Consider the following 55,442-nt stretch of genomic DNA (forward strand, 5'->3'; position numbering starts at 1 on the left):
GAGTCTCCGCGCCGGAACAAGGAACCTCCGGGAATCAGCCCGGCGCCGTCGCGCGGCGAGGCCCATCCCAAGGGCCGGGACCCGGCGTCGACCACTACCGCCCATTCGCTGTTTCCCGCAGCGAGCTCCGGAGCCTCCACGGTCTTGACCGGATGGATCCTGACGGCATCGGCGGCATTGAACGACAAATGCCGGAATCCCCTGTCACGGCCCACGAACGAGGCCACGAAGTCATTGGCAGGTGCCCGGAGGATCTCTTCGGGCGCCGCATATTGCGCGAGTTTGCCGCCGACGGCGAAGACAGCCACTTTGTCGCCGAGCACCGTGGCCTCATCGATGTCGTGGGTGACGAAAACAATCGTCTTGGCCAGTTCGCGCTGGAGCCGGAGGAGCTCCTGCTGGAGCTCATCGCGGACCACCGGGTCGACGGCGCTGAATGGTTCATCCATGAGGAGCACGGGCGGGTCCGCTGCGAGGGCACGGGCTACGCCGACGCGCTGCTGCTGGCCGCCGGACAATTGGGATGGGTAACGCTTGCCGAGCGTCGAAGCAAGCCCGACGACGTCGAGCAGCTCCTCCGCGCGCTTGCGGGCGGCCGCCCTGGAAACACCGTTGAGCCGCGGAACGGTGGCAATGTTGTCCAGCACCGAGCGGTGCGGCATGAGGCCCGAGGACTGCATGACGTAACCCATGGAACGGCGCAGCTGCGCGGCCGGCTCGTTCGAGACATCCTTGCCGGCCACGGTGATGGTGCCCGAGGTGGGCTCTACCATCCGGTTGATCATGCGCAGGGACGTGGTCTTTCCGCAGCCGGAGGGCCCAACGAACACGGTGATGGAGCCCTTGTCGATGGACATGCTCAATCCATCGACAGCGGGTTGCCCGCCTTGGTACTGCTTGGTGACGCTCTGGAACTCAATCATGGCTTCAGCCATTCCGGGGCTTACCTAACTTGTTGGGCCGCAAATATCAACGATGGTACTCATTCAACAGTGAACTGATGTTCTACAGCCTAACCAGCACCACCGGCGATGTCAGCGCAGGCACGGCGACCGTAATGAATCGGCAATGCTCAGGGTGTCAGCAGCTTTCCGTTGAGGGGACGTTCAGTATGCAGGCGCAGGCCGATGTCCACCAGGGACACCCGCTGCAGTCCGTCAACCCTGCCCAGCGGCACCCACGCGGCGTGGGTGGTGCTTCCGTCAATCTCGTGGGTCAATTCGCCGCCCGTGATGCTTGCCTCGTAGACCAGCCGGATTGCCTGGAAATCACGGACTGATCCGTCCGGCCGCAGTTCTCCCGGCCAGTGGCCGACGTCGACGCCGAGCATCACGCCGATATCGGCGTCATACCCTGTTTCCTCCTGGATCTCGCGCCGGCAGCCGTCCACGGGATGCTCCCCGAAATCCAGTCCGCCCCCGGGGAGGGTCCAGCCTTCCTTATCGTCTTGCTTCCAATAGGCCAGAAGGATCGCTCCGTCGCGGATGACCACTCCGTAAGCGGCCGGGCGGGTGTCGAACTGGATGCTCATGGAGCCAGCCTAGGCCTAAGCTGAAAGGAACACTGTCCCAGCACATGGAGTTGTATCGTGACCAACTTGGAAACGGCCCCCTCACAGGAGGTCTGCCCGGCCGGACATCCCGGCCAAGGAGCCTTTGTGCAGCTCTGGCCGGCCCGCGAAGTTCCTCTTGGCGGCGTCCGGGCCATGAATGTCTCCCGCATGCTCCCCCAGCGCGGCATGCCAACCGTCGGGGCCTGGTGCTTCCTGGACAGCTTCGGCCCCGATCGCATCGCGATGAGCGTTCTCCCGCACCCGCACATCGGACTGCAGACGGTCACGTGGCCCCTCGAGGGTGAGGTGCGGCACCGCGACAGCGTCGGGAGCGACGTGGTGGTCCGTCCCGGGCAGTTGAACATCATGACGGCCGGCCGAGGCATCTCGCATTCCGAGTTCGGGGTCCTCCCAGCGGGAATTCAGCCGGACGCACCCGACGGCGGCACCCTTCTGCCGCTGTCCCGGGGCCTGCAGTTGTGGGTGGCGTTGCCCGACGACGCGCGGCACCGCGCGCCGTCGTTCCAGCAGATCGTCGAGTTGCCGGTGGTCGCGACGGACAGTTTCAGGGCCATTGTGCTCGTCGGAGAGTTCGCCGGTCAGCGCTCCCCCGCCGTCATGTACAGCCCGATTGTCGGCGTCGAAGTCTCAGCCTCGGGCGCCGTCGAGTTGCCGCTGAATCCCGATTTCGAGCATGCTGTCCTGGTCCTGGACGGTTCCGCGGTGATTGACGGCCAGCAAGTCGATCCCGGCCCGTTGGCCTTCCTCGGCATGGACCGCGAATCGCTCCACCTCGATACAGCCCCGGGAACCCGCTTCATGCTTCTGGGCGGCGAACCCTTCGAAGAGGACATCCTGATGTGGTGGAACTTCGTGGCCAGGACGCACGAGGAAGTGGAGCAGGCGCGCGAAGATTGGGAAGCCCAGGCGCTCTTGGGCGACGAGGAGGCCCGGAATGCGCGATTCGGCGTGGTCCACGGCCACGGGCCCGACGCCGGAGCCGAAGCCGGGCGCATCCCCGCACCGCCGATGCCGGGAGTCCAGCTGAAGCCGCGATCCCGGCATCGCTAGGGCAGCTCTGCGACAATCCGGGGCACGCCGAAAACCGGTTCCTGGTCCAGGACGCGGACGTCGGTGATCCCGTGCGCGGCCAGTCCCGCCCGGAAAGCGGACTGCAACGGTTCCACGTTCATGCCGAGCCCGCCGCCGAGGATCACCGGTCCGGGCAGGCCCAGCTGGCGAACGGCCTGCGCTGCCAGTTCCGCGAGATCCCGGCCTGCCTGGTCCAGCAATTGGCGGCTGATCCCGAGCCCTTCGCGCGCGGTCTCAACCACGGAGCTTGCACGCTGGGCCCAGTAACGCCGGTCGGTGTCCTTCGAATGGAACAGCGCGATGAGCTTATTGGGATCGTCCAATCCGCAGGATTCCAGGAGGGCCGCGGTGAGCCCATCCGGTTCCAGTCCTTTATTCATCCGGCGGAGGCTGTGGCGTACGGCCTCCCTGCCCAGCCAGTAACCGCTGCCCTCATCGCCCAGGAGGAAGCCCCAGCCGCCGGCGCGGGCTTCTTCTCCTTCCGCGTTCTTGCCCCAGGCAGCGGATCCGGTCCCGGCTATGACGGCCACTCCCGTACTGGCCCCACCCGCGGCCAATAGCAGGCGGGAGTCGTGGACCACCGTTACCTGTGCGCCCGGAACATGGGGTTCGATCAACTCCGCGAGGGCGCGGGCGTCGGCGTCGGTATCGATGCCGCCTGCACCGGCGAGGACGCGGTCCACGCGACCCCCGCCGATCATGGCAAAGAGGTCGGCGAGGTTCTTGGCCGCCGTCTCACGGCTCACGTTCTGGACGTTGGAGCTGCCGGTGCTTTCGTCGCGGACCGCCTTGCCGTCCTCGAAACGGACACCGCGGGTCTTGGTGCCGCCGATATCGAGCCCGATGACCGTCATGTCGGGCCGGGGGGTCGCGTTCTCTGCAGTCTCCACGTCCAAAAGCCTAGCGCGGCGTAGCGGGTGCTTCTATTGGCTTCCGGACCGGGCCTTGACAAGGCCCGCGAGCAGACCCGGCCCTTCGGATAACACCAGTTCCCGGAATAGCCTGACCGGGTCCGGCTCGTTGCGGCGTTCACGCCAGGCAATCCCAATCTCCCGGTAGGCGAGCCCGGAATCGAGCGGTACCTCCACCCACCCCAGATCCGTGGAATCCAGGACCCCTTGAGGTCCCGGCCCTAATCCGCCCGGCGGCAAGATGCTGTAGCCCAGTCCAGCGGAGACGAGTCCGCGGACGGTGTGGGAGTCCTGGCTCTCGAAAGCGATCCTCGGGCGAAAGCCCGCGTCACGGAAGATCGCGTCACTCAACGAGCGCAAGCCAAACCCGGGGCCCATGGAAACAAACGGTTCATCCTTGATCTCGGCGAGCCGCACGCTCACGCGGCGGGCCAACGGATGGCGGTGATGGATCACCAGCCGCAACGGCTCGCGGTAAAGCGACGCCGAGCCAAGGTTCCTGGCGGGAGCCGCCACGGGCGCCGTCAAGGCGAAGTCGGCGTCGCCGGCGATGAGCGATTCAAGGCAGGCGGCACGGGCTCCTTGGCTGAGCTCGAAAGCGGTGAAGGGGTGCCGGTTCCGGAATGCGCTCATGAGCAGCGGCAAGGTGGCCTCGCCGAAAGTGTGTTGGAAGGTCACCGCGATTCTGCCCCGGACAACATCGGATTCGTGCCGGACCACGTCCAGTCCCGCCTGGAACTCGGCGAGCGCCGCTTGGATATACGGAAGCAGCGTCTTGGCGGCCTGGGTCAGGCGGACTCCGCGGCCTTCACGGATAAGGAGTTCGGTCCCGACGACGGCGCTTGCCCGGGCGAGCGCGCGGCTCACCGTCGATTGGGGAACCCCGAGCACCTCGGCTGTCTCGGTGACGTGCTCTGTCCGGCCAAGCTCAGCCAGCAGCGGGAGCAACGGCAGCAGCTGGACCAGTTGTTTGTGTTCGATGTCCATGCCCTGCCTCCGGATCAACTGCTTCAAAACCATCCACTGCCGCTATCAATATTAGGCAAATCATGCATTGGAGTCATCACTCATTCCCGCCCTAGTGTGGACAGGTGAGTACAAGCGCGTTAACCACAAATCCTGCAGAGTCCCAGTGGGAAGGCCACCTGAAGGGCTCCCCCGCGTACCGGCGGATCCTCGCTGGCCTCGCGCTCGCCGGTGTGGCCACCTTCGCGCAGCTGTACTCCACCCAGGCCGTTTTGCCGCTCATGGCGAATGAACTGCACATCACGGCTGCCGAGGCAGCGCTCACTATTTCCTTGGCCACGGTGGGCCTCGCCGCGACGGTCTTGCCCTGGTCATTCGTCGCGGACAAGATCGGCCGCGTGCGTGCCATGGCCATCGGAATCGCGGCGGCCACGGTCCTGGGCCTGCTGGTTCCCCTGGCCCCCACCTTTTCGTTTGTCCTCGCCTTGAGGGCGCTGGAGGGCATGGCCCTCGGCGGCATCCCCGCGATCGCCATCGCGTACTTGAACGAAGAGGTCAACAAAGTGCACGCCGCGCTGGCCGCTGGAAGCTATGTGGCCGGAACCACCCTTGGCGGCCTTGCCGGCCGCTTGCTCGCGGGACCCGTCGGTGAGCTGTGGGGTTGGCGGGCCGCAGCCTTCGCCGTCTCCGTCCTTGCGACTGCATCGGCCGCATTGTTCCTGGTGCTGGTCCCGAAGCCGCGCCGCTTCAGCCCGAGTTCGGCTGGCGGCTTCCGCGGGGCCATGAAGACGCTGGCGGGCCATTCCACCAATCCACGGTTGCTGGCCCTCTATATCCAAGCCTTCCTGTTGATGGGCGGCTTCGTCGCCGTCTACAACTACCTCGGATTCCGCCTGCATGCCGCGCCTTTTGGAATGCCCGCCACCCTGGTCAGCCTGATTTTCCTTGCCTATCTGTCCGGAACCCTGAGCTCCCGCTGGGGAGCCGGATTGTCCATGTGCTTCGGCCGGCGCACGGTCTTGCTCGCAGGGATAGCAACCATGACGGCCGGACTTGGACTCACGCTGTGGGACAACATCGCCGCGGTCTTGGCCGGCTTGGTGGTCTTCACCGGCGGGTTTTTCGCCGCGCACAGCATCGGATCCGGCTGGACCGGGACCATCGCGACGAACGGTCGCGCGCAAGCGGCGTCCCTGTACAACCTCTCCTACTACCTGGGTTCCAGCATTATCGGCTGGGCCGGCGGACTCGTTTTCCAGGCTTTCGGGTGGACCGCGCTCGCCTGGACGGTCATCGCGCTGGGGTGCACGACGGCGGTGATCACCGCCGTCGTGCACCGGATCCCCGGCGCGCCGGGCCGCCGTCGTCGGCTCCTCCGCGTGAAGGTGCGGGCGGTAGCGGCTACCGGGTGGACTGGATTGCCTGGACAAGATCGTCGATGATGTCGGCCGGATCTTCCAAGCCGATCGAAAGCCTGAGCATGCGCGCGTGGGGCTTGGCCTCCGGGGCCACGGGACGGTGGGTCAGTCCGGCGGGATGCTGGATCAGCGTGTCGATGCCGCCCAGGGACACTGCGTGCGTGATGAGGCGGACAGCGCCGGGAATGCGCTCCGCATGTTCGGCCGATTCGAGATCGAAGGAGATCAACGAGCCAGGACCGCTCATCTGCGTACCCACCAAGTGCTGCGGGTCGCACTCGGGAAGTCCCGGGTAGTACACCTTGGCGACAAGTTCGTGGCTCGCAAGCGCGGCCGCGATCTTGTGGCCGTGGTCCTGCTGGGACCGTACCCGGATGGGGAGGGTCGCGAGGCCGCGGTGCAACAGGTAGGCGGGCCACGGCGTCAGGATCCCGCCGGTCACGGCCCGCACCCGGCGCAGCCGCGCGGCCCACTCCGCAGTTGTTGCTACCACCCCGCCCATGGCATCGCCGTGGCCGCCCAGGAATTTCGTGGCACTGTGGAGCACCATCGCAACGCCATGCTTGAGGGGTTGCTGGAGGATCGGCGTCGCGAAGGTGTTGTCCACGAGAACAGGAACGCTTCCGGCGTCGGCCACCAAGCGGTTGAGGTCCACAAGATCCAGGCTCGGGTTTGCCGGCGTTTCCACCACCACCAGGCCGGTGTCCTGACGGAGGGCACCCCGCACGCCGTCGGCCTTGACGAAGGTGACCTGGCTGCCAAGCAGGCCGCTGGCCAGGACGTGGTCCGTGCCGCCGTAGAGCGGCCGCACCGCAACCACGTGCGTCTTGCCTTCTGATTGGGCAGCGAGCAGCACGGCGCTGAAGGCGGCCATGCCGGAAGCAAAACCAACCGACTGTGCAGCACCCTCGAGCGCCGCTACGCCGTCTTCGAACCTGGCGACCGTAGGATTCCAGAGACGCTGGTACACGGTGCTCTGACCGTCCAGCGGCGCGCCGCCGGTGGCCATCTGCTCGTAGGCGAGGCCGCCGTCGTGGACAGAAGGAAGGGGCGCAGTGGTTGAAAGGTCGATGGGAACGGCATGCACGCCCTGCTCCGTGAGTCCTGTCCGGCCTGCGTGCACTGCGAGTGTATCGATGGCTGTCACTGCTCTCCTTGAATTATTCACCGTTGAATTCGGTCAGTATCTGGCAATAATTCGGAGATCGACAGTGCAAATGAATGGATTGAGCGGAAACCGGCACCTATGATGAATAGAAAGCACTTTGAGGAGGATCCGTGACCATCACCCCGAAGAACGTTCGGCCCGTCGGCACCAGCGAGCCCTTGGACGCAATCGATGAACGCATCCTCGCGGCTTTGGTTGACGACGCCCGGATCTCCAACAAGCAGTTGGCCGAACTCGTCGGCATTGCGCCGTCGACGGCGCTCATGCGCACGAGGTCGCTCTCCGAACGCGGCATTATCGAGGGATTCGAAGCTGTGCTCAGCCTCCCGGCCATCGGCCGATCGGTCCAGGCCTTGATCGCCGTGCGGCTTCGCGCCCATGACCGCGACCAAATCGACCGCTTCACGGCCCGGGTTCCCGCGCTCCCTGCGGTAATCTCCACGTTCCACACCTCGGGCTCCGTGGACTACCTCCTGCACATCGCAGTGGCCAACACCGACGACCTGCGCGACTGGGTCCTGGACAACCTCGCCACAGACCCTGTGGTGGGCCACACCGAGACCACTTTGGTCTTCGCCCATATCCAGGGCAACCACGGACCTCTGCCGGAATAACCGCCCGCCCCGGGGCGGGGGTCAGTGACGCGGCTCAGTGACGCGGCTCGAGTCCGGAGTGCGCGGCCCCGATGGCGTCCTGGCGCAAGTCGCTGAGTTCCTGGCGGCGCCTGAGCGCCGATTGCCGCAATGTCGCCTCGAGCGGAGGAAGATAGCGCCTGCGCTCGGCCCAAGAGACCAGGCCGGCTCCGATTCCGGCGGCTGCCGATTCCACCATGGATGGCCGGCGGTAGGTGCCGCATGATGCGGTGGCTGTGCTCATGACTCTTTCCCTTCGGTGGCTGCTGCGTGCGACTTCGCATCGCGGGACTTCTTGTCTCCGGCCCACGCCGGTACTCCCAGAATGGGGAACGCATTGAGATGGATCTGCACGGGGCGGGCGTCATCCGCCTCGGGTTCGCTACGGATCTCCTCCAGGAGATTGCGGGCGAAGGCTTCAACGGAGCGGGAGTAGCGGCCAAGCTGCTCGGCCGACATCCGGGCGTTGGCCGTGTTGACGATTGCCGCCTCGAGCCACTCTTCGTCCAAAGAGTCCATGCCGTGTGCCATGAAGTCGGCGAGGACGGCTTGCCTCCCGCGTTCGAATTCCCGGGTCACCAGGCGCGATGCCTCCTGGGTCGCCGGCGAGTGCGCCAATTCGGGGGAAGTGATCTGGATGGCCCCCTTGGGCCGCTCCCACCACCGCTCCCGCGCCGTTCCCTTGCCTTGGACTTCGTGGACGAAGTCGAACTTGGCGAGTTGCCGCAGGTGGTAACTCGTGGCGCCACTGGACTCATCGAGGAGCTCGGCCAGGCTGCACGCGGTCTGCGGTCCGTATCGGGACAGCATCTCAAGGATCTGAACGCGCAGGGGGTGAGCGAGCGCTTTGAGGGACGCCGTATCGACCTTGCGGACGGGGAATTCCGGCTCGTGAACCTTCTCCATGTCCGAGACGCTACTCTTGCAAAGAAACCTTTGCAAGAGTTTCTTTGCAAACCGATCTTTGCAACTCTCGGCCTGAAATCAGGACCGCCGGTCAGCGCTTTCGGAGCACGCTGCGGAGGGACACAACAGCGAGTGCCGCAGCCGCCAGGCCGCACAGCACCGTGAAATTACCGGCGGCGACACCCAGCCCCATCACCGAGGCAGCAAGGCCGAGCCCGATGACCGGCACGGCGCTGCCAAGGTAGGTGATGACGTAGACGGTGCTAATGATCTGGGCATGCCTGGCCGCTTCGACTTTGCTGGCAACGTCGTTGAACACCAGCCGGAAGGCGATCCCCTGCCCCACCCCGGCGGACAGGCTCGCGGCCACCAAGAGCACCGGGCTGGACAGCGATGCCGCCGCACCCACCAGCACAATGGAAACGCCAAGCACCGCCAGTCCTGCGGGCACGGCGAACCTGCCGCGGACCGCGAGCAATTGGCTGAGCGCGGAGGCCCCGAGCGTCAGGCCGGCGAGCAGCCCCGTCATGGGCCGGGAATCGGCATGCACGACGACGGCGAAGTAGCCGGGCGCGAGCGAAAGGCAGAAGCCGAAAACGGCAAAGCTGAGGAAACCGACGCCTGAGGCCAGCCAAAACGCTCCCCTGGCTTCCCGCGACACGGAGGGCCGCCGCGGGGCGAGCACCGTGTAGGGACGAGGGCCCTCCGCCGGCCGAATAGCCGGGCGTGCCTTGAGAAGCCACAGCGGGACCAGCAAAACGAGCAGGAGCGCCGAGTGGACGTAGAACGGCGTCGACGTCGCACCCGGGAGCAGCGAAAGGAGTCCGCCGATGGCCGGACCGGCCGCCACGCCTCCCGAGGAAGAAAGCAGGGTGAAGCGCGAAGCCCACTCCGGCCGGGACGGAAGCAGCTCACGCAACGCCGCTGAGCTCGCTCCGGTGGCAAGGCCTACGGCAACGCCCTGGAGCATGCGGCCCGCCGAGAGCATCAAGAGGTTGTCCGCGTTCGCGAAAACCAGTCCGCCGGCCAGACCTACGGTGACGGCCAGCACCAGGGCTGCACGCCTGCCGATATGGTCGGACCAATGGCCTGCGAGCATCAGCACGGCGACGAGCGCCAGGACGTAGCTTGCAAAGGCAATAGTCACGCCCAGTGACGTAATTCCCAGTTCCGACTGAAGCAGCGGATACAGGGGGCTCGCCAAGTTGGCGCCGACCAGCAGTGTGAACATGACGGCGCCGGCAAGGACCAGCCGTGCAGTGGTGGAAGCATCCCAGCCCCAGCGTCCGGCGGTGGCCTGACGCATGCGCAGTTCGCTAAAGACAGTCATTTCCATGCCTTTGCCTCAGCGGCCATCACGGAACCAGCCTTTTGGGCCTGGACTGGACGGCCCAAGTAAATGATGGCAACAGGATGTCGCATGCCTGCCAGATGGATCAGATATCCGTGAAAGAATTGATCAAAACAATCAAAATTGATGTCTACAGATGACCCGGAGTGATGATTTGAACACCCTCGATCCTACGGACCTGAAAATCCTGCTGGAGCTGATCCGCGATCCCAGGGTTCAGATCGGCGAACTCAGCGAGTCCTTGGGGATTGCGCGCAACACCGCCCAATCGAGGATGCGCCGCCTGGTCCGGTCGGGCGTACTGAACGACGGCGGCCGCGAGGTGGACCTCGAAAAGGTGGGGTACGACGTCGTCGGCTTTGTGACGCTGGAGGTGACCCACCGGGAACTCGACGGCGTGATCGGCGCCCTGCGCCGGATCCCGCAGGTCCTTGAGGTTCATGAAATTTCCGGGCGGGGCGATCTCCTGTGCCGGGTGGTGGCCACCGACACGCACAACCTGCAGACCGCGCTTCGCTCGGTCCTCAGAACCAAGGGCGTCATCCGCACGGAAACGGTGCTCGCCCTGCATACCCACATCCCCTACCGGACAGAGCCGCTCATCGGCAGGCTCGTGGTTGCCGCGGAAACTGCGGGCGCCGCCAAGCGGGGCAAACCGCAGGTTTCCGCTGATTCGCCACCCAGCGAAGCCGACTAGGATTCCAGAATGGATTGGCTTACTTCCCTTCAGCACCTCAATTGGCTGGCGATTCTCCTGGCCTTTGTTTCAAGCATGGTCATCGGTTTTGTCTGGTACATGCCGGCGGTCCTCGGCAAACGATGGATGCAGGCCATTGGCAAGACCGCGGAAGACCTCAAGAAGATCGATGGAGGCGCAGCGATCTGGATCCCCATGATGGTGGCCGCCGCACTCACGAGCATCCTGCTTGCTGTCCTCATCGGGAAGCTGGACATCCACGGAAGCCTCGCAGCCGGTTTCTTCGCACTGGTGATCGCGGCGGTCTTCCGTGTCGGCGGCCACGTCATCCACAACGGTTTCGCGGGCAGGCCGTCCGCCGTGACCCTCATCGATTCCGGCCATGACATCGTGGCCATGACCGTCGCCGGGTCCATCATCGGGGCATTGCAGTAGGAGGAGAATACCCTTGTGACCATCATTGACAATGCCGTCTATGTGAACGGTGTCCGGACTGCGACTCCGGAAAGCATTGAGCAGAGTGTCGAAACTCTGGCCGCCCACGGCGGAATGGTGTGGATTGGACTTTACCGGCCGGACGAGGCGGAAATGGCGGCGGTGGCTGCCGAGTTCGGTCTCCACCTGCTAGCTGTCGAGGACGCCGTCAACGCCCACCAGCGGCCCAAGCTGGAGCGGTACGACAACAACCTCTTCACGGTCCTACGTCCTGCGAGATACGTCGACGCCACTGAGACCGTGGAGTTCGGTGAACTTCATATCTTCACGGGGAGGAACTTCGTAGTCACGGTCCGGCACGCCGAAACACCCGGCGTCGCCAAGGTTCGACGCGAGTTGGAACAACAGCCGGAGCTGCTGCGGCACGGTCCCGAAGCCGTCCTGTACGCACTGTTGGACCGGGTGGTGGACGACTACGGCCCAGTGATCTCCGGGCTGGAAAACGACATCGACGAGATCGAAGACCAACTGTTTGGCGGCGATCCCTTGGTTTCGCGGCGCATCTACGAACTCGCCCGGGAGGTCATCCAGTTCCAGCGCGCGATCAACCCGCTCCCGGAGATGATGGCGGCCTTGAGGCGCGGGTTCGTGAAATACCAAGTCGACATCGAACTGCAGCGCAAGCTCCGCGACGTGGAAGACCACGTCGAACAGGTGATTTCCCGGGCAAACGGATTCCGCGAGCTGCTGCAAAACGCCCTGACCCTCGACGGGACGCTGACCGCGAACCGGCAAAACGAGGCTAGTGCGGCACAAAACGAACAAACCAAGAAGATCTCCTCGTGGGCGGCGATCTTCTTCGCACCCGCGTTCGTAACCGGGCTCTATGGCATGAACTTCGACGTCATGCCCGAGCTGCACTGGCCGCTCGGCTACCCCATGGCGCTCGGCATGATGGTCCTGGCGGGCTTTGCCATGTGGGTCGTCTTCAAACGGAAAAACTGGCTCTAGTGTTCCCGGTCTCCCCCGGGCGACGCCTCGATGCGTCGGGTTTTATGGCGGAAATCATCGCTGACGCGAACGCTTCAGGGTTCGACCTTGAGCCGGCCCAGGCCGCCGCAGCCGCCCGGCTCTGCCAGCTGGGCGAGTCACTCCCCAGCCGCCGCTCGATGCTCCGGCGGAGGGCGCCGCGCAGCATCTACCTTTACGGTCCCGTGGGCCGCGCTCGTCGTGACGTCTAACTACGCACCGGATAAGTTGTTGCCGAACCCTCTGTGGCACGACCATTTCATCCCGACCATCGGGGTGATCAAGGAGATGATGGACATCATGGAGATCGATGGAGACACTGATTTCCGGCGTTCGCCGGTTCCTGGTTCCGCTGCCGAACCGCCGGGCACTTCCCCTGGCCAAGAGGCTTTCAGGATGGGGAAGATCATTACTCCCGGAACGCCCGCACAACTCGGAGCTTTCGGACTGTTCCGGCCGGCGAAGTCGCAGAATCGGATCCTGACCCCGACAACGCAACCACTCGCGGTCGAAGCGGCTGACGACATGCTCTGGGTCGACTTCGCGGAATTGTGCGGCGGCCTGATGTCGACGGCGGACTACTTGGCTCTGGCTGCGGACTACGGAACCTGGGTGATTGACGGCGTGCCCTCTCCGAGCATTGGTTCGGCGGCCGGGTCCGCCTCAGCCTGGCAACGATTCAGCCATGTTGTGGATATCCTGCACGACCAGGACATCACGCTCTTCCTGGTGGGCCACGGTCCCTTGAACTGGGACGTGGCCGGTGATCCGGCCCACCGAACCGGCTCCCAGCAAACGAGCGTGCAGCCTGTCGACCTTGCCAGAATCGCGAGCCGGCTGGCGCTCCTGGGGCGGGTTGAAGCCCCGGAGCCGTTCGAAGAAGTAGAGGCGGCGGGCAGCTGAAGGACGGCTCGCCGTCGGGCCGCGTCCATCCCCCTCCGGAACATGTGTCCGGAGGGGGACAGTGTGGCAGTTGGACGCTATACGCGCGACCTGCCGCGGATGAAGTGGAAAATCAGAACGATCACAGCAATAACCAGAAGCAGGTGAATAAGCCCGCCGCCGATGTTGCCGATGAAGCCGAGAAGCCAGAGGACGGCGATAACGATGGCTATCCAAAGCAACATGAGATTCTCCTTTGTTTGGGTGCGTGCCCTGGCCGGCGGCCGGAGCATCCAAGTCGTAAGTATACTTATCAATCGGTCGAAGTGGGCGCTTTAGCGCGGTATTTCCATACAAGAGCCGCCATTTCCATACATCCGCCGCCGTCGGCCGACGTCGATCATTGGGCGATACGGGGCCGCTCGCTCATCCACTCGGCACGAAGTATGGAAAATACTTCCTTGTCGTACCGCTTGCCGTCGTACACCCAGCTACTTCGGAGGACGCCCTCTGAGCGCATGCCCAGTCGCTGCGCGACGGCAACGCTGCGGCGGTTGTCAGTACGGCACCGCCACTCCACGCGGGACATCCCCCGCTCCACGAAGGCCCACTCCATGAGCAGTTCCACTGACCGTGTAATGAGGCCGCCGCCGACAACATCGGGCTCGAGCCAACAGCCAATCTCGCAGATGCCCCAGGCGGGGTCGAATGCCACAAACATCACGCCTCCGACGATCCTGCCACGGTCCCATAGACCGTAGATGCGCGCTCCATCATTCGCCGTGGCTGTGGCGTAGCGTTGAAGGGTGGCGCGGGCACCCTCAACCGTGTCGGTGACAAAGGTCGGCCCGACCCATGGCCGGATATGGTCCTGCGCCCTGCTCATATGCTCGGCAAACTCGCAGGCATGCCATGTCTCGAGGGGCTTCAGGACGACCCCGCCCCGCACGGCTGTTTCAAACATGGTTTTCTCCAGAGGGTTTTTATAGGGCTGGTTGCCGCTGTCGGGCGGACGGTTACGTAGACGCGCGACTCAGAACAACAACACCAGCCCGACGCCGGCCGCCGCCGCTCCGACGCACGCCACCATGGTGCCAACGCCATTGACGAGGGCCAGTCCGGTCCGGCCGCTCTGGACAAGCCTGACGGTCTCGAGGCTTGCCGTACTGAAGGTGGTGTATCCGCCGAGGAATCCGGTGCCGAGAATCAGCTGGAGGGACTCGGGAGCCTGATGCGCCATGACCAGCCCGGCCAGGATCCCGATGAGCAACGACCCGGAGACGTTGATGAAGATCGTTCCCAGCGGCAGCGCGGTCCTGGCCCAGGAACGGACCACTCCATCCACCACGAAACGGGCGGCCGCGCCTATGCCCCCGGCGAGCGCAAGCAAAGCAAGTGTCATGGCCTGGCTTTCTGAACCCGCTGGTTGGACCTGTGCCGGAACGCGCCAAGCCAAATACCCAGGGTTGTGGCCGCGACGCCCCCTAAAAGGCTGGCCACCAAGTACCACATGGCGTCCATCCCGCGCCCTGCCCCGAAGAGATGTACCGACTCCAGCGCCAAGGTGCTGTAAGTCGTGTAGGCCCCTAGGAAACCACTTCCGACGCCCAGACGGGCAATCCGGCGGAGGCCGGCGTCGGGCCCGCTCCGGGCGAGTGCTTCGAGAAGCCAACCAAGCGCGAGCGCCCCGGACAGGTTGATCAGCAGGGTGGGCAGCGGCCACCCGTTCGGCGCCGGAAGGGCCATGCCGAACCCGTAGCGGCTCAAAGCCCCCAGGATTCCTCCGGCCACGACGAGCAGAACGAACCGCCCGTGAAGATGGAGCGGGCGGTGCGGTTGCCGGTCCGGTGACACTTTGGTTTTGGCCGGTGCGGTGCTGCTTTCCTTCATTGATTCCTGCTTGGGTCGTGACGGCCCAAGGGAACCATGAGCACGGGGCAGTTCTGGCGATGAGCCAAGTGCAAGGCTACAGATCCGGTCACCAGTCCTTCAAGCTTCCGGCCGAGGCCATGTTCCTTGGTTCCCACGACGATCATCGAAGCGTTGATGCTCGCTGCATAACGGCCCAGCGAACGGGCGGGCTCACCGGCGAGCGTCACGAAAGTCCACTGCACACTCGTCCCATCGAGTTGCCCGGCGATACGGGACCGGAGCGACTCGGCGATGGCCGCGGCGTCGTCGTCGATTCCGTCGGGATCAATCGCTTGGGCCGCCAGATGCCCGTCCCGGTCCCCTGCCGTGGGGAAGGTCGTGACGTCGGCGTAAGCCAGGACCAGCTCTAGTCCGGCACTGAGCGCCACTTCCGCCGCTTTCCCAACCACCGCGGCAGGCTGGCCCGGAAGCACACCGGCCAACACGGGACCGTTCATGCGTGCCGGCCTGCCCGTGGCCTGCGGCTCGTCCGCGGTGCGGGGGTTGCCCATCGAGCCTCCAAATGTCCGGATCGTCGGGATGCGCTTCCATCTTGCTCCAGTATGGGCTTCCACGACTGGCGCTGTCCCGGGGCGCTGCTGGACGTCGCGAACCCGGCCGCCTGACTCAACGCTCGTAGCGCAGCTCAGCCCGCACGTCCGTATCCTTGAGCCACGTCAACCTGGTGGCCGATCCGAAGGGATTCGGCCACCATTGCACCAGAACCTTGCCCTCCGAGGTCCGCGTGACCATGGCCGGAACATATTGGAGGTACTTCGGCCAAACGAGCTTGGCAATAACGGGCACTCTCGGAACGGTTGAAATCGGTTCCGTTTGCCGCGGGGCTGGTGCACCGACTGAATTCAAGGGCGCGGGATATTCAGGCTCGTCAGGCATGCCCGAATACTACTGCGGGGCATAGACAATATGGAGGTCAGGAGATTCGAACTCCTTACCCCAAAGCGCTCCGGAGCAACGGGCGCGCGGTGGCCGTTCCCCGCCTCTGGGGAATGGCCACCACACGCTAAAGTCGGGTGTCGAACGAGTCGCAGAAGACGTTCTCGTTGAACGTTCCCTGGAACTCCGACTTGCCCTGGATTTTCTGGATGGTAGCCCGGATGACCTCGCGGGTCCCTGCATGGGCGTTGATGGCCGTCTTGACCATTGGCACATCGATCAAGTGGTTCGGCTGGTTCAGCGAGACGAACACCGTGGGGACTTCCGTGACGTACCACGGGATTTCCGCCGCCATCGGACTGGACCACTTGATGCGGATCGCAGCCTCTTGGGCAAAGCCCTTGACGTTGGCGAAGACGAATGCGGCATCGTACTTGTCCGCATAGTCGCCCGTTGCTTCGTCCGAGATGACGTCCATGAAGTTCACGCCGGACTCCCCCGCAGCTTCACGTTGCTCCGCCGTCTTGAAGAGGTGGACCTCGAAACCGGCGGTTTCAAGTTCCTCTCTTACCGTATCCAGGTAGGCCAACGGATCCGCCCGGGTGAAATCGGAACCGCCCGAGACGCCGTACAGGCGAATGCGCTTATGCGTCTCCGGGGTGATGGGCAGGTTGCCGGCAGTGTCTTTGATCAAGGTGACGGTTTTGTCGGCGATTTCCGCGGCGACGGCGAGATGGGCCTCGCTGCCGATCAGCCCCAGCGCCTCGGGCGACGGCGTCAATTCTTCCGGCAGTCTCTTGTGCAGCCCGAGGCTGGCCTTCAACCCCAGAATCCGGCGCAGCGCGTCATGGAGGCGCTGATCGCTGATCACGCCCGATTTGTAGCCGTCCATCATGTACTGAAAGTCCTCCGCCGGGTTGCGGAAGAACAGGAACATGTCGCAGCCGGCGGCGATGGTGGCTGGAACGAGGTCCTTGCGTTTCTTGGCCTGGGTGAGGCCGACCATTTGGGATGCATCCGTGAGGATCAGTCCATTGAAGCCGAGTTCGCCACGGAGCAAGTCCTGGAGAAGCTCCGGAGAGAGTGTGGCGGGCAGGATGTCCCTGTCCTGCGTCCCGGGACGGAAATGCCGTGTGAGCTCCGGCGCCCCGATGTGTCCGACCATGATCGACTGGATGCCGTGGCCGATCATTTCCCGGTAAACATGCCCGTAGCTGGAATTCCATTCCTCATACCCGAGCGTGTTGTACGAAGTGACCACGTGCTGGTCGCGTTCGTCCACGCCGTCGCCCGGGAAATGCTTGATGGCGCAGACCGTGGGCGACTCGCTGATGCCGTCGAAGTACTCCTTTGCCCGCTCCACCACGATTTCCGGTGTGTTGCCGAAGGCGCGGGTGGAGATGACCGTGTTCCGCCAGTTGTAGTGGATGTCCACGATCGGCGCGAAGGCCCAGTTGCAGCCCAAGGCGGCGGTTTCGACGCCGGCCACCTGGCCCATTTTCCGGGCGATGGACTTGTCCGGATGGGAACCGGCCTGCAAGTGGGTTGAGACGAATGTTCCGTCGTCGCAGCTTCCAGCCCCTCCCATTTCCGGGTTGGAGGCCACCAGAAGCGGTATGCGCGTCTTCGATTGGGCGTAACGGATGTGTTGCTGGACAGCGGCGGACGGACCGGGCCTGTACCGCATGCCGCCGACGTGATAGTTCTCCAGCACGCCGTCGAGGTACTCCGGGGAGTAATCGTTGTTGTGGTTGATGAAGAGCTGCCCGATTTTTTCCTCAAGGCTCATGCCGCGGATGGTGGAGTCCACCCAGGCAACCGCCTCGTCGTCGAGGTTGAACGGCGCCGACTGGAGGTCGACGTCGAACTGCCGCGCCTGGGTGCCCGCGGTGCCCGGGCTGCCGGCCGCCGGAGCTTTGGAACCCGCGGCGGCGGCAATTCCAGCCAGCGCCTCCGAAACAACCTCGCTTACCGGGGCGGCAATGTCGACGACGAAGCCGGCCTCGTCGTCGTCGAGCGGTTCCAGGGTGGCGAGTTGCGAATCGAGGAGGGCGGGCGGCATGAAGTGGCCGGATCGCCCTTCTGTCCGTTTCCTCAGCACCTCCTTGCTGCCGTGCAGGTGCAGGAAGACGGTGTCCGGCGCTTTCTCACGGATGGAGTCCCGGTAGCTGCGCCGGAGGGCAGAGCACGCGAGAACCAGCCCGCCGTCGCCTGCTTTGGCGAGTTCGGTGCCCACCGTCGCCAGCCACGGCCAGCGGTCCTCATCGGTCAGCGGTGTTCCTGCAGCCATCTTGGCAACGTTTTCCACCGGATGGAGCGAATCGCCGTCGATGAACGGAACTCCCAAAGCACGGGCGACGAGGTCCCCGATGGTGGTCTTGCCGCAACCGGAGACGCCCATCACCACGATGCGCCGCGGTTTCTCCGCCGCTGCGCTGGGGTCGCCGGTTGCGGCCACGCTGCTACCAGTCATGGACGGTGCCGTCCACGAGGCGGTTGTAGGGCAGGTAGGCCTGCTGGTACGGGAAGGAGTTGGCGGCTTCTTCGTTGAATTCGACGCCGAGGCCGGGGTTGTCGCCTGGGTGCAGGTAGCCGTCGGTGAAGGTCATGGACTGCTCGAAGACCGTGTTGGTCTTGTCCGAGTGCTGCATGTACTCCTGGATACCGTAGTTGTGGATGGCCAGGCCAACGTGAAGCTGAGCGGCGAAACCCACGGGGGAAATGTCGGTGGGGCCGTGGAAGCCGGACTTGATCTGGTACTGGGCGGCGAAGTCCATGACCTTCTTCAGCGGCGAAATTCCGCCGAAGTGGGTGGACGCGGCCCGTACGTAGTCGATCAGCTGTTCCTTGATGAGGGTCTGGAAATCGTAGACCGTGTTGAAGATTTCACCGATGGCCAGCGGCGTCGTAGTGTGCTGCCGGACCAAGCGGAGCCCCTCCTGGTTTTCCGCCGGAGTGCAGTCTTCGAGCCAGAACAGGTCGTACGGTTCCAAGGCTTTGCCGAGCTTGGCGGCTTGGATCGGGGTCATGCGGTGGTGACCGTCGTGCAGGAGCGGGATTTCCGGACCGAACTCGTTCCGGACGGCCTCGAAGACCGTTGGCAGGTGGCGCAGGTAGGCGCGGGTGTCCCAGTCTTCTTCCTGCGGAAACGCGCCGCGGCCGGCGGGCTCGTAGTCGTAGCGCTCACCCGAGGCCTGAGCCTGCGCGGCGACACCGTACACGGCCTTGATGCCAGGGATGGCGGTCTGGATGCGGATCGACTTGTAGCCCAGTTCGAGGTGCTCGCGGACCGAGTCGAACAACGAAGGGATGTCCGCGCCCGAGGCGTGGCCGTATGCGCGGAGGCCGTTACGGGAGGCGCCGCCGAGCAGCTGGTACACCGGCAGTCCGGCAACCTTGCCCTTGATGTCCCAGAGGGCCATGTCGACGGCGGCGATCGCGGCCATGGTTACGGGTCCGCGGCGCCAGTACGCGCTGCGGTATAGGAACTGCCAAGTGTCCTCGATGCGGTGCGGGTCCTTGCCGATCAGCAGCTGGGCAACATGTTCCTTCAGGTATGCGGCGACGGCGAGTTCACGGCCGTTGAGCGTCGCGTCGCCGATGCCGGTGACGCCCTCATCGGTGGTGATTCGCAACGTTACGAAGTTCCGGGTGGGGCTGGTCACGAACACTTCAGCGGCAGTGATTTTCACAGCTGGTCCTTTCAGGGTTGCTGATCGAGGGCTGGGCTGGTCCGGATGCGACGTGCATCACAGAGCAGGTAAAAACGATCTTAGGATGGATGACAATTATTGGCAACCGGTTGCAGTACTATTTCGTCGGGCTGGTGACCGGGCGTCCGGGGAGAACCCCCAACATCTGACCGGGCATCCCAGGAAACCCCCAAATACGTGACCGGGCATCCCAGGAAAACCCCCAACATCTGACCGGGCATCCCAGGAAAACCCACGATTAAGTGACCGGGCGTCCGGGGAAACAGGCGCCCACTCACATCCGGCGCGTTTCCGACCGACGCCCGGTCACATCCGGCGCGTTTTCGACCGACGCCCGGTCACATCCGGCGCGTTTTCGAGAGACGCCCGGTCACGTATCGGGGTATGAACGGCCGCGACCGGTCGGATTACTTGAGGTTGCCGGCAGCCGCGAAGGACTCGGCCAAACGCTCAACGAGATCCACGACGGCCGCGTCGGAAACCAACTCCGGATCCACAAGCCCGAGCAGGGCCTCGAGCCGGGGACGGCCCGCGAGAAGATTCGCGGCGGCGATGTCGGCGGCCAACGGATCCTGGAGGCCGGTGGCCGTCGCAGTGTAGGCGGTCCAGGCTGCGAGCATCCGTGCAGAGGCTTGCCCGCTGCGCCCGGCTGCGCGCTCGGCCCGGAGCACCGGCAATGCCCGCATGCGCAGTTTGGCGCTGCCGTCCATGGCTATCTGGGCCAGATGATGGGCGATCCGGGAGTTCCCGAAGCGCTCCAGCAGGGCGGCCCGGTACTCGGGGATGCCCAAGTCCTCACCGGGCAGGTTTGAGGCTGCCTCGTCCCAAAACTCCTCCACGGCCTGCCGGCAGAAATTGTCGGCAAGTGCTTCGGCCACTGTCTTGTGTCCGCGCAGCTGGCCGGCATAGGCGAGCAGCGAGTGGGCGCCGTTGAGGAGCCACAGCTTGCGGTTCTCGTAGGGCTCGATCTCGTCCACGAACACAGCGCCCGCATCCTCCCAGCGGGGCCGTCCCGCGGGAAAGTCCCCGCTGAGAACCCAGTTCACGAATGGCTCGGCGACCACAGGCGATTCGTCACGGTATCCGCAGGCTGCGGCGACGGCGTCGATATCGGCCGCCGTTGTACGCGGAGTGATGCGGTCAACGGAAGTGCTGACAAAGCTGACGTTGGTGTCGATCCAGGCGGCGAGTCCGGCGTCAAACGCCCCGGCCATCCCCGTCACGGCGCTTCTGGCAACGGTCCCGTTGTTGGAGAGGTTGTCACAGCAGACTACGGCGATCGGACCGGCGTCGGCGGCGCGACGCTCGGCGAGACCGAGAACCAGGCGGCCCAGTGGCGTCGCCGGCTTGCCGGAAGCCGAACCGCCGGCGAGCACGCCGAGGTCCGCGACGACGTCGGGCGCTTGGCTATCCAGCTTCCCATCGACCCCGAGCCGGTAGGCGGCTTCGGTGATGGTGAGTGTGATGAGCGACGTCGGCGGTGCCGAGACGAGCTCGACAAAACGCTCGACGTCGGCACCGTCGACGGCCTCGACAATGCTGCCGATGACTTCGAACGAATCACCGGCGTCCGAGCGCTCCACCAGGGTGTACAGGCCGTCCTGCGGTGCGAGGACTTCCGCGGCATCCGGCCGGCGGCCCGTGAAGGATGCGATGCCCCATTCAGCCGCGTCGCTTGCATGCTGCGTGTACCACGCCTGGTGGGAGCGGTGGAAGGCCCCCAGTCCCATGTGCACAATGCGCACGGGAGCTTTGGCGAGGGGCTGGACGGCGCGGCTCAGCCGGGGAAGCTCCGCGGTTCGCGCGGGTTCGCCGCTCACAGCTTGAAAACCCTTCGGGGCGAGGAGTCGACGACGTCGACGATGATTTCGTGGGCTCGGTCTTCGCTGACACGGTGCTCGGCGACGAGGCGGGCAAGGAAGGATGCTTCGACCCGGCGGGAGGCGTCGTGCCGGGCCGGGATGGAGCAAAACGCGCGGGTGTCGTCAATGAAGCCCGAGGACCGGGAGAAGCCGGTGGTCTCGGTGACGGCGGAGCGGAAGCGGAGCATGGCGTCAGGTGCGTCGAGGAACCACCACGGCGCGCCGAGGTAGACGGAAGGGTAGAAGCCTGCCAGTGGGGCCAGCTCGCGGGAAAACACCGTCTCGTCAAGGGTGAACAGCACCAAATGGAAGTCCTTGGCAGTGCCGAAGTCCTGCAGGAGGGGCCTGACCGCCTCGGTGTAGTTCACGGCGAACGGGATGTCGTGTCCCGTGTCGGCACCGAAGGCTTCGAACGTGGGCTGGTGGTGGTTGCGGAACGAACCGGGGTGGATGGTCATGACGAGACCGTCTTCCACGGACATCCTGGCCATCTGGTACATCATGTGGGCTTCGAACGTATCGCGGTCCTCGGCCGAGGCCTTGCCGGCCCGTGCCAACTCGAAGATCCGCTCGGCTTCGGCCCGGTCCAGCTTGAGCGTTGCCGGGGTGCGGACGCCGTGGTCGGCGGAAACCGCACCTTGGTCCACGAAATAACGACGGCGGTTCTCCAGGGCCGTGATGTAGCCGGCGTATCCAGTGGTCCCGTCGCCCGCAGAATCGATAAGCCGTTCGACGTTGGCACTCCACGACGGGTGTGCGATGTTCAGGTAGGCGTCCGGGCGGAAGGTCGGCAGCACCCGGCCGTTGAAGGAGGCATCCTCAGCGATGGCCTTGTGGTTGGCCAGGCTGTCCAGGGGATCGTCGGTGGTGGCAAGGACCTCGATATTGAAGTCCTTGAAGAGCTGGCGCGGACGGAAGTCAGGCTCTACGAGCTTGGCGGCAATAGCGTCGTAGCTGGCATCCGCGGGCATCTCGCCAAGGTCGGCCCCAAGCTTGAACACGCTGTCGAACTGCGTGCGCAGCCAGTACCCGGATGCAGTGCCATCGAAGAGGGGCCAGGCCTGGACGAAAGCCCGCCAGATCTCCCGCGATTCAGAGGGCTTGGCGCCTCCCGAGAGCAGCTTGCCCATGGGGACTCCGCTCGCGTGAATCAGCCGGGTGACGTAGTGGTCCGGGCTCACCAGAAGCGCGGCCGGATCAGGGAACGGCGTGTTGTTGTTGATGACGGCGGCGTCAACATGGCCGTGCGGGGAGATGATGGGCAGGTCCTGGACGCGCTCCAGAAGGGAGCGCGCAATGCTGCGCGTCCCGGGATCAGCGGGCAGGAGCCGGTCAGGATTGGCTGCGATCGACTGTGACATAGGTCAATTTTGGTTCGGAAGAATCAAACTGTCAACCGGTTGCCAACTATTGCCACACCGTTGCATTTCCCGCCGGAGGCCGCTTGGAGTTAGGCGATCAGGCGCCCGCTGGAGCCGCGGACCACGAGCTCCGTGTCCACGCGGACTGCTTCCGCCGGCCCTTCCTGGCCCAGCAACATGTCCAGCAGGAGTGTCGCCGCGCGGGAACCGCACTCCCCCAGGGGCGATCTCACCGTACTGAGCGCCGGCGTCGTGAAGTCTGCGCCGAAGATGTCGTCGAAGCCCACGATGCTGATCTGGTCCGGAACGTGCATTCCGGCGGCCTGGAGTTCCTGCATGAGGCCAATGGCAAGGAGATCGTTGTAGGTGATCACCGCCGTCGCACCGCTTGCGAGGACGTCGCGCGCTACTTGCCGGCCGCCGTCGACGGTTGGCTTGGACGATTCCAAACGGACCGCTGCCAACTTGTACCAATCGCAGGCAGCTTGGACCCCCTCCCACCGGCGACGCGACATCCAGGACTGCGCCGGACCAGCAACATAGGCGAGCTGTTGGTGGCCGTTGGCGGCAAGGCTCCGCACGGCCTGGCTAATCCCCTTGTTGACGTCCGGTACCACGCATGGCACGCCCTCGATTTCGCGGTTGATCACGACCACCGGTTTGTCCGCGGCCAAGGCCCGGATTCTCTCGTCGTCCATGCGGGGGCTCGCCAAAATGAGGCCGTCCACCGTGCTCAACATCCTCCGGGCGGCGGTCAGTTCCGTCTCAGGCGACTCCGCAGACTCCGCCAAGACCAAGGTGTAGTCACGGGCTGACCCCGTGGTCTCCGCGCCCCGGATGATGTCGAAGAACGTCGGGTTGGTGATATCCGCGACGATTAGTCCGATCGTCTGGGTACGCCCGGTGGGGAGTGCCCGGGCGAAGGGGTTCACTTGGTAGTTCAACTGCTCCGCGGCATCCTCGATGATCTTCTGGGTCTTGGCACTGACCCTGCCCGGTTTGCTCAGCGCGCGGGAGACCGTCGACGGGTTGACTCCCGCGAGCCTCGCGATGTCGTAGATGGTGGGCGAGGATTTCTCTCCGCGTCCGCGCTTGGCGGGGGAAGGTGCTGCTCCGGAATTCATCGCTTCGGTCACCGCTCCATCGTAATCTTGCTTGGCAACAAAAGCCGGACGGTTGCCAAACCGCCCTGCCGGCCACCGCCCTGCTTCAGTCCCCTGCTTTAGTGCCCTATTAACCTGCCGCGCCGCTAAGCGCGCTCGGCGAACTTGCCCTCTTCCCTGATGCGCTTGTTGAGCTCGCGCATGTACTCCTCTTCATCAAAGTCCAGGGGGACTTCCCTGCCCGTCCAGCTCGACAGGTGGATGGCGTTGGCCAGGCGGACGCCTTTGATGCCGTCCGAGCCGGGTGCCAACAATGGCGTGCCGTCCAGGATGTTGGCGGCGAAGTTCTCCAAAACGCCTGCGTGCTGGCCACCCCAGGCCGATTCGAACTCGATCACCTCGGTGGTGCAGTAGTCCTCCGCCTTCAATTCGCCCATGAAAAGCTTGCGGACATCGTCCATGTCCATGCCGTCGCTGAGCTCGCGTTCAGGCTTGACCAGGCGGGTCACAGTGGCGGTCTTGCTGTTTTCCACCACGATCTTGCCCTGGTCGCCGAGGATCTCGAAACGGTCCGTGCCCACGAGGTCGTGGGTGGCCGTCACGAAGACGCCGGTGGCACCGTTGCCGTAGTCCACGACGGCGGTGACCTCGTCTTCTACAGCGATGTCCCGGCGGAATCCGTACGCGACCTTGGAGTAGACCGATTTCGGCACGCCGCAGATCCATTGCCACAGGTCAAGCTGGTGGGGCGCCTGGTTGACCAGGACGCCGCCGCCTTCGCCGCCCCACGTGGCGCGCCATTCGCTGGAGTTGTAGTAGCCCTGCGGACGCCACCAGTTGGTGATGATCCAGTTGGTGCGGCGGATGGCCCCGATCTCGCCGTTGTCTACGATCTCCTTGAGCTTCTTGTACAGCGGGTTGTTGCGCTGGTTGAACATGATTCCAAAGGAAAGCCCGGGTTTGGAGGCAGCGAACTCATTGAGTTCCTTGACCTGCTTGGTGTAGACCCCGGCGGGCTTCTCCACGAGGGCGTGGATGTTGCGCTTGAGCGATTCGATGCCGATTTCCGGGTGCAGGTAGTGGGGCACGCACGTGACGACCGCATCGACGTCGCCGCTTTCGAGCATGGTGATGTAGTCATCGTAGAAGGGCGCGTCGGGGAACCGGGCGGCCGCCAGTTCCTTCTTGCCGGGATCGGAGTCGCAGATGGCGCCGATCACCATGTTCGGAACCAGCCCGTCAGCGATGAACTTGGCGTAGGTGCCGCCCTGCTGGCCCAGGCCGATGATGCCAAGGCGTACTTTCTTGCTCATAAGTAATCTTTCGTTGTTGTGGGATTAGAAGAGGTCGGCGTGGCCCATGGCCACCAGGTTGTCATACGAGGTCTGCAGCGCTTCCCACACAGTGCGGCCGTAGAGCTCGTCTTGCTCCACAAGCAGGTACTGCGCGCCGGCAGCCTGGGCGGCGGGAATGATGGACGGGAAGTCCAGGTTGCCTTCCCCCACTTCGGCGAACTGGACCACGTTCTTGAACTCGGCCATGAAGCCCGCCATGTCTCCCGTTTCCAGAAGCCCGAAAGCCGACTCCGGCAACGTGCCGATCCGGTAGTCCTTCAGGTGCACCATGGCAGTGCGTCCGGCATACTTGGCCAGGGTCCGGACAGGGTCCAGGCCGCCGCGCTGTACCCAGTGCACGTCGATCTCCAGGCCCATCGCCGGAGAGTTCTCTGCGATGATGTCCAGCATGTACTTGCCGTCGAACTTGGCGAACTCGACGTGGTGGTTGTGGTAGTACAAGCCGATGCCGTGTTCCCGGAGGCTTTCGGCGTATTCGTTGGCTTGCTTCGCGAAGGCCACGACGGCGTCGATCGACTTCATGGCGGGGAACGGCAGCATGCCGATCCGCAGGAGGCGCGCGTCCAGCCGCTTAGCGTCGTCAACAATCTTGTCGAAATGGTCCTTGAGCGAGTCGCCCGGCATGCCTTTGGGCGTCTCCATGGCGACCGAAAGCGCCGCGATGTCCATCCCCAGTTCCGTGCGGGAGCGGTCGAGGTCGGCAACGTTTTCCGGCGTCATAGGGATCTGCGAGATCTCGACGGCGTTGTACCCGATCGCACTGGCCTTGCGAAGCGTCTCAAACGCTCCGAGTTCCACGAAGCTGCCCTTGAGCATCATCGCCTGTACGCCAATTTTTGCCACGGTGTCCTCCGTTGGTTTCGGGCCCTCGAGGGCCGAGGGGTTAGCCCACTTGCGCGGAAATTTCCGGGAAGCTCTGGGCGTAGATGTCTTTGACGATCCGGAGCGACTTTTCAGCTTCGGCCGGGCTGATCCAGAAGGGAGCAGGATCTCCGAGTTTGGCGTAGAAATCCTTGATCAGGAGCTCATGCGATACACCCCAATAAGCGCGCCCGCCCGATTCCAGGGCACGTTCCGCGATGGTTTCCACGGTGCCGTCGGTGTAGGAGACAACAAGATCGCCCCGGAGGCTGAGGGTGGCCTTTTCGGTCACGATGTCCAGCGTCACCGGCGCGTTGGTGGCGTTCGCGAGGGTCGCGTAGAAGACGCTGGTGGCTCCATTGGAGTGCCCGGCGATGAATTCCGCCGTGTCCTCCACCTCGATCACGCCGCCCAAAGCGCGCGTGGAGGCGTGGCCCTCAACCTTGGTCACGTCGCCGACCAGCCACTGAAGCAGGTCCACCGTGTGGATGGCCTGGTTCATCATGAGGCCGCCGCCCCCTTCAACCCAGGTGCCGCGCCAGGGCCTGTCGCGGTAGTACTCGGCCGTCCTGTGCCACATCACGGTGGCCGACGCGCCGAGCACCTGGCCCAGCCCGCCGTCGTCGAGCAGTCTCCGCATGGCCTGCGACGTCGCGTTGTAACGGTTCTGGAAGCAGACGGCGATCTTCGCCGTGCTCCGCTCCGCCGCCTCGACCAGGCGGCGGCCCTCTTCGAGGGTGTGGGCGAGCGGCTTCTCGACGATCACGCTGACGCCGCGCTCAAGGCAATCCGCCGCCAACGAGGCATGCAGGTGGTGCGGAGTGCAGATATGCACGACGTCGGGCCGCGCCGATTCGATCATCTCAAGGTAGTCCGCGTACCCGGCCACGCCGTAGGCCGCCACTGCCGCCTGCAGGCGTCCGGCGTCGCTGTCGCATACCGCCACGAGTTCAACGTCCTCCATTTTGGCGATCGCCCCGAAGTGCACGCTCGAGACATCCCCGCAACCGATGACTGCTGCCTTAGGCATTCTTCTCCCTCGAAAGATGTTTCCCTTTGAACCTACAGGCTGCGCAGATCGATGTGGCAGGCGCCGAGGGCCAGCAGGACGCGCCAAGGTGTAATTCCTCGGCATGCTTTCGATCGAGTCTAACCAGCCCGGAAGGGCCTGACAACCGATTGCCAAAGAACTGGCAACTTACGGGGGCCGCGCTAGGCGGCCCCAAAACGGGGCAAATGGTTTGTTTCGCGCGACCGCTGTCCGTATCCTCTCAAACAGGGACAGGGGAACCTCATGACTGACCAAATCGAACGCGACCAGACCAAGCTCTGGAATCGCGACTTCAGCACGCTGTGGTGGAGCGAAGCGGTATCTTTCTTCGGAAGCCAGCTCACCCTGTTCGCGATTCCCGTCGTGGCGCTCCAGCTCCTTGACTCTTCCGCCTCGGATGTTGCCTGGATAAACACGGCAGCCGGACTGGGAACCGTGTTCTTTCTCGGGCTTCTGGGGCCCACTTCAACCTTTTCACCACAGCGATCCAATCGGTTTATGTCACCCACGCGTTGCGCACAGGATCCATGACGCCGGCCGAGATTGGAATCGCTGGAGCTGCCGGTGGAGTCATCGGCCTGCTATCCATGGGGGTCGCACCTTGGGTGTGGGACAGGTTCCGGCCCGTCTGGGCACTGCTACCGACATTCATGCTGCCTGCCCTCGCAGGCCTCGGCATGCTCTTGATCACGCCGGGGCAAGACATGGCGAACGTGCTCCTTCTCGGGCTTTCACTCGGCTTCTGGGCGTCTTGCGTGATGGTCAACATCACCGGAACGGAAACACTCAAACAGCTTCTTATTCCCCAGGAAGCCATCGGGAGATTCTCTTCCGCCAGCAGGGTCCTCACATGGGGTATCGACCCGATCGGTGCAGCCGTTGCCGGCGCGCTCGCTCTCTTCCTCCCGACCGGCGGCGTGCTCGCCGTGGCGAGCCTCGGCGTCGTGACCTCGGGGTGCTGGATTGTCGCTTCGACCGCCGTTCGCGAATTGCCGCTACTGTCCGCGGTCGAAATGGCATAGCCGAAGGAAATAGCCCCGATTCCTTGCTCAACGAAGCGGCCGAACATGGCCCTGGCCAGGGGAAAGTCCGGCGCGATTTGCTATGGCACAGAGGCCCACCTGCTGCCAAGATGGGCTCCATGGGCTCTTCTGACACGGCGCCTGACACGGCGTCACCCCCTTTGGCCGAACCGGTTGTCCTGGTTGTCATGGGCGTTTCGGGCTCCGGGAAGTCCACGGTTGCCGCACTCTTGGCAGGCCGGCTTGGCTGGGCCTTTGAAGAAGGCGATGCCTTGCACCCCCAATCAAACATCGACAAGATGGCGGCGGGGCATCCGCTCACGGACGAGGACAGATATCCGTGGCTGGAGAGGATTGCCCGGTGGGTCGACGAGAGGCTGGATCACGGGGAAAACGGCGTCATCACGTGTTCGGCCCTCAAACGGTCCTATCGAAGCATCATTAACCACCGAGGTTCAGGCGTCGTCTTCGTTTTTCTGTCCGGGACGCCCGAGACCATCAGTGCACGGCTGGCCGAACGCCACGGCCATTTCATGCCGGCCAGTATGTTGGGGAGCCAGTTCGAGACTCTTGAGGAACTGTCCCCGGATGAGCCCGGAATCCGGATCGACGTTGGTCCGGCTCCGGGAGTGATCGCCCAACAGATCATGGACAAGTTCGGCCTGCGGCCGAGCGGAACAGGACGAGAACCATGAACGGAATCTCCATCCTCAGCAGACCCTTCGCCGGGGTCGCCACCGACGCCACCACGGATGCGATGCATCAACCATGGACGGCCCACGACACCCAAGTGCTTGTGGTGGCCGCCGTCGGGATCGCGATAGTTGTCTTACTGATCGTCTGGGCAAGAATGCATGCTTTCCTCGCATTGAGCATCGGCGCCCTCTTCGTCGGCATTGCCTCCGGTATTTCCTTGGACAAAGTAACCACCTCCTACGAAAACGGCGTCGGCGGGGTGCTGGGCTACGTCGGTGTGCTGATCGCGCTGGGAGCCATGCTGGGCAAACTGTTGGCTGATTCCGGAGGCGCGGACAAGATCGTGGACACACTCCTCCACGGCCGGCCTGCAACTCTGCCTTGGAAGATGGCACTCATCGCCAGCATCATCGGCATCCCCATGTTCTTCGAGATCGGGCTCGTGCTGCTCATTCCCGTTGTGATGCTCGCTGTGCACCGTTCCAAGGGGCCCGCGATGCGCCTGGGCATTCCGGCGCTGGCCGGGTTGTCGGTGCTCCACGGGTTCATCCCGCCACATCCGGGCCCGTTGGCCGCGATCGGCGTCCTGCGCGCCAATGTCGGCGTCACCCTCGCGTTTGGACTGCTCATCGCCATTCCGACCGTCATCATCGCAGGTCCCCTCTTCGGCCGTCTCGCCGCACGGATAGTACCGATCGGAGCCGCAGGCGCCGGCCTCGCCGTTTCTGTTGGCGCCGAGAATGCCGGGCCGGCCAGATCGCAAGGGCCCGGCGCAAAAGCCGCGAGTTCCCGCGGCGACACACCCGCGGGCAAGGCACAAGATCCGCAAGCCACGCGCAGCCCCTCCTTTGGCTGGACCCTCGTGACCCTGCTTTCTCCGTTGGTGCTCATGCTCATCAAGGCCGGCGCAGACATTTGGATGGACAAGAGCGCACCGCTCCGGCCGCTGCTGGACTTCATCGGCGATCCGGTCTTCGCGCTTCTCGTGGCCGTTCTGCTGGCAATGGTGACCTTCGGTACCCGGGTCGGTTTTTCCGCTTCCGTCCTGACAAGCAAGATCGGCGAGAGCCTTTTGCCGATCGTCGGCGTGATGCTTATCGTCGGCGCAGGCGGCGGCTTCAAACAAGTACTCGTCGACGGCGGTACCGGAACCGCGATCGCCAAGATCGCCGTCGCGGCTAGCCTCTCCGCACTCGTGCTGGGGTGGATCATCGCAGTTCTGATCCGTCTCGCCACCGGCTCGGCGACGGTTGCCACGGTGACAGCCGCAGGAATCATCGCGCCCTTGGCGACGGGTTTGTCGCCGGCTCAGCTGGCCCTGGTTGTGCTCGCCATCGGTGCCGGATCGCTGTTCTTCTCCCACGTCAACGATGCGGGCTTCTGGCTGGTCAAGGAATACTTCGGACTGACCGTGGGCCAAACGATCAAGACCTGGTCGGTCATGGAAACCATCATTTCCGTCGTCGGATTCGGATTCACGCTGTTGTTATCCGTTTTCGTCTGACCAGGACCCGACTGCGCAGGGGTCGCTCGGATGGTCCCTACGGCGTCTCCGGCATGTCGGCGGACCGCACGCTGCGCCGGATGATGCCTAGCTGTTCGAGCTGGGCAGACATCCCCGCACCGTCCGGAGAGTAGATCCAAGGGATCCCCGGGGTGGGCGGCGCTGAAGACTTGGACCGCCCGCCTGCCAGCACCGCTTCCCCGACGGAAAGCTGGCGGATGGCGATTGCCCGCACGTTCTGCGGATGGCGTTGGGCGAACTCGGCGTAGATCGCCTCGTCGTGCTGTCCATCGTCGCCAACCAGCAGCCACTTGACGCCGGGGAACTCCGCCGCGAGGCGTTCCAACGAGGTCCTCTTGTGCTCCTGGCCGCTGCGGAACCAGCGATCCGGGGTGGGACCCCAATCGGTCAGGAGCTTCGGACCGGCCGGATACAGATTGCGGGACAGGAAGCGCGACAGCGTTGGAGCCACGTTCCACGCTCCGGTCGACAGGTAAACCACGGGGGCCGAGGGCTCGGTACCCACAATCCGTTCATACAACACCGCCATGCCGGGCGTCGGGGTTCTCGCATGCTCATCCAGCACGAACGTATTCCAGGCGGCCAGGAAAGGGCGCGGCAGGGCCGTGACCATCACGGTGTCGTCAATGTCGGAGACCACACCAAAGTGTGCGTCGTCCGCAACAATTTGCACCGGGGCTTCCACGATGCTGGATCCGCCGGATTGCAGGGTGACTGTGTGCCAGCCGGCGTCGAGGGCTGCCGGGATACGCGCGTCGACCACACCGCCGCGGTCGGCTTCAACCTCGTGCACCGTACCCGCAATCGTCACCCGCACGCTGGCGTTCGCCACGGGCGCGCTCGTGAAATTGCGCCAGCCGCGTATGCCGTCCTTCAGCGGTTTGAGCGCACCTTCCTGGCCGCCGCTGCCGCAATCCTGCGGTTCACTTCGGACGATGCGCGCCAAAACCCGGACCCAGGAAGTGGTGCCGTAACCGGTATAAGGGATGACGGTCACTACCCGGCCGCGCCGGATCGCGAGACGCGTCTGGAATCTGAGCCAGGCATCGTCGATCCTCAGCGCCAGATGGCGGCCCGCGCCGCTCGACGACGTCGGGCCCCCGTTCTCAACGCTGTTGGACAGAGCGCTCGGTTTCGCAGGGAGGGCACACATATGTCCAGTCTGACATGGTCACTGCTTTGTCCCGGCGTGGATCCGCCGCAGAGTCCGCGGTAGGCTCCGTCTGAGCTGTGCAAGCCAACACCTGGAGGTTCTCCCATGTCGCGCATCCTACGGTTCGACCACGTCGGCGTCACCGTCCAGGACCTCGACCGCGTAACGGCGTTCTTCGTGGGCCTCGGGCTTGAGGTCGAAGGCCGGACGTTCGTGGAAGGCGAGTTCATCGATACGGTCACGGCGCTCCCGGACTCCCGTACTGAGATCGTCATGTTGCGGACGCCAGGTGGCGGAACAGGGGTGGAGCTGTCCAGCTTCGTCAGGCCGGCCCCGCAGCCCGGATCGCCCGCCGCCATGGCCAACCAACTCGGGCTACGGAGTCTGTCCTTCGAAGTCGACGATCTTCACGCACGGATCGATCGGCTCGCTTCGGAAGGATATGGACTGGTCGGCGGCATCGGCGAGTACGAGGGCGCTTGGCGCATGGCCTACGTGCGCGGTCCAGAGGGAATCATCGTGGCATTGGCTGAGCGGCTCAGCTGAGGCAGAGCACCGGGCGTTCCTTCATAGCGGAGGGTCTGCGGCGCGACATATCGGGGCAATTTCATTTTATGCATTACCACTTTCATCGTGTACTAATAAGTGGACTTATTAATTGCGAGCGGCCTAGCCAGGCCCTCGCATAATTTGGGGGATAACTTGAAAACCATTCGATCTCTAGGCGCCTCGACCAAAGTGGGCCTGGCCGCTACATTCCTGTTGTTTATTTTGGCCTGTACCACAGGCGCTCCCGCAGTGTGGCTCCTGTTCCTTTTCCTTTTCCTCATCGTCACGGCCTTGTACACAATGGTCACCGGAAGGCGGTCATGGGCCCATCTCCCAAGCCGCAAGATAGGCATCGCGGCATTTGCGGGAAGCCTGGTCATCGGTTTCGTCGCTGTGGGCGGGGCCGCCGCTGCCACGTCCATTGCGCCGGTTTCGCATGTGCAGCCTCCCAGCTCAAGCCAGCCCTCTACTGCTCCAGCTCCAACATTGGCAAGTCCGAGCCCGTCGCCTTCGGATACTCCGACCTCGAGCCGAGCCGCCTCACCCAGCGCGTCCCCCACTCCAACGCCGACACCGTCTCCCACCCGGACCGTTTCCCCAGAGCCAACCACAGCCGCAGTGGTACCCGCGCCGCCTGCGGCACCCGTCGTTCCGCCAGCGCCTCCGGCCCCCGCACCAGTTCCGGTCCCCGTTCCTCCCGCTCCAGCGCCAGCCCCCGTCCCTCCCGCTCCAGCGCCAGCCCCGGCCACGAACTTGGTGCAAGGGGTGATCCCCGGCGCTTTCTGCCCCAACGCAGAGGTTGGAATGCAAGGAATTTCCGCCGCAGGGAACATCTACACATGCGGAGGCAAAGGCCCGGACAAGAACGGCCACTACCACTGGAACTCATAAGGAACGCGGTCGGATTCTGCTGGACCGTTCCCTTCGTCGCCATTGCCGGTCCCGTGATTCGGCGGGCTCGGCAATTGCCCATTCGAATGATTGAGCAGAATCCGACATCCGGGCGAGAGCAATATCAAGGCCCGGGCCGTGGCCCGCAAGTGTTGGTGTTCCTCAGATACCGCTGCTCGTGAGGGCGTCCTTGATTTGGTCAATGCTCGGCACGCCAGCCAGGCCGAGCGGAGTGCGGTAGACCCGGCAAGCGAGCTCCTGGGCCGGTGCCCTGTCGGGAAAGATGTCGGTCCCATTGAAAGTGATCGTCGGTGATCCTGCGAACGCGGTCCCGACCGTGTCCTTCGCGGATTCCATCAACCGCATCCTGACCGCCGTGCCTCCGTGCCCCAAGGCAGTCAGAGCCGCGCCCAAACGCCGGGCTGCTTCATCGGTATTCGGACAGTCGCTGATATGAAGCACTTCGATGTTCATGGGTACATTCTCCTCTTTTGAGCCTCGTGCTTCGGGGGCCCAAAGGGTTGTTTCCATGACCGCGCTGATTTACTGCCGCCCATTGTTCATTCCACAGTCATGAAAGATGCATCCATTCAGGGTCCAAGGCGTGATATTAACAGTCGGTGAGGGACACTGAATGCAATGCGATGCCGTATAGCCAGCAGAATGCGCTGGTATTGGGTGAGCTCGGGTTTGAGGCAATTGTTCTGCCGGGTTCCACCCAGGCGCTTGACGTTGATGAACTTTTCAGGGCTGACAGCAGCCTGCGCGGAGTGGTTGTCGATTCCCCTTCCGGCCCTGCGTTGTTGAGCCGGAACCAACTGGAATACAAGATGTCGGGCCGTCTGGGGTTCGGCCGGGCGCTGCATGCCCGGGCGACGGCCGCGGACATGCTCGGCGCATCCCATTTCTCGGTCTCGGATCGGCTCGGAATGTCCGAGGCCGTCGCGGTCATCCTGGAGCGGCCCGAAGCGAGCCGCTACCAGGACCTGCTCGTTGTCGGCGAGGGCGCACCGCGGATCGTGCCGGTCTCGGAAGTTTTCGAAGGCCTGTCGGCCGTCTTCCGGCATGCTTCCCTGCACGATCCGCTCACAGGGCTGCCCAACAGGCGCATGCTCGAGCTTGAAGCGCCAGCCCTAACCCGCAATACAGACCGCTCCCGGATCGGGATCCTCTTCATCGATTTGGACGACTTCAAGGGCGTCAACGACACTTTCGGGCACCGTGCCGGAGACATCGTGCTCGCCGAATTCGCCGCCCGCCTTACAGGATGCGTCCGGGACGAAGACACCGTGGTCCGGCTTGGCGGGGACGAATTCGCGGTGTTGCTGGTCGGTGTGGACGAAGCCGAGGCCGGAGCCGTTGCCGACCGGGTGCTGGAGTGCATGGACGAGCATTTCGTCGTCGACGGCCAGCACCTGGACGTAACGGCCACGGTCGGCCTGGCGATGGCGAGTGATGTCACGGACGAGGGTGCCTTGAGTCGGCTCGAGGCAGTCCTGCGCCACGCTGACGGTGCGATGCTCAACGCCAAACAGGCGGGAAAACGCCGCGTCGGTCGGATCTGCCCTGCGGTGGACGTCGGCGGCTTCGCCCGCGAGGCCCTGATCCGCCGCCGCCTTCCGGGCGCACTTCGGGAGGGCACGTTGAGCCTGCAGTACCAGCCGCTCCGCGACCTGGCTACCGGGGAGGATCACGGCGTCGAAGCCCTCGTGCGCTGGACGGATCCCGAACTGGGCCAGGTCCCGCCTTCCGAATTCATTCCCGTCGCCGAACATACCGGGGAAATTCTCAGGATCGGCGCCTGGGTCATCGACCAAGCCTGCGGGCAGGCACGGCTGTGGTCCGACGCCGGGACGCCGCTGAGAGTCGCCGTCAACGTTTCTCCCCTTCAGTTGGCGTCGGGAACGCTGGTCGCCGAGGTCCTCGGCGCATTGGACAAGCACGGCGTCCCTGCAAACCTCCTGGAGGTCGAAATCACCGAAGGAACGGCAATCACGGACAAGTCCGGGGCCGCGGCGCAACTTCAGCAACTGATCGACACCGGTGTCGGGGTAGCCCTCGATGACTACGGGACCGACTACTCCACCCTCGCGCTGCTTCGCGCCCTTCCCTTGACGACCGTCAAGATCGCCAAGTCCTTTATCGACGAAATCGATACGGACGAACGTGCCGCGGCCATCGTCAACGGACTTATCCACGTCCTGCAAGCCGCGGGAGTCAAAACGACCGCCGAAGGTGTTGAGCGAAACACTCAACTCGCCGCATTGCGCGGCATGGCCTGCGACACAGCCCAGGGCTACCTGATCTCACGCCCGGTAGCCCCTGTCGACGTCCCGGCGGCCACCTGCAGCCGATGACCATCGGCAACCGCGGCCCCCACTGAAACTGCGGCCCGGGCCTCAGAGCGAGTATCGGCGGGACCGTCCGGGAACGAGGTCCTTGACTACGGAGATTTTGCCTGTCACCGTGACGGCAAACCATCGGCCCGATGAATGGTCCAGGCCGGCGAACCGTCCCGGTTCGGTTGGGATGAGCTCAATTGTTGCGTTATCAACGGCGTGAAACAGGTTCCACCTGCCCGCTGATTTGCTCCCTGCGACGTATCCCCGGGTTTGGAGGTCGTAGACATGAATGCGGTCCTCGCTCACATCCCCACTCATCACGACAAGCCGGCCGGTGTCCATCTCCTTGATCAACCGGGCCTTGGACGACGTGCTTAGCCGTCCGGTGACATAGGCGATTGCCCGTTCGCGGTCGTCAATCATCAGGGCCTCCGATAGCTCTCCACGCCCGCCACGACGTGGTAACTGTCCACCATGATTTCGTGCCCCAGGCGCCCGGCCGTGCTCACCGGATCCTTCAATTCTCGGGCCCACCCCGGTGAGATCGGCCAACGCTCTCCGAACAACACATGACATGGTGGTGAAAGATCGGGGTTCATGCCCTGGCGTATCGGCTCAGCTTCCCGCGATCGCGACCCAGATGCCGGTGCAACCAGTGACCACCATGATGGCCGTGGTTCCCCACCCGAGCGCGGCGGCAAGCTTTCCGTTGCGGTATTCGCCCATGATCTTTCGATCTCCCGAGATCAGCATTGTGACGATGAGGAACGGGGCTGCGGCCACGCCGTTGACGATGGCGCTCAGAATGAGGAGCTGGATCGGGTCTTCGACAAAGAACGTGATGAGCACTCCGCCAAGGGTCGCAACGCCGAGGAGGGTATAGAAGACAGGGGCGCGCCGGACACTGCGGTCAATACCCCACTGCTTACCCCAGAGACCTGCCAGACCGGCAGAAGCCGAGCCGGCCAAGACGGGGACACCCAGGACGCCGGATCCCACGAAACCCGCCGCGAAGAGGAACTTCGCCGCTGGACCGACGATCGGCTCCAGCGCCCTCGCCGCATCGGCGGCTGAACTGATCTGGCCGCCGTGTTTCCCGACCGTCGCGGCGGTCGCAGCAATGATCGAGAACATCACCAGCACGGAAAAGAACATGCCTATGAAGACATCTGCCCGCGCGGCACGTAACTTGTTGTTCGCGGAGGACACGGGCCGGGCCTCCAAGCTGACCGCATCGTCGCCGTCGTCGTTCTCTTCCCGAAGCTCCTCAACCCGGTGTGCGCTCTGCCAGAAGAACAGATAGGGCGAGATCGTGGTACCCAAAACAGCGACTATGAAGCCCAAATAGTCGAGGCTGAATCGGAAGTCCAGTCCCAGCAGGCCCGCGAGGACGTCCCGCCAGTCGATATCCGAGACGAACAGGACGCACACGTAGGCGAGAAGCGTAAGGCAAAGCCACTTGAAGATCTTCGCCATGACCGAAAATCGGCCAGCCACCAGGGCGACGGTTATGCCGATGCCGGCCAGCGCAGTCCACAGCTGATCAGGACCTGCGCCGAGCATCTGCATCCCCTGCCCCACCGCCATGAGGTCAGCCGCTGAACTCATAGTGTTTGCCCCAAGTAAGGCGACTGTCAGGATGCCGATCACAATGCGCGGTTGGCGGTCAAACCGACGCCGTGCCAAGGTTCCCAGGCTGTCACCCGTGGCGAGGGCCGTGCGGTCACAAATCTCCTGGACGCCCATCATGAGCGGCAAGGTGACCGGAACGGTCCAGAGCATCCCGTAGGAGAACGCCGCCCCTGCCTGGGCGTAGGTGGCGATGCCCGAAGGATCGTCGTCTGCAGCTCCGGTCACCAAACCCGGGCCAAGGATGCCGAAGAATCGCTTCAGGAGTGAGCGTTTGGCACGCACAACACCTCCCACCGGTAGATACTAAGCATACTGATGATCCTTACAGCTTAGGGCAAAGAGGCCTCGCCGGTCGTCCGAAATTGAAGGTAATCCGCTCCTTCGGAGGCTTTTCACGTTCAAAAATGATCAGTACGCTTATTATCTGGGACTGAGTCACCGGCCAGCCGAACTGCAGGGATCGTGACCCGAAAGCCGCAAGCACGTGACAACGCACATCGACGCAAGCCCGTAAGGAGAGTTGCGATGCTCCGTCCGTCATCCCATTGGGGCGTTGCCGACGGGACCGCCCGCGGCGCCGCAGTAGACATCCTCATCCCTACATACGAACGCCCGGAGGAACTCGCCGTAACCCTGGCCGGACTGGCCGCACAATCCGACCCGGACTTCCGGGTTGTCATCAGCGACCAATCATCCAACACCGTGGCGTGGGAATCGCCCGCGGTGGCGGCGATGGTCCGGGTCCTGAAGGCGCAGGGGCGCGTGGTTGAACTCCTTCGGCACGTGCCGAGAAATGGAATGGCGGAACACCGCCAATTCATGCTCGATCACGCCACCGCGGAGAACGTCCTCTTCCTCGACGACGACGTATGGCTTGAGCCGGAGAGCCTGAAACGACTCGATGAAGCATTGGGACAACTGGGGTGCGGGTTCGTCGGCATGGCCCCTCAAGGGCTTTCGTATATAGCCGACAAAAGGCCCGAACGAGCAACCAGCTTCTCCCCCTGGACAGGGCCGGTTCAGCCCGAACGGATCACTCCGGATACCGCTGCCTTCCAGCGTTGGCCCCTGCATAGCGCGGCCAACCTGGTCCATTTGAGCGCCGACCTCGGAATACGGGCAGGCCAGTGGCTCGCCTATCGGATCGCGTGGCTTGGAGGATGCGTCATGTACCGCACATCCGCGCTGAAGGAAGTAGGCGGCTTCGGCTTCTGGACAGACATTCCACCCACCCATGCCGGCGAGGACGTTTTGGCGCAGTGGCGGGTCATGGAGAAGTACGGCGGGGCCGGAATCCTGCCGTCCGGTGCCGTCCACTTGGAGGCGCCGACCACAATCCCGGACCGCAGCGTCCAGGCATACAACGAATACCCGAAAGGAAAGGAAACATCCGTCATGAACGACGTTCCAAACCCGATCCAGATCCAGAAATTCCTCGGTGGCATCGACTATCCCGCAAACCGGGAGACGCTCATCGCGCGTGCCAAGGAATCCGGAGCCGACGACAACGTCATTTCCGCATTGGAAAAACTGCCAGACAAGGAATACGGCAGGCCCACTGACGTGAGCGAAGCAATCTCCGGCACGTAAGGGGCCAGCCGCGGGCCGGGACGCCGGAATCCAGGGCTCATGCAGTCAGCGCCTGCCGGAGGCGTGGTTAATGCAGAACGGCGTCCACGGCCTTGCCTCGAGCCGTCCTTCCGAAATGGCGGAACCGCACACCGCGCACGTTCCGTAGCTTCTATCGGCGATCCGCTGCAGCGCGGCCTCGACTTGCTCGAGCCCGGACCTGCTCCGCTCCAACAGCGCCGAGGCCTGGGAAAGCTCGAACGCGATCGTGCTGCCTTCGGGATCGTGTTCGTCGTCGACATTGGACCCCTCCCGGGCCGCATTCACTGAGACGATGTCCTGGCGGAGGGAGCTGAGGAGGGCCTGCTTGCGGCCCCGCTCTTCCTCGAGCAGCTGCCGGAACCGCTCTACATTTTCCATGGTCTGCAAGGTTACCGCGGACGTCCGGACACTGCCACCGGCGGGCAAACCTTCGCACCGGTCGATAAGTTGGGTAACCACGTATGGAGGCTGGCGCTGTGCGAAAACTCATCTACGGCATGAACCTGACGTTGGACGGCTACATCGCCGCGGTCGGCGATGACATTGGTTGGAGCGGGCCGAGCGACGAGCTCTTCCAATGGTGGCTCGAGCAGGAGCGGGCGAGCAGTCTGTCGCTCTACGGGCGCAAGCTGTGGCAGACCATGAGCTCCTACTGGCCCACCGGCGACCAGCAACCCAACGCCACCCCGGCGCAGATCGAGTTCGCGCGGAACTGGCGGGACACGCCGAAAGTGGTGTTCTCCTCTACGATCGAGAAGCTCGACTGGAACACCCGCCTGGTCACGGGCGACGCGATCGGCGAAATCACACGGCTCAAGGCCGAAGATGGCGGCCCGATGAGCGTCGGCGGCGCAACGCTTGCCGGGGCGGCCATGCAAGCCGGGCTCATCGATGAGTACGTTCTGGTGACCCATCCGGTTCTGGTGGGCGGCGGCACGCCCTTCTTCGCCGCGCTGGACAAGTGGGTGAACCTGAACCTGGTGGAGACGCGGACATTTCCCGGTGGCGTCGTCATGACCAGGTACGAGACGAGGCGCCTGAGCATCCTGGACTAACGACCAAAAGACGACCAGTCGGGAATTATCGACAAACAGCGGGCAACCGATACCGAACGATCATCTCGTCGCAATCACCAAGCAACCTTGCCATCCCATGCTGGAACCGGTACGCATCATGTCTTCAGCAAAGGAACGCAATGACTGTCTCCGCCGTCCTAAGCAACCGCCACGTCAGCGACCGGCTCACACCAACAACCCTCGCTGCCCTCGACCTTACCGGTGACCCGGAGCTCTCCGAACTCCTTCTCGCGGCCCCCAAGATGGCGCGGGCGCTGAACGCAATCCTGAACCTGGACTTGGAGGAAGACGCACGCCGCCTCATCGCGGCGGAAATCCGCGAAGCCCTCCGTTAAGACGCGGTTATGCGCTTCAGGACCGCTTGGGCGGTTCGGCATCAATATATGAGCCTGCCACCTGAACGCGTTGATTTGCACACGTGCAGGAGGTTTCGATTTCCAGCCGGACTGTTACCGTCTGCTGATTCTCCGGCACATGGATGATGAGGCTCTTTTCGAGCACCGTTGGGCTGTTCATTTTGGTCCTTTGAAAGTTAGTTCCGGGGAATGGGCGTTCGGTTACTTGATGCCCGTGTTGGCAATGCCGGTGACGATTTGCCGTTGGAAGAACAGGAAGAGAATGATCACGGGCAGAACCGTCACCACGCTCATGGCGATGATGAGGTTGAAAGGAACGGTTTCCTCAGCCGTGAACCGGGCGAGGGCAACCGGCAGGGTGTAGACAGACTCGCTTTGGGCAACCACCAGGGGCCACAGGAAATCGTTCCACCGCCACATGATGGACAGGATGGCGACGACGGCAAGCGCCGGCCGGCACATCGGAAGAACGATCCGGACAAAGACGCGGAACTCCCCTGCCCCATCCACCCGCGCTGCTTCTATGAGCTCGTCGGGAATCGAGAGCATGTACTGCCGCAGTATGAACACCCCGGTTGGCGTGGCTGCTGCGGGGATGATGAGACCCCAGAGTGTATTGACCAGGCCCAGGGACGCCACAACCTGGTACACAGGGAGCAAGATGACCTGCAGTGGGATCATGATGGTGGCGAGGGTCAGAAGGAACAGCCCGTTTTTCCCCCGGAAGTTGTACTTCGCCAAGGCGTAGGCGGCCATGGAGTTGATGGCCAAGGTAAGCAACGTCGCGCCGAGGGTTACGATGACGCTGTTGGTCAGGTACAAGGGGAAATTGAACCGGGTCATAGCCTCCGTGTAATTCGAAAGCCCCCAGGACTCGGGCAATAGCGTGGGCGGCCGCTTGGAGAGTTCCGCCGGTGTCTTGAACGACCCGAGAACGAGCCACACGATGGGGATGAGGGCGAGCAGGGCTGACGTCACCAGGATGACTACCCTCAATGCGTCCGTCGAGGTGACCTTCCTCCGGCCCGTGGACGTCCACGTTTTGGACGGAGCGATCTCGGGAGCGCTTTCGGTTACGGTGCTGTTGCTCATGCTGCCTCCCTTTTGCGGCCGATCATCCAGTTGACGATGGTCAGCGCGAATATTGCACAGAACAGCAGGACGCTGCCGGCTGAAGCGACGCCGTACCGGATGGGCGAGACGAAGCCATTTTCGTAGATGTACTGAACGATGAGCGTCGTTGCGCCCACAGGGCCGCCGCCTGTCAACGTGTAGATGAAATCAAATGCTTGGAACCCGTGAATCGTGGCAAGTACGACGACGACGAGGATGCTGGGCTGCAGCAACGGGAACGTGAGGCTGATGAACTGCCGCCAGCGTGACGCACCATCAATTTTTGCCGCCTCGTACACCGACGGGTCGATACTTTGCAGACCGGCCAGAAGGATAAGCATGTAGAAACCCACCTGCATCCATGTCCCGACGCCAATGACGACGACCATGGCGAGGTTGTTATCCACCAACCACGGGACCTCCGGTATTCCGAAGGAGCGCAGGAAGGTGTTGATGAGGCCGTTTTGGCGCTCAAGCATCCAGTTCCACACCAGGCCGGCGACGACGGGCGAGATCAAGACGGGGACGAAGAACACCGACCGGAAGAAGGTCCGGCCCCGCCGCTGCTGGTCAACAAGGACGGCCAGCATCACGCCCAGCACAACAGACAATACGACGAAGGACAGAGCATAAACGACCGTGTTCCTGACGATGCCCCAAAAATCCTCGTCCGTGAGGATGCGCTGGTAGTTGCCGGCGCCCTCCCACCGGAACGTGCGGCCGTTGGACGAGGAGTACATCGAGATGTTGAAGCCGTTGATAGCCGGCCAAACGGTGAAGAGGCCAAAGATCGCCATGTTCGGCAGCAGGAAGAGATAGGGAACCAGACGCATCTTCAACGACGCCTTGCGCTGCCGAAGGCGTGGCGAGGCTTGTATTGCTGCCATTAGTGCAGTTCCTGTACGAGGGATTGGGTCTTCTTCTGCAGGTCTGACACCGCTGTCGACAAGTCTTTCTTTCCACCTACGACGTCGGACACTGCATTGACGAGCTCAGTGGCAGAACCAGTGAAAGCCGGATCAGAGTTGGCGGCGTATCCAAGCTCGGGAGTACGCGCCAGGTCTTTCAGGAAGACGTCCATGTCCGCTTGACGGGCCGGATACGCAACACCTTTTTCAGACAGGTCTTTACGCGTGGGCAGGAAGCCTCCGGCTTTGATGAAGGTTGCCTGGTTTTCGGTCGTGTTCATGAACCGGATGAACTCCGCTGCGAGCGCAGGGTTCTTGCTCTTTTGAAGGGCAGCCATGTACTTGCCACCCGGGAAACCACCGCACTTATCAGCGCACGGGTTGGGGGCGGCGGCCCACTCAAACTTGGCGTTCTTGGCGAACTGACCCACCTGCCAGTTGCCGGAGAGGTAGACCGGGGCATCCTGTGCGAGGAAGATTTCGTTGGCACCCGAGTAGCGGGATCCCGAGCCGAGCCAGAAGTCCCGGGGCATCCGGTTGTCACGCATCATGTCGATAAGGGGCGTCAGTGCCTGTTTCGCTTTCTCAGTATCCAGCGCGGACTTTCCGTTTGCGACCAGTGCCGTGCCGTACTCGTTGAGGATCGTCGAGAGTCGGTGTCCGGACTTATCCATAGCAAAGGCGTACTGTGAGCCAGTTGCCTTCTGCACCTTGGTGGCAGCGTCGATCATTTCCTTCCAGGTCCACGGCTTCTCGGGATCGGGTAGGCTGACGCCGGCCTTCTTGAACATGTCCACGTTGACGAACGGGCCGTTGAGCGTCAGGTCGGACGGGACGGCAAGCATCTTGCCATCCTGGCCGGTTGCGCCGACCGCGGGTCCGGGGAGGAATTCCTTGGCATAGTCTTGGCCAAGGTAGCTGCGCAGGTCCAGGAGGTCGTCGCGGAAGTCGGTCAAACCTGTCAGCCTAACGACGTCGGGAGCATTCCCACCGGAGAGCCTGGCCTGGACCGAGGTCACGAGGTCCTTGTAGGGCAAGGTCTCCAGGTTTACCTTGACTTTGTACTTTTCCTCGAACTTCGAGATGAGCTGGGCGGTCGCCTCCGCGTCCGGCCCATCAGTGAAGTAAACGTAGTTGAGGGTCTTACCCGCAAACTGTGCCGGATCCACACTCTGCACAGCGGACGGCCCCGCGGCCGCGCCCTGGCCTTCGACCTGTCCCGGTGCACATGCAGCAAGCATTCCGACGGCGGCAAGCCCTGCCAGCAAACGTGCTGTTGTTCGCATTTTCTTAACCACTTACATCCTCCTCGATGATGGTCGCCCCTCGGGCGATACTGATATGGCGATGCTTATAAAAGGGAGCGGCACATTAGTGGCGCAGTCGGGTCCTCGTGAGCCCGGACGCTTCCCGTGCCAGGTTCGTCACCTTTTCCCAGTCGTTGTTCTCCATGGCTGCGCGCGGTGTGAGCCAGCTGCCCCCGACGCAGGCGACATTTGTGAGCGACAAGTACCCGGGCGCGGATTCAAGGCTTACCCCGCCCGTCGGGCAAAACAGCACGTCCGGTAGGGGCGCTCCGATGGCGGCGAGGTACTCCGGGCCGCCGGCTGGGCCGGCGGGGAAGAACTTCAGGGCCTTCAGGCCACGTTCCAGCACAGTCATCACTTCGCCGACGGTCGCCACTCCGGGAAGCACTGGAATGTCGAGTTGCAGCATGTGGTCCAGCAAAAAAGGCGTGACGCCGGGACTGACCAGGAACTGCGCACCAGCGGCAACTGCGGCTTCCGCCTGACCGGGGGTCAGGATGGTGCCCGCGCCGACCAGGATGTCCGGCACTTCCTCGGCGATGAGTTTCAGCGAGGTGAGCGCGGAGTCGGTCCGCAGCGTGAGTTCGATGACGCCGACGCCGCCGTCAATCAATGCCCGGGCCACCGGAACGGCGTGCTGCGGGTCTGCGATGGTGACGACCGGGATGACCGGGGACACGTGAAGGACGCTGGTCGCGTCAGCCATGGTTGGTCTCCTTTCGCAGGCTCGTGAGCCTGTTGTCAAAGTTCCCTGCGGCGTGCGCACGGGTTTGCTCGAACGTCGGGATGAAGCCTGTGCCGCCCTTGCCGCCCACCACCAAGGAGGAAGCGGCAGCGCCGTAACGCGCCGCCGTCGGGAAGTCGTCCCCGAGCACCAGGCGGGCGGTCGTTGTCCCTACGAAGGCGTCCCCTGCGCCGGTTTGGTCCACCACGGAGGGCGCGGGAATGGCGGGGACCCAGGCGGACACTCCGTCCGCATCGAGCTGGACCCCCTTGGCGCCGCACGTCACGGCGACGTTCGCCGTGCCCAGCGAGCGGAGCCGGCCGGCGACCTCCTCCGGGGAGCCTGCACCCAGCAGCGCACTTGTCTCGCCGGGGAAGGACGGTGTGACCAAGAAGGCCAGCGGTGCCAGTTCGGTGAGGGCCGCCGTCGCACTTTCCGCGGTGGTAAGGCGGGGACGGAAGTTGGGATCGTAGACGAATCGATGCGCAAGGGAGGCAGCCTTGACGACGGCGGCGCGTGACGTCGTCGAAATGGCACAGGCAATCCCGCCGGCCACCACGGCTCCGGCCGCCTTGAAGACTGCCGGGTCGACGTCGTCCGGTCCGAGCGTTGACCCGACGCTGCCGGTGCGGGCGTAGGAGAACTCACGTTCGCCGTCGGGATCGCTGTGCACCAGGTAAACGCCCTGCTGCCCGCGGCGGAACGTCAAGAGCGCCGTGGAGATGCCGAGTTCCGCGACCCGGGCGGCGATGGCGCGGCCCAGCTCGTCGTCGCTCAGCACAGACAGCAGGCCCACCCTGGCGCCGGCTGCGGCTGCTGCCGCGGCGACGTTGAGCGCGTCACCGGAGATGCCCAGCCGCGCCGGAACGCCATGGCCGAAGGGCAGGTCCGTGGCGACTTCGACGAGGGTCTCCCCCATCACCACCACGTCGAAAGTGTTCTGCATGCCGTTCACCAGTCGTGCACCGATCCGTCAAGGCGCCGGTTCACCGGCAGGTATTTGGGCTCGAAGGGGAAGCGTGCGGCGGCTTCTTCGTTGAACTCCACGCCCAGGCCGGGCGCGTCGCCGGGGTGCATGTACCCGTCGTTGAACGTGTAGGAAGTAGTGAAGACCTCGCTGGCCGGGTCGCGGTGGCCCATGTATTCCTGGATGCCGAAGTTGGGGATGGACATGTCCACGTGGAGGGCGGCGGCGAAGGACACCGGGGACAGGTCGCCGGCACCGTGCGAGCCGGAACGGACGCCGTAGAGGTCGGCGAGGGAAAAGATCCGGCGCAGGTGCGTGATGCCGCCGGCATGCGAGACCGAGGTGCGGATGTAGTCGATCAGGCGTTCGGTGATGAGCTGCTGGCAGTCCCAGATGGAGTTGAACACCTCGCCGACCGCGATGGGTGTGGTGGTGTGCTGGCGGATCAGCCGGAACGCCGACTGGTCCTCGGCCGGCGTCGGGTCCTCGATCCAGAACGGCCGGTACTGCTCGAGCGAGCTGCCCAGCCGCCCGGCCTCGATGGGCGTCAGCCTGTGGTGGACATCGTGCAGGACATGGACCCCGTAGCCGAACTGCTCCCGGACGTGCGCCATCATCTTCGGGGCGAAGTCTAGATATGCCGTGGTTTCCCACGTGTCCTCCTGCGGCACGTTGCTGCTGGCGGGCTCGTAGAGTTTTCCGTCCACTGGCGCGATGCCGTAGGTCTTGTCCAGGCCGGGCACGGCTGCCTGGGCCCGGATTGCCTTGTAGCCGAGGTCCAGGTGGTGCTGGAAGTCTGCACTGAGATCCTCCAGGGTGGCGCCGCTGGCGTGGCCGTACACCATCACGCCTTCACGGGCCGCGCCGCCCAGGAGTTCGTAGACGGGCATGCCCGCGGCCTTGCCCTTGATGTCCCAGAGGGCGACGTCGATCGCGGCGATCGCGGTCATGGTCACCGGGCCCCGGCGCCAGTAGGCGCCCTTGTAGAAGTACTGCCAGGTGTCCTCGATCCGGCGGGCGTCGCGTCCAATCAGCAACGGGCACAAGTGCTCCGAGAGATAAGACGCGACGGCGAGTTCCCGGCCGTTGAGGGTTGCGTCGCCGATGCCGGTGATTCCGTCCTCGGTTTCAATAACGAGCGTCACGTAGTTCCGTCCAGGCGACGAAACCACAACCCGTGCGTCGGTGATTTTCACTGCTTAGGTCCTTTGTCCGTTTGTCATCTGGCGGGCGTTAGAACTCTTGCCGCCAGCTGCGCCTTGACACTGATTTCCGCGGCTTTGAGGGCGTGCTCCTGCGTCATCGCGGTCTCGGTGCGGTCCAGGCAGTCACGAATCAGCGCGCCGAAGAACGGGTAGCCCACGCGGCCGGTTGCATTGATGTGCTGTTCGCCGTCCTTGTTCACCAGGAACAGGTTGTCGGCGCCGTCGTCGGTTGCGATGTTGATGTACTTGCGCAATTCGATGTAGCCGTCCGTGCCGAGAATGATGGTTCGACCATCGCCCCAGGTGCGCAGGCCGTCGGGCGTGAACCAGTCAACGCGGACGAAGCCGGTGCTTCCGTTGTTCATGACGATGTGCGCGTCACCGAAATCTTCGAACGCGGAGTGTTCTGGATGTGAGTAGTTGGCAACGGTTGCGCTGACGACTTCGGCATCCGTGGCCCCTGTGAAGTACAGCATCTGCTCGAAGTTGTGGCTGCCGATGTCGCAGAGGATTCCGCCGAACTGGTCCCTGTCGTAGAACCAGTCCGGTCGGGAGCCCGGGGCGCCGATCCGGTGCGGGCCGAGGCTGGTGACCTGCAGGACGGCGCCTATGGCGCCTCGCTCAATGAGCTGCCCGGCGAGGACGGCCGCTTCGACGTGGATGCGTTCGGAGTAGTACACCGCATATTTCCGGCCGGTCCGGGCCGTGGCTTCACGGACGGCGTCGAGCTGCTCGAGCGTTGTCAAGGGTGCTTTGTCGGTGAAGTAGTCTTTTCCTGCCTCGATGACGCGCAGTCCAATCGCAGCGCGTTCGGAGGTAATGGCAGCGCTGGCGACCAACCGCACCTCCGGGTCGTTGAGGAGCTGGGCCTCGCTGGCAGCGACCTGGACGTCGGGGAATTTCGCACGAAACGCGGCAACTCTGGCTGGATCGGCGTCGTAAACCCATTTGAGTGTGCCTCCGGCACCGAGCAGACCTTCGGTCATCGCGTATATGTGTCCGTGGTGCAGGTGCGCAGCCGCGAAAATGAATTCCCCGGGTTTGACTAAGGGTTGGGGCATGGGAGCGGGCGCATACGTGGCGCCGTCGGAGTTGGGCATCTTGAGACTTTCTCTCGTTCGGTCAGTCGGAGGCCGTGCTTGTCGCGGCGCCTACGATGATGTCGCCGGTGAGTTCCCTTACGGACTCTCGTTTTTCGTAAAAGTGCGGGGCACGTTGGAGCAGACCGCCGGCCCGGTAGTACGGGTCGTCAGCGCCCAGTGGCAGGTCGACAACTTCGTGCTCGATGCCGGCTTTGTAGATCGCAGTAACGATCTCGACGGCGTTGCGGCCGTCGATACCGTCCGCGGTGGGCGCGTGTCCGGCACGGATAGCCGCCATCACGTCGCCGATCTGCCCGGCGTGGCCTTGATGAGCGAGCGGAACATGGGCGTCGGCCAGCGCGTTCAGTTTGTCGACGAGTACGGGGTTGCCGCCCTCGCGGGGGAATCCGTTGGGCTGGGATACTTCGGCGGTGACGCGCCATGGCTGCGAGATCCGCGCGTATTCACCCTGGATAACAATCTCCTGCTCCTCGCCGTGGTGCACGACAGAGCTGGTCAGTTGCGCCAAACCGCGTCCGTACTTGAGGATCGCGACGGAGAGATCCTCTACCTCGGCGTTGTCGTGCTGCGCGTTGGTGATCATGGCGACGGCCTGGCTGGGCCTGCCCATCAGCCACAAGGTCAGGTCAATGTGGTGGATGGCATGGTTGAGCGTGCACCCGCCGCCCTCGGATTCCCACGTTCCCCGCCACCACAAGTCGTAGTACGGCAGGCCACGCCACCAGGCGGAGTCGATACGCATATGCGACACAGAGCCGATGAGGCCGGACACGACCGCTTCCTTGAGGATGGCCATATCGTCGCGGAAGCGGTTTTGTGCGACCACGGACAGAACCTTTCCGGACCGCTTCTGCGCGGCGAGCATCGCGTCGCATTCTTCAAGGGACGGTGCCATGGGCTTTTCGACCAGCACGTTGACGCCAGCATCCAACGCCGCGATAGAGAGTTCGGCATGGCTGCTGGGCGGGGTGGCAATACTGATCAGATCGAGTCGGCCGGCAGCGATGAGTTCTGCGGGGTCATCATAGGTCGCGGCGTCAACCAGGCCGAACGCTTCTGCCTTTTTCGCCGCCTTCCCGGGATGGATGTCCGCCAGCGCGACTATTTCGCATTCGCCGGGGAACTCCAGATATCCGCGAATGTGGGCATCCGCGATTCCTCCGGTGCCGATGATTCCGATTTTGAGCATTCGCTCGTCTCTCTCTCCGTGAAGCAAAACAGGAGCAGCCCACGAAGTGCCATGGGACCCCTGGTGCCTTAAGTTGCCTTGAAATGGGGGCTTTCACGAGACCAACACGTCCTTGTGGTACGTATTAGTAATACGTATCTGCTAGTATGAGACCAAGATCACTAAAGCGTCAAGAGGCAGATCGATAACTGGCAGGAGAAGCTGCATGGGTCGAGTTCCAACCAGCCGTGACGTCGCCGCGCGGGCGGGAGTGTCGCAGTCCACGGTCTCAAACGTCCTGACAGGGCGGCCGGGTATCTCACAAGCAACACGTGAGCGTGTGCTTAAGGTCGCCGAAGAGTTGCGGTATCGCCCAAACCTGGCGGCGCGCTCCATGCGGACGCAGCGCACCGGCCGGTTGGCCCTGGTGCTGCCGACCACCACCTGGTTTGCGTCCAAAATCCTTGCCGGGGCAACCCAGGCAGCCCAAAAGGCCGGCTACACCATCGAGTTCCAGACACTCCCGGGCGACTTGCGCGCCAGGCAACAACGCCTCGATGAGATCGTCTACTCCGGCCAGTTTGAAGGAGTGCTGTCTTTCGCGCCGGTGCAACCAGGCCCGTCCAACGAGGACGGAGCGACCCTCTTGTCCCTGGCCGAGTTCGATGACGATATGAAAGTGTCCGGGGACCTCACTGACCCCGCACCTCTTGTCACCATGATGGAAGAACTGGCATCGCGCGGCCACCGGCAGTTCCTCCACATCACCGGAGCGTTGGACTACCGTTCGGCCAGGGCGCGCCGGGATGCCTACCTCATGACCGTCGAAAAACTCGGGCTCCAATCCGTGGGCGTCATCGAAGGAGATTGGTCAGGAGAGTCAGGGCTCAACGCAATTCGCGATCTTCCCGAGGGGGCCGCTCCCCTGGCAGTCATAGCGTCCAACGATTTGGTCGCCACCGGGGTGGTTCGTGGCGCGCTGGAGCGGGGATGGACAGTACCTGGCGATCTTTTCGTCACAGGGTGGGACGACTTGGATTCCAGCGCACTCCAAGTCCCGTCAATTACTACTGTCTCCTTGGACTACCAAAGGCTTGGTTCCCGATCAGTTCAGCGACTAGTTGCCGCCCTGCGAGGTGAGCCGGAACCCGCTCCCGAAGGAGGACTGCAACGCATCATCTGGCGTGAGTCCACCGGCGACTTCCCTTAGCGGGGCGGCTTTAGTCAAAGTCCCCGCGGCGGTCGAAGGTCAGGCCGCCGGGAACCTGGAACGTGGGCCATCGCAAGTCATCCTTGAGTGCGATTCAACCCCTCGTCGAGGGTCCCGATGTAGCAACCGTTAGTCGGCCGGCGCGATGTGCCGGCGCAACCGCATTCCAACATCCCGGAGGGACCATCACCGACGAACGGGTTTTTCGGCGAAAACGTGTGGTTTCCGTGTGGTCTTCCCGTCTTGATAACAAAAGGCCCTCCCACTCAGCGTTTCCGCTGGCCGGAGGGCCTTTTTCTGTGGAGCTAAGGAGATTCGAACTCCTGACCTCTTCGATGCGAACGAAGCGCTCTACCAACTGAGCTATAGCCCCTGGTCAACTGACGTTGCCAGACCCTAGGCTACAAACTTTCTTCGCGCTTCGCCAACCAGGCCTCGAACGTCTCGGTTCCGAGGCGCTGCTCCGGAATGAGGTTAAGCCCGTTCCGGAGGAATTTTCCCATCGCTCCGGGCAGCGGCAGTTCGATAATTCGTCCGCGAAGTCCCAGGGAGTTGCGCCAAACCTCGGCGAGTTCGCGCATCGTCCGGATCTCCGGCCCTCCGATGGTCCGGACCCGGTGCCGCTCCGGGGATGACTCCCCCAGCGCTTCGTCAAGCAACACGGAAGCGACGTCGGTTGGCGAGATGGTCTGGAAGCGCGCCCCTTTGAAGACCGGGATGAGGCGAATTTTGGCCCCCGCTTCGAAAACCTCGGTCATGAGGCTGTGGAACTGGGTGGCCCGGACAACAACTGTCTCAAGCGGCGAACGTGCGTAGACCCGCTCCTTGTCCGCTTTGGAGACATAAAACGCCGCGCCACTCTGATCGCAGTTAATGATCGAGGGAAGAACCGCCCTGCGGACATCCGCCGCAGCGGCCGCCGCGAGCAGGCGCGCGCCGCCGTCGGCGAAATTCCTGCGGGCCTTGCCGGACCGCCCTTCCAAACAATCGATCACGACGTCGGCCCCGCGGAGGGCTTCTGCCAGCCCGGTGCCTGTGGTGACATCAGCCTGGAAGTAGCGGGCGCCGTCGTGACGCGACTGCGAGGTGCCCGACGGCGGGCGGCGGCTCAGCACCGTCACGTCCAGTCCGGCGTCGAGCGCCAAACGGACTACTTCACGGCCCACTTGCCCCGTGCCACCTGCGACGCAGACTGTAGGCAAGGAAGGCTAGGCCCTGCGGCGCTGCAAAACGTCGTCGAGGTTGCTAAGGGCGCTCTGCGGCTTGCTTGACTGAGCCTGGACCCCCGCGCCAACGGTCGGCGCGCTGGCCGGTTTCAGCGTCGGCTTGCCGAGCGGCTTGGGCGCCTCAGGCAAATCCAGGGGTTCAGGTGCCGGCCGAGGCGCCTTGGCGGCGTCGACGTATGTCGGTTTGGGCACGTCCACCGGCTGCCACTCAGACTCTTTGGAATCCGACGGCAAACGGACGGTCTTGTCCCCCGCGGCTTCGGCAACGCTGAGCGCGGCCTGACGAAGCTCGAAGGCGGTCAGACGGGTCGCTTCCGGGGCATGGGCTTCAGCGTCGAAAATCTTGGTGGCCGGCCGCTCCGGCGCCGGAGGACTTACGCGGGGGCTCTCAACCGCGGGACCCATTGCAGACCGGAAGGCCCTGTTCAGCTTCGCCCTGCGGTCCCTAATGGCGAGCCGCCTGAGCAGGACGACAGTCCCGACCACACCGGCGATGGATACCAGGGGCAGCCATCCCGAAACGAGGCCAAGAATGCGAAGCACGCCTGAAACAGCTGCGGTGAGCAGCAACAGGAGACCGGCGAGCGCCAGGGCGCAGCGTCCGTATCTGACTTTGAAGACCGCCGCATCCGATGCAGCATCACGTCGTTCGCCGGCGTCGGCCGACGCCTCGGGCAATGCGGGTGCGGTGCTCTGCATGGTTTCCATTGCTTTCTCCTGCCGAGGGGTGATGGGCAGAACCACCCCGGCTTGCAGTTCGTGAGCGTCTTCGTCGATAACATCTGCCAGCATGTCACCGGCCACCAGGACGTGGTTGTGACGATTCCGCAGCATGTATGGCGCAACCCAAACAATCCACAGGGCAACGGCAATGACCAAGATCACCGAGCTGCTGAGAGGGAAGTCCACAATCAAAACCGTAGAAGCAAATACGCAGAGGCCACCGCATTCCCCCCGGTGTGTCGCCGCAGAGCCCGCAAATCAATGGATTTACCGGCTCTCATCCGCCGAGGCGGCTAATTGGCCCGGCGCCTCAGCCAGGCAGCAAGCAAACCGCCGGGGACCTCCTCCGAGGTCAACGCGAAGCTCCGGTGGTCAGCCCATTCTCCGTTAATGTGGAGGAACCGCTCACGGCGGCCTTCGTCGCGGAATCCCAGCTTCTCAACAACCCGCAAGCTGGGACCGTTCTCGGGCCGGATGTTGATCTCCATCCGGTGGAGGCCAAGGGTCCCGAAGCAGTGATCGGTGGCCATGGCGACCGCGGTGGGCGCTATTCCGCGTCCGGCGCGCGCCTGATCCACCCAGTAGCCAAGCGTGGCCGTCATCGCCGACCCCCACATAATCGAGGAGACCGTTAGCTGACCGACGATCCTGGGTTCCAGGAAGCCGGGAATACGCTCAGTGATCACAAACGGCAGTGCGGTCGCTTGCCGCGCCTGCGAGTTCAGGGAAGCCACCATCTGCCGGTAGTTCGGCAGGCGACCGCCCGGGGAGGGATTTGAGGCTTCCCAGGGCGCCAACCAATCACTGTTGCGTGAGCGGACCTCGGTCCATTCCTTCTTGTCGCGGTAATGGATGGGACGCAAGATGAGATCCCCGCTCTCCAGCGTCACCGGCCAAATGGCGGCCCCCCACACAGGGGGCTACTTGTTGAGGCCGGCAGCGAAGCCGGGGAGCCACTCTCGCAGGCCGGGACCGAGGTCTTCACTGTCGCATGCGAGCTGGACGCAGGCCTTGAGGTAGCTGAGCTTGTCCCCGGTATCGTAGCGACGGCCGCGGAATACAACTCCGTAGACACCGCTGCCTTCACCCTCGCCCGCAGCCAAGACTTGAAGGGCGTCCGTCAGCTGGATCTCTCCCCCGCGGCCAGGTTCGGTCTTCTCGAGAACTTCAAAAACCGCGGGGTGAAGCACGTAACGGCCGATCACGGCCAAATTCGACGGAGCTTCATCGGCCGCTGGCTTTTCCACCAGTTGCTTGATGCGGACAAAGCCGTCCTCGCCCATGTCCTCGATGTCCGCGCTGCCGTACGCGCTGATCTGGGAAGGCTCGACCTCGATGAGCGCCACAACGGATCCGCCGGTTTTTTGCTGGACCGCGATCATGTCGCTGAGGAGGGTGTCCCGGGCATCGATGAGGTCATCGCCCAGAAGAACCGCAAAGGGTTCGTGCCCGACGTGCTGCTTTGCACGCAACACGGCGTGTCCGAGACCCTTGGGGTCACCCTGGCGGAGGTAGTGGATGTCGCCGAGGTTGCTGGTCGCCTGCACGGAGTCCAGCTTTGTGGTGTCTCCCTTGGCTTCCAAGGTCGCTTCGAGGGCCGGCACCCGGTCGAAATGGTCCTCCAACGCCCGTTTGTTGCGGCCTGTGATCATGAGGACGTCATTGAGTCCTACACTGACGGCTTCTTCGACAACATATTGGATGGCCGGTTTGTCGACCACCGGGAGCATCTCCTTGGGCATGGCTTTAGTAACAGGCAGAAATCTGGTGCCGAGTCCGGCAACGGGGATAACGGCCTTGCGGACGGCGCAGTTATTGGAGGTCACCGGACTAATCTAACGGAATGAAGCGGACATTGGGCAAACAGGAACCTGCCGCGCACCGCGCGAAGCTGTCGTTTGTGCCCCATCCCCGAAAAGCACAGCAGCGAGAACTGGAGCGAAGATGACTTTGAAAGACGAAATCCGCCGGAACCACCGGAAGCGCAGGCTCGCATTGACTGTTCAGCAGCGCGCCGATGCCGGAACGGGGATTGCCCGCCAAGGCCTTTTGTGGGCGGATGGCGTTTCGCGAGGAAAGCAGTCGACCTTTGCTGCCTACGTGGGAGTGGCTGCCGAACCGCAAACGATGCCCTTGCTCGTGGCGCTGCACGACGCCGGCCACAGGATCCTTCTTCCCGTCTGTGAACCGGAACGGCGCCTAAGCTGGGTCTACTGGACACCGGAAACGCCCTTTGTACGCTCGGAATACGCCCCGATTGACGAACCCCTGGGCCAACGCTTAGACGGCGGCGCCGTCAAGGATGCGGCCGGCATTTTCCTCCCGGCCACCGCCGTCGATCAAAGCGGAAACCGCATCGGACAAGGGGGAGGCTACTACGACCGGTTCCTCGAGTGGCTCGACGCCGAGGGGCAGCGTCCGCCGACTGTCGCCGTCGTGTATGACCACGAAGTGCTGCCCGCAGGGACGATCCCGGCAGAACCGTTCGACAAACCAGTGGCGGAGGCACTTACGCCTGACCGCATCGTCCGGCTGGTTCCGGCTGCTTGACCCCGTCCCCGGCCCTGTCTACTCCACCACATTCCCTGGTGGCGGCCTCCGCTCCTGATGATAGAATTAGCACTCAGGCCCTGCGACTGCTAATGGCTGGAACAATCCGGCATGGCAGCACGGGACCTCTAGTTTGTCCCGGAGGAGGATCACCAGTGCCAACATATGCCTATGCCTGCAAAGACTGCGGACATGCCTTTGACATCGTTCAGGCTTTCACGGACAGTTCCCTGTCCGACTGCCCTGAATGCCAGGGGTCTTTGCGCAAGAAGTTCAACAGCGTGGGCGTCGTCTTCAAGGGATCGGGCTTTTACCGCACCGACTCCCGGGACTCCAAGGGAAGCACCGTTTCGGCCGCTCCGGCCGCACCAGCTGCATCTCCGGCGCCGGCGTCAGTGCCCGCGGCCACCGCGAGCTGACTGCCGTTATCCACATAACTCAGCGTTTCCACATAGCCCGATAGGGCCCTGCCATGGGCCAGCGTGCCCCTTTAGCTTGGCACCATGGCAGAAACCCCGAGCGCATTCCCTTTCACGGCACGCGGGCGGTTTGGCGCTCCGACGCGACAATCCAGGCACCGCAGCTTCGGTAGCTGGCTAAACCGCAACCGCCGCCTCGTGGTGGCACTCCTGCTATGCGTGGCCGCCGGGATCACAGTGCATCAACTGACCCCTGCTTCGGAGCAGCGGACTACGGTCCTGGCCGCCGCGCGGGATCTCCCGGCCGGGTCCACGTTGACGGATTCGGACCTGTTACCCCTGGCAGTCCTTCCTGATGGACTTCCGGCCGGGGCGCTCACTCCCAAAACGGAATTCCGTGGGAAGCAGCTTGCCTCTCCCCTGCAGAAGAGGCAGATTCCCACCGACGCCCAACTCCTGGGGCCCGGCCTGCTGACCGGCACCCCGCCCGCCACCGCCGCCGTTCCACTTCGCATGGCCGATCCTGCGTCCATCCAGCTCGTCTCGCCGGGCCAGCTGGTCAACGTCGTGCTCACAGCAGCGGATGGACTCGAAGGAGCCGGCAAGAAATCCGAACTATTAGCGTCGGCCGTCCCGGTTTTGTGGACATCCAGGCAAGGAGGCAAGGCCAGCCAATGGCTGGGCACCAACGAGGCGGACGGCCTTGTGGTTGTCGCCGCCAATCCGCGGCAGGCGGAAGTCCTCGCCGGCGCTTCCACACGGGGAAAACTGTTCTTTGTCCTCGTCGATCCCTCTGACAACGGGCAATCCCAG

Annotated in this window: 61 protein-coding genes and 1 tRNA gene (2 of these 62 only partly in view); 21 read left to right on the forward strand and 41 right to left on the reverse strand. The window is 63.7% G+C overall.

All coding sequences use genetic code 11. The annotated features are described in order from the left end of the window. Both L0B83_RS03985 and L0B83_RS03990 read right to left on the reverse strand, forming a co-directional pair. Positions 1-935: the 5' portion of an ABC transporter ATP-binding protein gene (locus tag L0B83_RS03985; protein ID WP_308193950.1), read on the reverse strand. It extends 151 nt beyond the left edge of the window; only the first 935 of its 1,086 coding nucleotides appear in the window; the start codon lies at positions 933-935; its stop codon lies beyond the left edge, outside the window. A gap of 137 nt (positions 936-1,072) precedes the next feature. After that, the gene (locus L0B83_RS03990) at positions 1,073-1,531 is read right to left on the reverse strand and encodes an NUDIX hydrolase (RefSeq protein WP_234757121.1); all 459 of its coding nucleotides are present in this window, start codon (positions 1,529-1,531) and stop codon (positions 1,073-1,075) included. 57 nt (positions 1,532-1,588) lie between these two features. Between L0B83_RS03990 and L0B83_RS03995 the strand changes: the two genes are divergently transcribed. Beyond that, positions 1,589-2,623, forward strand: coding sequence for a pirin family protein (locus L0B83_RS03995; protein ID WP_234757122.1), 1,035 nt, complete (start codon positions 1,589-1,591; stop codon positions 2,621-2,623). Here the strand turns inward: L0B83_RS03995 and L0B83_RS04000 are convergent. Both L0B83_RS04000 and L0B83_RS04005 read right to left on the reverse strand, forming a co-directional pair. After that, the gene (locus L0B83_RS04000; RefSeq protein WP_234757213.1) at positions 2,620-3,498 is read right to left on the reverse strand and encodes an N-acetylglucosamine kinase; all 879 of its coding nucleotides are present in this window, start codon (positions 3,496-3,498) and stop codon (positions 2,620-2,622) included. The two genes, L0B83_RS03995 and L0B83_RS04000, sit on opposite strands and share 4 nt — an antisense overlap. A gap of 69 nt (positions 3,499-3,567) precedes the next feature. Next, positions 3,568-4,542: a LysR family transcriptional regulator gene (locus L0B83_RS04005; RefSeq protein WP_234757214.1), complete on the reverse strand. Its 975-nt coding sequence runs from the start codon at positions 4,540-4,542 to the stop codon at positions 3,568-3,570. Positions 4,543-4,646: 104 nt separating this feature from the next. Between L0B83_RS04005 and L0B83_RS04010 the strand changes: the two genes are divergently transcribed. Beyond that, on the forward strand, positions 4,647-5,963 hold the full coding sequence (locus L0B83_RS04010) for an MFS transporter (RefSeq protein ID WP_234757123.1): 1,317 nt from the start codon (positions 4,647-4,649) through the stop codon (positions 5,961-5,963). Here L0B83_RS04010 and L0B83_RS04015 read toward each other — a convergent pair. Continuing rightward, complete coding sequence (locus L0B83_RS04015; RefSeq protein WP_234757124.1) at positions 5,923-7,086, reverse strand: trans-sulfuration enzyme family protein; 1,164 nt, start codon at positions 7,084-7,086, stop codon at positions 5,923-5,925. The two genes, L0B83_RS04010 and L0B83_RS04015, sit on opposite strands and share 41 nt — an antisense overlap. 131 nt (positions 7,087-7,217) lie before the next feature. Here L0B83_RS04015 and L0B83_RS04020 point away from each other — a divergent pair, with 131 nt between their 5' ends. After that, a complete protein-coding gene (locus L0B83_RS04020; protein ID WP_059387454.1) occupies positions 7,218-7,721 on the forward strand; it encodes an Lrp/AsnC family transcriptional regulator in 504 nt (167 codons plus the stop codon). A 34-nt stretch (positions 7,722-7,755) separates the two neighbouring features. On the opposite strand, the gene L0B83_RS04025 is transcribed toward L0B83_RS04020, so the two are convergent. The 3 genes from L0B83_RS04025 to L0B83_RS04035 all read right to left on the reverse strand — a co-directional run bounded on the left by L0B83_RS04025 (position 7,756) and on the right by L0B83_RS04035 (position 9,975). Beyond that, positions 7,756-7,983 (reverse strand): 2-nitropropane dioxygenase, encoded by a 228-nt coding sequence (locus tag L0B83_RS04025; RefSeq protein ID WP_234757125.1) that lies wholly within the window; start codon positions 7,981-7,983, stop codon positions 7,756-7,758. Continuing rightward, on the reverse strand, positions 7,980-8,645 hold the full coding sequence (locus L0B83_RS04030) for a winged helix-turn-helix domain-containing protein (RefSeq protein WP_234757126.1): 666 nt from the start codon (positions 8,643-8,645) through the stop codon (positions 7,980-7,982). The genes L0B83_RS04025 and L0B83_RS04030 overlap by 4 nt, the downstream gene beginning before the upstream one ends. Before the next feature lie 91 nt (positions 8,646-8,736). Then, a complete protein-coding gene (locus tag L0B83_RS04035; protein ID WP_234757127.1) occupies positions 8,737-9,975 on the reverse strand; it encodes an MFS transporter in 1,239 nt (412 codons plus the stop codon). Positions 9,976-10,132: 157 nt separating this feature from the next. Between L0B83_RS04035 and L0B83_RS04040 the strand changes: the two genes are divergently transcribed. From L0B83_RS04040 to zapE, 5 genes are read left to right on the forward strand one after another with little or no spacing between them, the layout of a single operon-like run. Next, positions 10,133-10,693, forward strand: coding sequence for an Lrp/AsnC family transcriptional regulator (locus L0B83_RS04040; protein ID WP_234757128.1), 561 nt, complete (start codon positions 10,133-10,135; stop codon positions 10,691-10,693). 9 nt (positions 10,694-10,702) lie between these two features. After that, complete coding sequence (locus L0B83_RS04045) at positions 10,703-11,128, forward strand: DUF1761 domain-containing protein (RefSeq protein ID WP_234757129.1); 426 nt, start codon at positions 10,703-10,705, stop codon at positions 11,126-11,128. Positions 11,129-11,143: 15 nt separating this feature from the next. Next, positions 11,144-12,139, forward strand: a complete 996-nt coding sequence (gene corA, locus L0B83_RS04050) for a magnesium/cobalt transporter CorA (RefSeq protein WP_234757130.1) — start codon at positions 11,144-11,146, stop codon at positions 12,137-12,139. Continuing rightward, entirely contained in the window at positions 12,139-12,369 is a 231-nt protein-coding gene (locus L0B83_RS04055; RefSeq protein ID WP_234757131.1) for a hypothetical protein, read from the forward strand. The genes corA and L0B83_RS04055 overlap by 1 nt, the downstream gene beginning before the upstream one ends. A 19-nt stretch (positions 12,370-12,388) precedes the next feature. Continuing rightward, entirely contained in the window at positions 12,389-13,060 is a 672-nt protein-coding gene (zapE, locus tag L0B83_RS04060; protein WP_234757132.1) for an AFG1/ZapE family ATPase, read from the forward strand. Positions 13,061-13,137: 77 nt separating this feature from the next. Here zapE and L0B83_RS04065 read toward each other — a convergent pair whose 3' ends face one another. The 14 genes from L0B83_RS04065 to L0B83_RS04130 form a co-directional block, all read right to left on the reverse strand. Next, on the reverse strand, positions 13,138-13,284 hold the full coding sequence (locus L0B83_RS04065; RefSeq protein WP_234757133.1) for a lmo0937 family membrane protein: 147 nt from the start codon (positions 13,282-13,284) through the stop codon (positions 13,138-13,140). A gap of 155 nt (positions 13,285-13,439) precedes the next feature. Further along, positions 13,440-14,003, reverse strand: a complete 564-nt coding sequence (locus L0B83_RS04070; protein WP_234757134.1) for a GNAT family N-acetyltransferase — start codon at positions 14,001-14,003, stop codon at positions 13,440-13,442. Positions 14,004-14,072: 69 nt separating this feature from the next. Then, complete coding sequence (gene crcB, locus L0B83_RS04075; RefSeq protein ID WP_234757135.1) at positions 14,073-14,441, reverse strand: fluoride efflux transporter CrcB; 369 nt, start codon at positions 14,439-14,441, stop codon at positions 14,073-14,075. Further along, positions 14,438-14,929, reverse strand: coding sequence for a fluoride efflux transporter FluC (locus L0B83_RS04080; protein ID WP_234757136.1), 492 nt, complete (start codon positions 14,927-14,929; stop codon positions 14,438-14,440). The genes crcB and L0B83_RS04080 overlap by 4 nt, the downstream gene beginning before the upstream one ends. Next, the gene (locus tag L0B83_RS04085) at positions 14,926-15,462 is read right to left on the reverse strand and encodes a universal stress protein (protein WP_234757137.1); all 537 of its coding nucleotides are present in this window, start codon (positions 15,460-15,462) and stop codon (positions 14,926-14,928) included. Before L0B83_RS04085 ends, L0B83_RS04080 begins: the two co-directional genes overlap by 4 nt. Before the next feature lie 115 nt (positions 15,463-15,577). Continuing rightward, positions 15,578-15,757 (reverse strand): hypothetical protein, encoded by a 180-nt coding sequence (locus tag L0B83_RS04090; RefSeq protein ID WP_234757138.1) that lies wholly within the window; start codon positions 15,755-15,757, stop codon positions 15,578-15,580. Positions 15,758-15,974: 217 nt separating this feature from the next. Further along, a complete protein-coding gene (locus tag L0B83_RS04095) occupies positions 15,975-18,320 on the reverse strand; it encodes a gluconokinase, GntK/IdnK-type (RefSeq protein ID WP_234757139.1) in 2,346 nt (781 codons plus the stop codon). Continuing rightward, a complete protein-coding gene (gene manD, locus L0B83_RS04100) occupies positions 18,310-19,539 on the reverse strand; it encodes a D-mannonate dehydratase ManD (RefSeq protein ID WP_234757140.1) in 1,230 nt (409 codons plus the stop codon). Before manD (L0B83_RS04100) ends, L0B83_RS04095 begins: the two co-directional genes overlap by 11 nt. Before the next feature lie 428 nt (positions 19,540-19,967). Continuing rightward, the gene (locus L0B83_RS04105; RefSeq protein WP_234757215.1) at positions 19,968-21,290 is read right to left on the reverse strand and encodes a mannitol dehydrogenase family protein; all 1,323 of its coding nucleotides are present in this window, start codon (positions 21,288-21,290) and stop codon (positions 19,968-19,970) included. 86 nt (positions 21,291-21,376) lie between these two features. Next, a complete protein-coding gene (uxaC, locus tag L0B83_RS04110; RefSeq protein WP_234757141.1) occupies positions 21,377-22,783 on the reverse strand; it encodes a glucuronate isomerase in 1,407 nt (468 codons plus the stop codon). 89 nt (positions 22,784-22,872) lie between these two features. Continuing rightward, on the reverse strand, positions 22,873-23,919 hold the full coding sequence (locus L0B83_RS04115; protein WP_234757142.1) for a LacI family DNA-binding transcriptional regulator: 1,047 nt from the start codon (positions 23,917-23,919) through the stop codon (positions 22,873-22,875). Between the two features lie 113 nt (positions 23,920-24,032). Next, positions 24,033-25,199 (reverse strand): Gfo/Idh/MocA family protein, encoded by a 1,167-nt coding sequence (locus L0B83_RS04120; RefSeq protein WP_234757143.1) that lies wholly within the window; start codon positions 25,197-25,199, stop codon positions 24,033-24,035. 24 nt (positions 25,200-25,223) lie between these two features. Beyond that, positions 25,224-26,084, reverse strand: coding sequence for a sugar phosphate isomerase/epimerase family protein (locus L0B83_RS04125; protein ID WP_234757144.1), 861 nt, complete (start codon positions 26,082-26,084; stop codon positions 25,224-25,226). Positions 26,085-26,124: 40 nt separating this feature from the next. Then, complete coding sequence (locus L0B83_RS04130) at positions 26,125-27,132, reverse strand: Gfo/Idh/MocA family protein (protein ID WP_234757145.1); 1,008 nt, start codon at positions 27,130-27,132, stop codon at positions 26,125-26,127. 264 nt (positions 27,133-27,396) lie between these two features. Between L0B83_RS04130 and L0B83_RS04135 the strand changes: the two genes are divergently transcribed. From L0B83_RS04135 to L0B83_RS04150, 4 genes are all read left to right on the forward strand, one after another. Continuing rightward, positions 27,397-27,684: a hypothetical protein gene (locus L0B83_RS04135; protein WP_234757146.1), complete on the forward strand. Its 288-nt coding sequence runs from the start codon at positions 27,397-27,399 to the stop codon at positions 27,682-27,684. Next, positions 27,681-28,175 carry a hypothetical protein gene (locus L0B83_RS04140; protein ID WP_234757147.1) on the forward strand — a complete coding sequence of 165 codons (495 nt, stop codon included), beginning with the start codon at positions 27,681-27,683 and terminating at the stop codon, positions 28,173-28,175. The genes L0B83_RS04135 and L0B83_RS04140 overlap by 4 nt, the downstream gene beginning before the upstream one ends. Before the next feature lie 119 nt (positions 28,176-28,294). Continuing rightward, entirely contained in the window at positions 28,295-28,870 is a 576-nt protein-coding gene (locus tag L0B83_RS04145; protein ID WP_234757148.1) for a gluconokinase, read from the forward strand. Continuing rightward, complete coding sequence (locus L0B83_RS04150) at positions 28,867-30,375, forward strand: GntT/GntP/DsdX family permease (RefSeq protein WP_443627138.1); 1,509 nt, start codon at positions 28,867-28,869, stop codon at positions 30,373-30,375. The genes L0B83_RS04145 and L0B83_RS04150 overlap by 4 nt, the downstream gene beginning before the upstream one ends. 37 nt (positions 30,376-30,412) lie before the next feature. On the opposite strand, the gene L0B83_RS04155 is transcribed toward L0B83_RS04150, so the two are convergent. After that, on the reverse strand, positions 30,413-31,549 hold the full coding sequence (locus L0B83_RS04155) for an App1 family protein phosphatidate phosphatase (protein ID WP_234757149.1): 1,137 nt from the start codon (positions 31,547-31,549) through the stop codon (positions 30,413-30,415). Between the two features lie 105 nt (positions 31,550-31,654). Here L0B83_RS04155 and L0B83_RS04160 point away from each other — a divergent pair, with 105 nt between their 5' ends. Further along, the gene (locus L0B83_RS04160; protein WP_234757150.1) at positions 31,655-32,095 is read left to right on the forward strand and encodes a VOC family protein; all 441 of its coding nucleotides are present in this window, start codon (positions 31,655-31,657) and stop codon (positions 32,093-32,095) included. A 1,056-nt stretch (positions 32,096-33,151) separates the two neighbouring features. On the opposite strand, the gene L0B83_RS04165 is transcribed toward L0B83_RS04160, so the two are convergent. After that, positions 33,152-33,463, reverse strand: a complete 312-nt coding sequence (locus L0B83_RS04165) for a thioredoxin family protein (RefSeq protein WP_234757151.1) — start codon at positions 33,461-33,463, stop codon at positions 33,152-33,154. Positions 33,464-33,609: 146 nt separating this feature from the next. Between L0B83_RS04165 and L0B83_RS04170 the strand changes: the two genes are divergently transcribed. Continuing rightward, a complete protein-coding gene (locus L0B83_RS04170; protein WP_234757152.1) occupies positions 33,610-35,346 on the forward strand; it encodes a putative bifunctional diguanylate cyclase/phosphodiesterase in 1,737 nt (578 codons plus the stop codon). Positions 35,347-35,388: 42 nt separating this feature from the next. On the opposite strand, the gene L0B83_RS04175 is transcribed toward L0B83_RS04170, so the two are convergent. Then, the gene (locus tag L0B83_RS04175) at positions 35,389-35,754 is read right to left on the reverse strand and encodes a hypothetical protein (RefSeq protein ID WP_234757153.1); all 366 of its coding nucleotides are present in this window, start codon (positions 35,752-35,754) and stop codon (positions 35,389-35,391) included. Positions 35,755-35,946: 192 nt separating this feature from the next. Then, a complete protein-coding gene (locus tag L0B83_RS04180) occupies positions 35,947-37,257 on the reverse strand; it encodes an Nramp family divalent metal transporter (protein WP_234757154.1) in 1,311 nt (436 codons plus the stop codon). A gap of 231 nt (positions 37,258-37,488) precedes the next feature. Here L0B83_RS04180 and L0B83_RS04185 point away from each other — a divergent pair, with 231 nt between their 5' ends. Continuing rightward, complete coding sequence (locus tag L0B83_RS04185) at positions 37,489-38,553, forward strand: DUF2795 domain-containing protein (RefSeq protein WP_234757155.1); 1,065 nt, start codon at positions 37,489-37,491, stop codon at positions 38,551-38,553. A 45-nt stretch (positions 38,554-38,598) separates the two neighbouring features. Here L0B83_RS04185 and L0B83_RS04190 read toward each other — a convergent pair whose 3' ends face one another. Beyond that, positions 38,599-38,952: a TraR/DksA family transcriptional regulator gene (locus tag L0B83_RS04190; RefSeq protein ID WP_234757156.1), complete on the reverse strand. Its 354-nt coding sequence runs from the start codon at positions 38,950-38,952 to the stop codon at positions 38,599-38,601. A 98-nt stretch (positions 38,953-39,050) separates the two neighbouring features. Between L0B83_RS04190 and L0B83_RS04195 the strand changes: the two genes are divergently transcribed. Together L0B83_RS04195 and L0B83_RS04200 are read left to right on the forward strand one after the other, a co-directional pair. After that, entirely contained in the window at positions 39,051-39,629 is a 579-nt protein-coding gene (locus tag L0B83_RS04195; protein WP_234757157.1) for a dihydrofolate reductase family protein, read from the forward strand. A 140-nt stretch (positions 39,630-39,769) separates the two neighbouring features. After that, a complete protein-coding gene (locus L0B83_RS04200) occupies positions 39,770-39,985 on the forward strand; it encodes a hypothetical protein (protein ID WP_234757158.1) in 216 nt (71 codons plus the stop codon). Positions 39,986-40,001: 16 nt separating this feature from the next. Here L0B83_RS04200 and L0B83_RS04205 read toward each other — a convergent pair whose 3' ends face one another. The 9 genes from L0B83_RS04205 to L0B83_RS04245 form a co-directional block, all read right to left on the reverse strand. Beyond that, on the reverse strand, positions 40,002-40,166 hold the full coding sequence (locus L0B83_RS04205) for a hypothetical protein (RefSeq protein WP_234757159.1): 165 nt from the start codon (positions 40,164-40,166) through the stop codon (positions 40,002-40,004). A 41-nt stretch (positions 40,167-40,207) separates the two neighbouring features. Further along, complete coding sequence (locus tag L0B83_RS04210) at positions 40,208-41,098, reverse strand: carbohydrate ABC transporter permease (RefSeq protein WP_234757160.1); 891 nt, start codon at positions 41,096-41,098, stop codon at positions 40,208-40,210. Continuing rightward, the gene (locus L0B83_RS04215) at positions 41,095-42,006 is read right to left on the reverse strand and encodes a carbohydrate ABC transporter permease (RefSeq protein ID WP_234757161.1); all 912 of its coding nucleotides are present in this window, start codon (positions 42,004-42,006) and stop codon (positions 41,095-41,097) included. Before L0B83_RS04215 ends, L0B83_RS04210 begins: the two co-directional genes overlap by 4 nt. Next, positions 42,006-43,313, reverse strand: a complete 1,308-nt coding sequence (locus L0B83_RS04220; RefSeq protein ID WP_234757162.1) for an ABC transporter substrate-binding protein — start codon at positions 43,311-43,313, stop codon at positions 42,006-42,008. The genes L0B83_RS04215 and L0B83_RS04220 overlap by 1 nt, the downstream gene beginning before the upstream one ends. An 85-nt stretch (positions 43,314-43,398) precedes the next feature. Beyond that, the gene (gene eda, locus L0B83_RS04225) at positions 43,399-44,040 is read right to left on the reverse strand and encodes a bifunctional 4-hydroxy-2-oxoglutarate aldolase/2-dehydro-3-deoxy-phosphogluconate aldolase (RefSeq protein WP_234757163.1); all 642 of its coding nucleotides are present in this window, start codon (positions 44,038-44,040) and stop codon (positions 43,399-43,401) included. Continuing rightward, positions 44,033-45,004, reverse strand: coding sequence for a sugar kinase (locus tag L0B83_RS04230; RefSeq protein WP_234757164.1), 972 nt, complete (start codon positions 45,002-45,004; stop codon positions 44,033-44,035). Before L0B83_RS04230 ends, eda begins: the two co-directional genes overlap by 8 nt. A 5-nt stretch (positions 45,005-45,009) precedes the next feature. Next, positions 45,010-46,221, reverse strand: coding sequence for a D-mannonate dehydratase ManD (gene manD, locus L0B83_RS04235; RefSeq protein ID WP_234757165.1), 1,212 nt, complete (start codon positions 46,219-46,221; stop codon positions 45,010-45,012). 23 nt (positions 46,222-46,244) lie between these two features. Next, a complete protein-coding gene (locus tag L0B83_RS04240) occupies positions 46,245-47,330 on the reverse strand; it encodes a Gfo/Idh/MocA family protein (RefSeq protein ID WP_234757166.1) in 1,086 nt (361 codons plus the stop codon). Positions 47,331-47,352: 22 nt separating this feature from the next. Then, on the reverse strand, positions 47,353-48,522 hold the full coding sequence (locus L0B83_RS04245; RefSeq protein ID WP_234757167.1) for a Gfo/Idh/MocA family protein: 1,170 nt from the start codon (positions 48,520-48,522) through the stop codon (positions 47,353-47,355). Positions 48,523-48,727: 205 nt separating this feature from the next. Here L0B83_RS04245 and L0B83_RS04250 point away from each other — a divergent pair, with 205 nt between their 5' ends. Next, positions 48,728-49,711 carry a LacI family DNA-binding transcriptional regulator gene (locus L0B83_RS04250; protein ID WP_234757168.1) on the forward strand — a complete coding sequence of 328 codons (984 nt, stop codon included), beginning with the start codon at positions 48,728-48,730 and terminating at the stop codon, positions 49,709-49,711. A 300-nt stretch (positions 49,712-50,011) separates the two neighbouring features. Here L0B83_RS04250 and L0B83_RS04255 read toward each other — a convergent pair. The 5 genes from L0B83_RS04255 to galU all read right to left on the reverse strand — a co-directional run bounded on the left by L0B83_RS04255 (position 50,012) and on the right by galU (position 53,486). Continuing rightward, a tRNA-Ala gene (locus L0B83_RS04255) sits at positions 50,012-50,084 on the reverse strand. Between the two features lie 28 nt (positions 50,085-50,112). After that, a complete protein-coding gene (locus L0B83_RS04260; protein WP_268820594.1) occupies positions 50,113-50,913 on the reverse strand; it encodes an SDR family oxidoreductase in 801 nt (266 codons plus the stop codon). Positions 50,914-50,919: 6 nt separating this feature from the next. Then, positions 50,920-51,846, reverse strand: a complete 927-nt coding sequence (locus L0B83_RS04265) for a hypothetical protein (protein WP_234757170.1) — start codon at positions 51,844-51,846, stop codon at positions 50,920-50,922. Between the two features lie 107 nt (positions 51,847-51,953). Continuing rightward, positions 51,954-52,574, reverse strand: coding sequence for a GNAT family N-acetyltransferase (locus tag L0B83_RS04270; RefSeq protein WP_234757171.1), 621 nt, complete (start codon positions 52,572-52,574; stop codon positions 51,954-51,956). A gap of 6 nt (positions 52,575-52,580) precedes the next feature. Then, positions 52,581-53,486: a UTP--glucose-1-phosphate uridylyltransferase GalU gene (gene galU / locus L0B83_RS04275; protein ID WP_234757172.1), complete on the reverse strand. Its 906-nt coding sequence runs from the start codon at positions 53,484-53,486 to the stop codon at positions 52,581-52,583. Positions 53,487-53,604: 118 nt separating this feature from the next. Here galU and L0B83_RS04280 point away from each other — a divergent pair, with 118 nt between their 5' ends. The 3 genes from L0B83_RS04280 to cpaB all read left to right on the forward strand — a co-directional run. After that, entirely contained in the window at positions 53,605-54,210 is a 606-nt protein-coding gene (locus L0B83_RS04280; protein ID WP_234757173.1) for a 5-formyltetrahydrofolate cyclo-ligase, read from the forward strand. 155 nt (positions 54,211-54,365) lie between these two features. Next, positions 54,366-54,629, forward strand: a complete 264-nt coding sequence (locus tag L0B83_RS04285) for an FmdB family zinc ribbon protein (protein ID WP_234757174.1) — start codon at positions 54,366-54,368, stop codon at positions 54,627-54,629. An 84-nt stretch (positions 54,630-54,713) separates the two neighbouring features. Next, a protein-coding gene (gene cpaB / locus L0B83_RS04290) for a Flp pilus assembly protein CpaB (protein WP_234757175.1) crosses the window boundary here: on the forward strand, positions 54,714-55,442 show its 5' portion. 15 nt of this gene lie beyond the right edge of the window; the window shows 729 of its 744 coding nt (coding positions 1-729); the start codon lies at positions 54,714-54,716; its stop codon lies off the right edge, out of view.

It is taken from the genome of Arthrobacter alkaliphilus, assembly GCF_021483235.1.
In the GTDB taxonomy this organism is placed as follows: Bacteria; Actinomycetota; Actinomycetes; order Actinomycetales; family Micrococcaceae; genus Arthrobacter; species Arthrobacter alkaliphilus.

Bases quoted from the DNA above. Each gene is read 5' to 3' on its own strand.
- L0B83_RS03990 (WP_234757121.1), bottom strand. From the start codon at position 1,531: ATGAGCATCCAGTTCGACACCCGCCCGGCCGCTTACGGAGTGGTCATC.
- L0B83_RS04000 (WP_234757213.1), bottom strand. From the start codon at position 3,498: ATGACGGTCATCGGGCTCGATATCGGCGGCACCAAGACCCGCGGTGTC.
- L0B83_RS04005 (WP_234757214.1), bottom strand. From the start codon at position 4,542: ATGGACATCGAACACAAACAACTGGTCCAGCTGCTGCCGTTGCTCCCG.
- L0B83_RS04025 (WP_234757125.1), bottom strand. From the start codon at position 7,983: ATGAGCACAGCCACCGCATCATGCGGCACCTACCGCCGGCCATCCATG.
- L0B83_RS04030 (WP_234757126.1), bottom strand. From the start codon at position 8,645: ATGGAGAAGGTTCACGAGCCGGAATTCCCCGTCCGCAAGGTCGATACG.
- L0B83_RS04035 (WP_234757127.1), bottom strand. From the start codon at position 9,975: ATGACTGTCTTTAGCGAACTGCGCATGCGTCAGGCCACCGCCGGACGC.
- L0B83_RS04040 (WP_234757128.1), top strand. From the start codon at position 10,133: ATGACCCGGAGTGATGATTTGAACACCCTCGATCCTACGGACCTGAAA.
- L0B83_RS04045 (WP_234757129.1), top strand. From the start codon at position 10,703: ATGGATTGGCTTACTTCCCTTCAGCACCTCAATTGGCTGGCGATTCTC.
- L0B83_RS04065 (WP_234757133.1), bottom strand. From the start codon at position 13,284: ATGTTGCTTTGGATAGCCATCGTTATCGCCGTCCTCTGGCTTCTCGGC.
- L0B83_RS04070 (WP_234757134.1), bottom strand. From the start codon at position 14,003: ATGTTTGAAACAGCCGTGCGGGGCGGGGTCGTCCTGAAGCCCCTCGAG.
- crcB (WP_234757135.1), bottom strand. From the start codon at position 14,441: ATGACACTTGCTTTGCTTGCGCTCGCCGGGGGCATAGGCGCGGCCGCC.
- L0B83_RS04080 (WP_234757136.1), bottom strand. From the start codon at position 14,929: ATGAAGGAAAGCAGCACCGCACCGGCCAAAACCAAAGTGTCACCGGAC.
- L0B83_RS04085 (WP_234757137.1), bottom strand. From the start codon at position 15,462: ATGGGCAACCCCCGCACCGCGGACGAGCCGCAGGCCACGGGCAGGCCG.
- L0B83_RS04095 (WP_234757139.1), bottom strand. From the start codon at position 18,320: ATGACTGGTAGCAGCGTGGCCGCAACCGGCGACCCCAGCGCAGCGGCG.
- L0B83_RS04105 (WP_234757215.1), bottom strand. From the start codon at position 21,290: ATGGGACTGGGGGCCTTCCACCGCTCCCACCAGGCGTGGTACACGCAG.
- uxaC (WP_234757141.1), bottom strand. From the start codon at position 22,783: ATGTCACAGTCGATCGCAGCCAATCCTGACCGGCTCCTGCCCGCTGAT.
- L0B83_RS04120 (WP_234757143.1), bottom strand. From the start codon at position 25,199: ATGAGCAAGAAAGTACGCCTTGGCATCATCGGCCTGGGCCAGCAGGGC.
- L0B83_RS04130 (WP_234757145.1), bottom strand. From the start codon at position 27,132: ATGCCTAAGGCAGCAGTCATCGGTTGCGGGGATGTCTCGAGCGTGCAC.
- L0B83_RS04135 (WP_234757146.1), top strand. From the start codon at position 27,397: ATGACTGACCAAATCGAACGCGACCAGACCAAGCTCTGGAATCGCGAC.
- L0B83_RS04140 (WP_234757147.1), top strand. From the start codon at position 27,681: ATGACGCCGGCCGAGATTGGAATCGCTGGAGCTGCCGGTGGAGTCATC.
- L0B83_RS04145 (WP_234757148.1), top strand. From the start codon at position 28,295: ATGGGCTCTTCTGACACGGCGCCTGACACGGCGTCACCCCCTTTGGCC.
- L0B83_RS04150 (WP_443627138.1), top strand. From the start codon at position 28,867: ATGAACGGAATCTCCATCCTCAGCAGACCCTTCGCCGGGGTCGCCACC.
- L0B83_RS04155 (WP_234757149.1), bottom strand. From the start codon at position 31,549: ATGTGTGCCCTCCCTGCGAAACCGAGCGCTCTGTCCAACAGCGTTGAG.
- L0B83_RS04160 (WP_234757150.1), top strand. From the start codon at position 31,655: ATGTCGCGCATCCTACGGTTCGACCACGTCGGCGTCACCGTCCAGGAC.
- L0B83_RS04165 (WP_234757151.1), bottom strand. From the start codon at position 33,463: ATGAACATCGAAGTGCTTCATATCAGCGACTGTCCGAATACCGATGAA.
- L0B83_RS04175 (WP_234757153.1), bottom strand. From the start codon at position 35,754: ATGATTGACGACCGCGAACGGGCAATCGCCTATGTCACCGGACGGCTA.
- L0B83_RS04185 (WP_234757155.1), top strand. From the start codon at position 37,489: ATGCTCCGTCCGTCATCCCATTGGGGCGTTGCCGACGGGACCGCCCGC.
- L0B83_RS04190 (WP_234757156.1), bottom strand. From the start codon at position 38,952: ATGGAAAATGTAGAGCGGTTCCGGCAGCTGCTCGAGGAAGAGCGGGGC.
- L0B83_RS04200 (WP_234757158.1), top strand. From the start codon at position 39,770: ATGACTGTCTCCGCCGTCCTAAGCAACCGCCACGTCAGCGACCGGCTC.
- L0B83_RS04205 (WP_234757159.1), bottom strand. From the start codon at position 40,166: ATGAACAGCCCAACGGTGCTCGAAAAGAGCCTCATCATCCATGTGCCG.
- L0B83_RS04210 (WP_234757160.1), bottom strand. From the start codon at position 41,098: ATGAGCAACAGCACCGTAACCGAAAGCGCTCCCGAGATCGCTCCGTCC.
- L0B83_RS04215 (WP_234757161.1), bottom strand. From the start codon at position 42,006: ATGGCAGCAATACAAGCCTCGCCACGCCTTCGGCAGCGCAAGGCGTCG.
- L0B83_RS04220 (WP_234757162.1), bottom strand. From the start codon at position 43,313: ATGCGAACAACAGCACGTTTGCTGGCAGGGCTTGCCGCCGTCGGAATG.
- eda (WP_234757163.1), bottom strand. From the start codon at position 44,040: ATGGCTGACGCGACCAGCGTCCTTCACGTGTCCCCGGTCATCCCGGTC.
- L0B83_RS04230 (WP_234757164.1), bottom strand. From the start codon at position 45,004: ATGCAGAACACTTTCGACGTGGTGGTGATGGGGGAGACCCTCGTCGAA.
- L0B83_RS04240 (WP_234757166.1), bottom strand. From the start codon at position 47,330: ATGCCCAACTCCGACGGCGCCACGTATGCGCCCGCTCCCATGCCCCAA.
- L0B83_RS04245 (WP_234757167.1), bottom strand. From the start codon at position 48,522: ATGCTCAAAATCGGAATCATCGGCACCGGAGGAATCGCGGATGCCCAC.
- L0B83_RS04250 (WP_234757168.1), top strand. From the start codon at position 48,728: ATGGGTCGAGTTCCAACCAGCCGTGACGTCGCCGCGCGGGCGGGAGTG.
- L0B83_RS04280 (WP_234757173.1), top strand. From the start codon at position 53,605: ATGACTTTGAAAGACGAAATCCGCCGGAACCACCGGAAGCGCAGGCTC.